This window comes from Acidaminobacter sp. JC074, from assembly GCF_022496765.1.
Taxonomy (GTDB): domain Bacteria; phylum Bacillota; class Clostridia; order Peptostreptococcales; family Acidaminobacteraceae; genus JABXKX01.
The window spans coordinates 1-57,671 of the sequence record NZ_VANV01000028.1 but is presented as its reverse complement, the minus strand read 5'-3'; the positions used below and the strand labels follow the sequence as shown (position 1 = coordinate 57,671).

Annotated in this window: 52 protein-coding genes and 2 tRNA genes (1 of these 54 running past the window's edge); 8 read left to right on the top strand and 46 right to left on the bottom strand. The window is 36.6% G+C overall.

Annotation, left to right across the window (positions count from 1 at the left end):
- The 16 genes from EZV73_RS24480 to ftsH form a co-directional block, all read right to left on the bottom strand.
- On the bottom strand, positions 1-1,064 hold the 5' portion of the coding sequence (locus EZV73_RS24480) for a sodium ion-translocating decarboxylase subunit beta (protein WP_240843085.1). 172 nt of this gene lie to the left of the window's left edge; 1,064 of the gene's 1,236 nt are visible here — the first part of the coding sequence; the start codon lies at positions 1,062-1,064; its stop codon lies beyond the left edge, outside the window.
- A 26-nt stretch (positions 1,065-1,090) separates the two neighbouring features.
- A complete protein-coding gene (locus tag EZV73_RS24475) occupies positions 1,091-1,483 on the bottom strand; it encodes a biotin/lipoyl-containing protein (protein WP_240843084.1) in 393 nt (130 codons plus the stop codon).
- A gap of 11 nt (positions 1,484-1,494) precedes the next feature.
- On the bottom strand, positions 1,495-1,947 hold the full coding sequence (locus EZV73_RS24470; RefSeq protein WP_240843083.1) for an OadG family protein: 453 nt from the start codon (positions 1,945-1,947) through the stop codon (positions 1,495-1,497).
- A 13-nt stretch (positions 1,948-1,960) separates the two neighbouring features.
- Positions 1,961-3,508: an acyl-CoA carboxylase subunit beta gene (locus tag EZV73_RS24465; protein WP_240843082.1), complete on the bottom strand. Its 1,548-nt coding sequence runs from the start codon at positions 3,506-3,508 to the stop codon at positions 1,961-1,963.
- Between the two features lie 110 nt (positions 3,509-3,618).
- The gene (gene mce, locus EZV73_RS24460) at positions 3,619-4,020 is read right to left on the bottom strand and encodes a methylmalonyl-CoA epimerase (RefSeq protein WP_240843081.1); all 402 of its coding nucleotides are present in this window, start codon (positions 4,018-4,020) and stop codon (positions 3,619-3,621) included.
- A 9-nt stretch (positions 4,021-4,029) separates the two neighbouring features.
- Entirely contained in the window at positions 4,030-4,962 is a 933-nt protein-coding gene (gene meaB / locus EZV73_RS24455; RefSeq protein ID WP_240843080.1) for a methylmalonyl Co-A mutase-associated GTPase MeaB, read from the bottom strand.
- A gap of 48 nt (positions 4,963-5,010) precedes the next feature.
- A complete protein-coding gene (locus tag EZV73_RS24450; RefSeq protein ID WP_240843079.1) occupies positions 5,011-5,406 on the bottom strand; it encodes a cobalamin B12-binding domain-containing protein in 396 nt (131 codons plus the stop codon).
- A 17-nt stretch (positions 5,407-5,423) separates the two neighbouring features.
- A complete protein-coding gene (locus EZV73_RS24445) occupies positions 5,424-7,097 on the bottom strand; it encodes a methylmalonyl-CoA mutase (RefSeq protein ID WP_240843078.1) in 1,674 nt (557 codons plus the stop codon).
- Between the two features lie 265 nt (positions 7,098-7,362).
- The gene (locus tag EZV73_RS24440) at positions 7,363-8,850 is read right to left on the bottom strand and encodes an acetyl-CoA hydrolase/transferase family protein (RefSeq protein ID WP_240843077.1); all 1,488 of its coding nucleotides are present in this window, start codon (positions 8,848-8,850) and stop codon (positions 7,363-7,365) included.
- A 123-nt stretch (positions 8,851-8,973) separates the two neighbouring features.
- Positions 8,974-9,276, bottom strand: coding sequence for a DUF3870 domain-containing protein (locus EZV73_RS24435; protein ID WP_240843076.1), 303 nt, complete (start codon positions 9,274-9,276; stop codon positions 8,974-8,976).
- A 56-nt stretch (positions 9,277-9,332) separates the two neighbouring features.
- Positions 9,333-10,721, bottom strand: a complete 1,389-nt coding sequence (locus EZV73_RS24430) for a hypothetical protein (protein ID WP_240843075.1) — start codon at positions 10,719-10,721, stop codon at positions 9,333-9,335.
- A 293-nt stretch (positions 10,722-11,014) separates the two neighbouring features.
- Positions 11,015-12,187, bottom strand: coding sequence for an NADP-dependent malic enzyme (locus tag EZV73_RS24425; RefSeq protein WP_240843074.1), 1,173 nt, complete (start codon positions 12,185-12,187; stop codon positions 11,015-11,017).
- Positions 12,187-12,735, bottom strand: coding sequence for a Fe-S-containing hydro-lyase (locus EZV73_RS24420; protein ID WP_240843073.1), 549 nt, complete (start codon positions 12,733-12,735; stop codon positions 12,187-12,189). The genes EZV73_RS24425 and EZV73_RS24420 overlap by 1 nt, the downstream gene beginning before the upstream one ends.
- Positions 12,736-12,743: 8 nt before the next feature.
- Complete coding sequence (locus EZV73_RS24415; RefSeq protein ID WP_240843072.1) at positions 12,744-13,586, bottom strand: fumarate hydratase; 843 nt, start codon at positions 13,584-13,586, stop codon at positions 12,744-12,746.
- 113 nt (positions 13,587-13,699) lie between these two features.
- Positions 13,700-14,215, bottom strand: coding sequence for a hypothetical protein (locus EZV73_RS24410; protein ID WP_240843071.1), 516 nt, complete (start codon positions 14,213-14,215; stop codon positions 13,700-13,702).
- Between the two features lie 101 nt (positions 14,216-14,316).
- Positions 14,317-16,290, bottom strand: coding sequence for an ATP-dependent zinc metalloprotease FtsH (ftsH, locus tag EZV73_RS24405; protein WP_240843070.1), 1,974 nt, complete (start codon positions 16,288-16,290; stop codon positions 14,317-14,319).
- A gap of 455 nt (positions 16,291-16,745) precedes the next feature.
- Here ftsH and EZV73_RS24400 point away from each other — a divergent pair, with 455 nt between their 5' ends.
- From EZV73_RS24400 to EZV73_RS24385, 4 genes are read left to right on the top strand one after another with little or no spacing between them, the layout of a single operon-like run.
- Positions 16,746-17,171 (top strand): hypothetical protein, encoded by a 426-nt coding sequence (locus EZV73_RS24400; protein WP_240843069.1) that lies wholly within the window; start codon positions 16,746-16,748, stop codon positions 17,169-17,171.
- Complete coding sequence (locus EZV73_RS24395; RefSeq protein ID WP_240843068.1) at positions 17,161-17,841, top strand: DUF2975 domain-containing protein; 681 nt, start codon at positions 17,161-17,163, stop codon at positions 17,839-17,841. Before EZV73_RS24400 ends, EZV73_RS24395 begins: the two co-directional genes overlap by 11 nt.
- Before the next feature lie 9 nt (positions 17,842-17,850).
- Entirely contained in the window at positions 17,851-18,054 is a 204-nt protein-coding gene (locus EZV73_RS24390) for a helix-turn-helix transcriptional regulator (protein WP_240843067.1), read from the top strand.
- A 2-nt stretch (positions 18,055-18,056) separates the two neighbouring features.
- Positions 18,057-19,478 carry a DUF4153 domain-containing protein gene (locus tag EZV73_RS24385; protein ID WP_240843066.1) on the top strand — a complete coding sequence of 474 codons (1,422 nt, stop codon included), beginning with the start codon at positions 18,057-18,059 and terminating at the stop codon, positions 19,476-19,478.
- Positions 19,479-19,501: 23 nt separating this feature from the next.
- On the opposite strand, the gene EZV73_RS24380 is transcribed toward EZV73_RS24385, so the two are convergent.
- The 5 genes from EZV73_RS24380 to EZV73_RS24360 all read right to left on the bottom strand — a co-directional run bounded on the left by EZV73_RS24380 (position 19,502) and on the right by EZV73_RS24360 (position 28,043).
- Positions 19,502-21,421 carry an endonuclease MutS2 gene (locus EZV73_RS24380; RefSeq protein ID WP_240843065.1) on the bottom strand — a complete coding sequence of 640 codons (1,920 nt, stop codon included), beginning with the start codon at positions 21,419-21,421 and terminating at the stop codon, positions 19,502-19,504.
- A gap of 416 nt (positions 21,422-21,837) precedes the next feature.
- Entirely contained in the window at positions 21,838-23,163 is a 1,326-nt protein-coding gene (locus tag EZV73_RS24375) for a hypothetical protein (protein WP_240843064.1), read from the bottom strand.
- Between the two features lie 98 nt (positions 23,164-23,261).
- Positions 23,262-24,563 carry a hypothetical protein gene (locus tag EZV73_RS24370; protein ID WP_240843063.1) on the bottom strand — a complete coding sequence of 434 codons (1,302 nt, stop codon included), beginning with the start codon at positions 24,561-24,563 and terminating at the stop codon, positions 23,262-23,264.
- A gap of 73 nt (positions 24,564-24,636) precedes the next feature.
- Positions 24,637-25,935 carry a tRNA lysidine(34) synthetase TilS gene (tilS, locus tag EZV73_RS24365; RefSeq protein WP_240843062.1) on the bottom strand — a complete coding sequence of 433 codons (1,299 nt, stop codon included), beginning with the start codon at positions 25,933-25,935 and terminating at the stop codon, positions 24,637-24,639.
- A gap of 254 nt (positions 25,936-26,189) precedes the next feature.
- Entirely contained in the window at positions 26,190-28,043 is a 1,854-nt protein-coding gene (locus EZV73_RS24360) for a glycoside hydrolase family 36 protein (protein WP_240843061.1), read from the bottom strand.
- 104 nt (positions 28,044-28,147) lie between these two features.
- Here EZV73_RS24360 and EZV73_RS24355 point away from each other — a divergent pair, with 104 nt between their 5' ends.
- Positions 28,148-28,975, top strand: coding sequence for an AraC family transcriptional regulator (locus EZV73_RS24355; protein ID WP_240843060.1), 828 nt, complete (start codon positions 28,148-28,150; stop codon positions 28,973-28,975).
- Positions 28,976-28,988: 13 nt separating this feature from the next.
- Here the strand turns inward: EZV73_RS24355 and EZV73_RS24350 are convergent, their stop codons facing one another.
- The 25 genes from EZV73_RS24350 to pth all read right to left on the bottom strand — a co-directional run bounded on the left by EZV73_RS24350 (position 28,989) and on the right by pth (position 55,908).
- Positions 28,989-30,341, bottom strand: a complete 1,353-nt coding sequence (locus EZV73_RS24350) for a TldD/PmbA family protein (protein WP_240843059.1) — start codon at positions 30,339-30,341, stop codon at positions 28,989-28,991.
- Between the two features lie 9 nt (positions 30,342-30,350).
- Entirely contained in the window at positions 30,351-31,733 is a 1,383-nt protein-coding gene (locus EZV73_RS24345; protein ID WP_240843058.1) for a TldD/PmbA family protein, read from the bottom strand.
- 210 nt (positions 31,734-31,943) lie between these two features.
- Positions 31,944-32,031, bottom strand: a tRNA-Leu gene (locus tag EZV73_RS24340).
- 238 nt (positions 32,032-32,269) lie between these two features.
- Positions 32,270-32,357 (bottom strand) — tRNA-Leu (locus EZV73_RS24335).
- A gap of 116 nt (positions 32,358-32,473) precedes the next feature.
- Complete coding sequence (locus tag EZV73_RS24330; RefSeq protein WP_240843057.1) at positions 32,474-33,397, bottom strand: Ppx/GppA family phosphatase; 924 nt, start codon at positions 33,395-33,397, stop codon at positions 32,474-32,476.
- Between the two features lie 10 nt (positions 33,398-33,407).
- Positions 33,408-33,707: a septum formation initiator family protein gene (locus EZV73_RS24325; protein WP_240843056.1), complete on the bottom strand. Its 300-nt coding sequence runs from the start codon at positions 33,705-33,707 to the stop codon at positions 33,408-33,410.
- 1 nt (position 33,708) lies between these two features.
- Positions 33,709-33,954, bottom strand: a complete 246-nt coding sequence (locus tag EZV73_RS24320) for an RNA-binding S4 domain-containing protein (protein WP_240843055.1) — start codon at positions 33,952-33,954, stop codon at positions 33,709-33,711.
- An 83-nt stretch (positions 33,955-34,037) separates the two neighbouring features.
- Positions 34,038-34,316, bottom strand: coding sequence for an HU family DNA-binding protein (locus EZV73_RS24315; RefSeq protein WP_240843054.1), 279 nt, complete (start codon positions 34,314-34,316; stop codon positions 34,038-34,040).
- A gap of 254 nt (positions 34,317-34,570) precedes the next feature.
- Positions 34,571-36,160 carry a GGDEF domain-containing protein gene (locus EZV73_RS24310; protein WP_240843053.1) on the bottom strand — a complete coding sequence of 530 codons (1,590 nt, stop codon included), beginning with the start codon at positions 36,158-36,160 and terminating at the stop codon, positions 34,571-34,573.
- A gap of 134 nt (positions 36,161-36,294) precedes the next feature.
- Positions 36,295-37,041: a Na-translocating system protein MpsC family protein gene (locus EZV73_RS24305; protein ID WP_240843052.1), complete on the bottom strand. Its 747-nt coding sequence runs from the start codon at positions 37,039-37,041 to the stop codon at positions 36,295-36,297.
- A gap of 4 nt (positions 37,042-37,045) precedes the next feature.
- Positions 37,046-39,259, bottom strand: coding sequence for a cache domain-containing protein (locus EZV73_RS24300; protein ID WP_240843051.1), 2,214 nt, complete (start codon positions 39,257-39,259; stop codon positions 37,046-37,048).
- 51 nt (positions 39,260-39,310) lie between these two features.
- Positions 39,311-40,825: a tripartite tricarboxylate transporter permease gene (locus tag EZV73_RS24295; protein WP_240843050.1), complete on the bottom strand. Its 1,515-nt coding sequence runs from the start codon at positions 40,823-40,825 to the stop codon at positions 39,311-39,313.
- Between the two features lie 10 nt (positions 40,826-40,835).
- Positions 40,836-41,315, bottom strand: coding sequence for a tripartite tricarboxylate transporter TctB family protein (locus EZV73_RS24290; protein WP_240843049.1), 480 nt, complete (start codon positions 41,313-41,315; stop codon positions 40,836-40,838).
- A 53-nt stretch (positions 41,316-41,368) separates the two neighbouring features.
- The gene (locus tag EZV73_RS24285; RefSeq protein WP_240843048.1) at positions 41,369-42,376 is read right to left on the bottom strand and encodes a tripartite tricarboxylate transporter substrate binding protein; all 1,008 of its coding nucleotides are present in this window, start codon (positions 42,374-42,376) and stop codon (positions 41,369-41,371) included.
- Between the two features lie 12 nt (positions 42,377-42,388).
- The gene (citX, locus tag EZV73_RS24280) at positions 42,389-42,919 is read right to left on the bottom strand and encodes a citrate lyase holo-[acyl-carrier protein] synthase (RefSeq protein WP_240843047.1); all 531 of its coding nucleotides are present in this window, start codon (positions 42,917-42,919) and stop codon (positions 42,389-42,391) included.
- On the bottom strand, positions 42,916-44,403 hold the full coding sequence (citF, locus tag EZV73_RS24275; protein ID WP_240843046.1) for a citrate lyase subunit alpha: 1,488 nt from the start codon (positions 44,401-44,403) through the stop codon (positions 42,916-42,918). Before citF ends, citX begins: the two co-directional genes overlap by 4 nt.
- The gene (citE, locus tag EZV73_RS24270; RefSeq protein ID WP_240843045.1) at positions 44,396-45,265 is read right to left on the bottom strand and encodes a citrate (pro-3S)-lyase subunit beta; all 870 of its coding nucleotides are present in this window, start codon (positions 45,263-45,265) and stop codon (positions 44,396-44,398) included. Before citE ends, citF begins: the two co-directional genes overlap by 8 nt.
- A complete protein-coding gene (gene citD / locus EZV73_RS24265; RefSeq protein WP_240843044.1) occupies positions 45,265-45,546 on the bottom strand; it encodes a citrate lyase acyl carrier protein in 282 nt (93 codons plus the stop codon). Before citD ends, citE begins: the two co-directional genes overlap by 1 nt.
- Before the next feature lie 11 nt (positions 45,547-45,557).
- Positions 45,558-46,574, bottom strand: coding sequence for a [citrate (pro-3S)-lyase] ligase (citC, locus tag EZV73_RS24260; RefSeq protein ID WP_240843043.1), 1,017 nt, complete (start codon positions 46,572-46,574; stop codon positions 45,558-45,560).
- A gap of 86 nt (positions 46,575-46,660) precedes the next feature.
- Positions 46,661-47,503, bottom strand: coding sequence for a triphosphoribosyl-dephospho-CoA synthase CitG (gene citG, locus EZV73_RS24255; RefSeq protein ID WP_240843042.1), 843 nt, complete (start codon positions 47,501-47,503; stop codon positions 46,661-46,663).
- A 217-nt stretch (positions 47,504-47,720) separates the two neighbouring features.
- Positions 47,721-49,175, bottom strand: a complete 1,455-nt coding sequence (mazG, locus tag EZV73_RS24250; protein WP_240843041.1) for a nucleoside triphosphate pyrophosphohydrolase — start codon at positions 49,173-49,175, stop codon at positions 47,721-47,723.
- Between the two features lie 3 nt (positions 49,176-49,178).
- Positions 49,179-50,816, bottom strand: a complete 1,638-nt coding sequence (locus tag EZV73_RS24245) for a polysaccharide biosynthesis protein (protein ID WP_240843040.1) — start codon at positions 50,814-50,816, stop codon at positions 49,179-49,181.
- Positions 50,806-51,795 carry a peptidylprolyl isomerase gene (locus EZV73_RS24240; RefSeq protein ID WP_240843039.1) on the bottom strand — a complete coding sequence of 330 codons (990 nt, stop codon included), beginning with the start codon at positions 51,793-51,795 and terminating at the stop codon, positions 50,806-50,808. The genes EZV73_RS24245 and EZV73_RS24240 overlap by 11 nt, the downstream gene beginning before the upstream one ends.
- Positions 51,796-51,834: 39 nt before the next feature.
- Positions 51,835-55,338 (bottom strand): transcription-repair coupling factor, encoded by a 3,504-nt coding sequence (gene mfd / locus EZV73_RS24235; RefSeq protein ID WP_240843038.1) that lies wholly within the window; start codon positions 55,336-55,338, stop codon positions 51,835-51,837.
- Between the two features lie 6 nt (positions 55,339-55,344).
- Complete coding sequence (gene pth, locus EZV73_RS24230; RefSeq protein WP_240843037.1) at positions 55,345-55,908, bottom strand: aminoacyl-tRNA hydrolase; 564 nt, start codon at positions 55,906-55,908, stop codon at positions 55,345-55,347.
- Positions 55,909-56,184: 276 nt separating this feature from the next.
- On the opposite strand from pth, the gene EZV73_RS24225 reads away from it, so the two are divergent.
- Genes EZV73_RS24225 through EZV73_RS24215 form a run of 3 tightly spaced genes read left to right on the top strand, consistent with a single transcriptional unit; the run spans position 56,185 to position 57,109 of the window.
- A complete protein-coding gene (locus EZV73_RS24225; RefSeq protein ID WP_240843036.1) occupies positions 56,185-56,445 on the top strand; it encodes a type II toxin-antitoxin system HicA family toxin in 261 nt (86 codons plus the stop codon).
- Positions 56,435-56,803: a type II toxin-antitoxin system HicB family antitoxin gene (locus EZV73_RS24220; protein WP_240843035.1), complete on the top strand. Its 369-nt coding sequence runs from the start codon at positions 56,435-56,437 to the stop codon at positions 56,801-56,803. The genes EZV73_RS24225 and EZV73_RS24220 overlap by 11 nt, the downstream gene beginning before the upstream one ends.
- Before the next feature lie 36 nt (positions 56,804-56,839).
- A complete protein-coding gene (locus tag EZV73_RS24215) occupies positions 56,840-57,109 on the top strand; it encodes a helix-turn-helix domain-containing protein (RefSeq protein WP_240843034.1) in 270 nt (89 codons plus the stop codon).
- The last annotated feature ends 562 nt before the right edge of the window (positions 57,110-57,671 follow it).

The following is a 57,671-nucleotide window of genomic DNA, read 5'->3' as shown; positions in this document are numbered from 1 at the left end:
AGTGGGTTGATTGTACCACCCCATAACTTGTTCATAAGTTTTGCAAGTAAAACACCTGTTGCAGTACCGAAACCAAATGCCACGATACCTAAAGCAATGATCTTTAATGTTTCTATTTGTAAGAAATATTCAGCTGATGCAGTTGCACCTACTGTTACACCAAGGAAAATTGTTACGATGTTCATTAATGCATTTTGTGCTGTATCAGTCAATCTACCTACAACACCTGACTCTTTGAATAAGTTACCTAACATTAACATACCAACTAGCGCTGTTGCTGGTGGTACAATTAATGATACTAAGATTGTAACAACGATTGGGAAGATGATCTTCTCAACTTTTGATACATTTCTTAACTGGCTCATCTTAATTGAACGTTCTTGCTTTGTTGTTAACGCTCTCATAATAGGCGGCTGAATAACTGGTACCAGTGCCATGTATGAATAAGCAGCTACCGCAATTGCACCTAATTTCTGTGGTGCAAGTTGTGATGCTAAGAATATAGCTGTAGGACCATCAGCACCACCGATAATACCGATAGCTGATGCTTCTTGAGCTGTAAAGCCTAATGCGATTGCACCGGCGAAAGTTACATAAATACCAAACTGTGCTGCTGCACCTAATAATAACGATTTTGGATTTGCAATCAATGGACCGAAATCTGTCATTGCACCAACACCTAAGAAAATAAGTGGTGGGAAAATACCTAAATGGTCACCTTGGAATAAGTAGTAAAGTAAACCACCGATACTCTTTAAGTGCATAACTCCTGTTCCGACTACACTACCGTCTTCTCCTACAATTTGCAACAAGTTTCCCTCTGCACCACTTGCATGGGCAAAACCTTCAGGAATCAATTGCATAATTGGCTTTGCCATAACACCTGCAACCGGTAAGTTTGCAAGTAACATACCAAATGCGATAGGAACGAGTAGTAACGGCTCAAAACCTTTTTTGATGGCTAAGAACAGAAGCACAAATGATACTAGAATCATGACCACTTGGCCACCTTGTACATTGGCGAAACCTGTGTCTCCCCAAAAGTTCATAAGCGCTTGACTCATGTCTCTCCTCCTTAAATTATAGTAGATTATCCGATAACGATCATTACATCTCCACCGTTAACTGATTCGCCAGTCTTCACTAAGATTTGTGAAACTGTACCATCTACAGGAGCAGAAATTTCATTTTCCATCTTCATAGCTTCTAATACAAGTACAACATCACCTGCTGCTACTGTATCGCCTTCATTTACTTTAATATCAAAGATTGTACCTGGCATTGGCGCAGAAATTTGAGTACCGCCTGCTGCTGGAGCTGCCTTAGGCGCTGGAGCTGCTTTTGGTGCTGCCTTAGGTGCTGCAGGTGCCGCTGGTCTTGGTGCTGCCGCTCTTGGAGCCGCTGGTGCTGATGGCACGCCACCAATTTCTTCTACTTCTACCTCATACGATTTACCATTAACCGTTATGTTAAACTTCTTCATGAGTGTCCCTCCTAAAATCTCGTATTCATCTGCTCTATTCTACCAGTCTTAGCCCAAGATGGTGAATGATCGCCTACTCTTACTACATTTTTAACAACTATATTATGAATTGACGTATTTAAGCTTGCTGCTACTGCCGCTGCAATAACTGCAATCAACTCTTCGTCTTCCTCTTCTTCTTTAACTGTCTCTACCGCTTTGGTTTCTACCTTTTGAACAGGTGCAGGTTTTTTATTCTCCTTAGTAAATGCTTTCATTACTTTTGATAAAACATTGATACTAAACCATAAGAATAATAGAACTGCAAAGGTAATTGCCATACCAAGAGCCGTAACGAATAAGACCATGGTTGTCTTCTCGTTAGATGTAAGCGTATGAATCGCTTCCGGATCTGCCTTTAAAAGCTCTAGTATATCATTGATACCCCTGCTCGCTAGCGCTAGATTCATCATATATAATTTCATCTATGCACCTCTCTTATAGTGGGATATTGCCGTGCTTTTTACCTGGTCTGTTTTCTCTCTTAGAATGTAACATATTGAAAGCGTCAATTAATCTTGCTCTTGAAGCCGATGGCTCAATAACATCATCTACGAAACCTCTCTCAGCAGCCTTGTATGGCGTAGAGAATTCTGCTTCATAGTTATCAATTAATCTTTGTCTTTCAGCCACTGGATCATCTGCACCCTTGATTTCTTTTCTGAAGATAATCTCAGCAGCACCTGATGCACCCATAACTGCGATTTGAGCTGTTGGCCATGCAAGTACAATATCAGCACCTAGTTCTTTACAGCACATTGCTAAGTAAGAACCACCGTAAGCTTTTCTTAAGATCATCGTTACTTTTGGTACTGTTGCTTCACTGTAAGCATAAAGCATCTTAGCACCATGACGGATAATACCACCATATTCTTGAGCTGTACCTGGTAAGAAACCTGGAACGTCTACAAGATTTAATAAAGGAATATTGAAAGCATCACAAGTTCTAACGAATCTTGCAGCTTTATCTGATGCATTGATATCTAAACAACCAGCTAAGAACTTAGGTTGGTTAGCAACAACACCTACTGATTGACCATTTAAACGGATATAACCTGTTACAATGTTCTTAGCAAAGTGCTCTTGGTATTCCATGAAGTCGCCGTCATCAGCAAGTGCATGGATAATATCTTTTACATCATATGGTTTATTTGGATTATCAGGAATAATGTTGTTGAACTCCTCGATAATTCTATTCATATCATCTTCTGTTCCAAAAGTTGGAGCAGTTTCTGTGTTATTAGAAGGTAAGAATGATAACAATCTTCTAATTTCTGAAATACATGCTTCATCGTTTTGCTCGTAGAATTGAGCCACACCTGAAGTTGCATTGTGTGTCATAGCGCCACCTAATGCTTCAGCAGATACTTCTTCACCTGTTACTGTTTTGATAACCTGTGGACCTGTGATAAACATTTGAGATGTTTTATCTACCATAAAGATAAAGTCGTTAAGTGCTGGCGAATAAACCGCACCACCTGCACATGGTCCCATAATAGCTGTGATTTGTGGAATAACACCTGATGCAATTGTGTTTCTGAAAAAGATCTTACCATATCCAGATAATGCATCTACAGCTTCCTGAATTCTTGCTCCACCTGAGTCATTTAAACCAACAACTGGTGCACCAACTTTTACAGCGTACTCTAATACCTTACAGATTTTAGATGCATGCATTTCACCTAAAGAACCACCTACTACAGTGAAGTCTTGTGAAAATGCGTATACCACTCTACCATCTACTTGGCCGTAACCAGTAACAACACCCTCTGCTGGTGCATTTACTTTTTCCATACCAAAGTTAGTACAACGGTGCTTTACAAAAGCATCTAGCTCAACAAAAGTGCCTTCGTCAAACAACAAGTTGATTCTTTCTCTTGCTGTTAACTTGCCTTTAGCGTGTTGCTTTTCAATTCTTTCAACACCTCCACCAAGCTCTATCTTTTGCTTGCGTTGGCGAAGATCATCAAGTTTGTTCATAGCCATTAAGCTACCTCCTCACTCCTATTAACATAATTTTCGATTGAAACACTCGATGCTTTCATTATAACCGAAAATTATACAATTACAACATTAAAAATGAAAGTTTTTATTAACTATCTTTCACAAAGTTCAATTAATACTCTATAAGAATCTTTAGGATGCATAAATGCAATTTTGGCACCGCCAGCACCGTATCTTGGCATTTCATCAATCATTCTCATACCCTTTGCTTGCATGTCAGCAATAGCTTCTTCAATGTTTTCAACACGGAATGCTAAATGCTGTACACCTTCACCGCTTCTTTCAATGTATCTTGCGATTGGACCATCTTCTGATGTAGATTCAAGTAGTTCTACCTCAGTGTCACCGATTGGTAAAAATGCAACTTTTACCTTTTGTTCTTCCACAATTTCAGTATCCGCTAAATCCAATCCTAAAACGTCAGTGTAAAATTTTAGTGTTTCATCTAAATTTTTAACTGCAATACCTACGTGGTCAAGTTTCAATGCTTTCATACCTGCCTCCTAATTCTTAATATTCACTATGATCTCTTCACATGCCGTGTAAGGATCTGTTGTTCGTTTGACAACATTTTCTGATAATCTATGAATCATCTGTTCATTGTATGCATTATCAAATAAATGTGACAATACTTTATATTTAACAAGTTCAACAATTTCATTTCTAGCATTATCAATTCTTCGAGCTTCAAATAGCTCATTAGATTTCATATAGTCACGGTGTTCCATGATAGTTTCAACAAGTTTGTCGATGCCTTCATTTTTTACCGCTACTGTCATTGTTACTGGTGGTCTCCAATCACTGTCATTGTAATCTAACATGGCATCGATCTCTCTGGCAGTCTTCTTAGCCCCGTCACGATCCGATTTGTTGATTGCAAACACATCACCAATTTCCATGATACCAGCTTTGATGGCTTGAATGTCATCACCAAGACCAGGTACCATAACCATAACTGTTGTATCACAATTCTTTACAATGTCAATCTCTGATTGACCAACGCCTACAGTTTCTACAAATATGTAATCTGCACCATAAACATCTAATACCTTTATTGCTGCACTTGTACCTTCTGAAATCCCACCTAAAGAACCTCGAGCACCCATAGATCTTATAAATACATCTTTATGTGTTGATAGGTCGCCCATGCGTACACGATCGCCCAAAATTGCACCACCCGTAAATGGGCTTGTTGGGTCAATGGCGATTACCGCAACTTTCTTCCCTTCATTTAATAAAGCTTTTACAAGTTTATCTGTTAATGTACTCTTACCAGCACCAGGTGGACCTGTAATGCCTATTACATAGGCATTACCAGTCTTGTTGTGTAGTTTTTTCAATAAATCAAAAGCTTGAGGATCTCTATTTTCTACAAGAGAAATCATTCGAGCAACAGCTCTTTTATTCCCCTCTAGCAGTTTCTTTTCTAAATCCATACACATCACCTTATCTTTTATTTCATTTTATTTCGACCTTGTCAATAATTAACGATTTACATTTTCCTTAATAAAATCAATTGTTACACTTGTTGGTGTACCAGGTGTAAAGATTTCAGCAATGCCATTTTCCTTTAAGAAAGGAATGTCACTGTCAGGAATAACACCACCACCTACTAATAAGATATCTGATGCATCTTCAGCAGCTAATAACTTAGCAACCTTAGGTAATAATGTGTTGTGTGCGCCTGATAAAATACTTACAGCGATACAATCAACGTCTTCCTGAATTGCAGCATTTACAATTTGCTCAGGTGTCTGACGAAGGCCTGTATAGATAACTTCCATACCAGCATCTCTTAACGCTCTAGCAACTACCTTTGCGCCTCTATCATGTCCGTCTAAGCCTGGCTTAGCGACTAATACTCTAATTGGTCTATCCATTTTAATCCTCCTTCAGCTTATAAGTTCACTGATTGTTGGTATTCACCAAATACTTCTCTCATCACGCCACAGATTTCGCCTAATGTAGCATAAGCTTTAACAGCTTCGATGATTACTGGCATAACATTGTCAGTACCTTCACATGCAGCTCTAAGTTCAGTTAACTTCGCTTCAACTACTGCGTTATCACGCTTAGCTCTTAAGTCAACTAACTTTTGCTTTTGCATTTCGCCTACAGCAGGATCCACTTTTAATAAATCCTTTGGAGCTTCTTCTTCGATTTGGAACTTGTTCATACCAACAACAATTCTTTCACCAGTTTCAACTTCTTTTTGATAGTAGTAAGCTGCATCCATGATTTCTTGTTGGATATAACCATTGTCAATTGCTTTTGGAGCGCCACCAAGATCATCAATCTTAGTAATGTATTCCATAGCCTTGTCCATGATTTCTTTTGTCTTAGCTTCAATGAAGTAAGAACCCGCTAATGGATCAACTGTGTTAGTAACACCTGATTCATAAGCAACGATTTGTTGAGTTCTAAGTGCTACTCTTACTGAATCTTCTGTTGGAAGTGCTAAAGCCTCATCCTTAGAGTTTGTATGAAGTGATTGTGTACCACCTAATACTGCAGCAAGTGTTTGAATAGCAACACGAACGATGTTGTTTTCTGGTTGTTGTGCTGTTAATGTAGAACCACCTGTTTGCGTATGGAACTTAAGTGCCATAGACTTAGGATTCTTAGCGCCAAATCTTTCTTTCATGATCTTAGCCCATAATGTTCTAGCAGCTCTATACTTAGCTACTTCTTCTAATAAGTCATTATGTGCATTAAAGAAGAATGATAGTCTTGGAGCAAATGTATCTACATCTAAACCAGCTTGAACAGCAGCTTCAACATAAGCAATACCATCTGCTAATGTAAAACCAACTTCTTGAGCAGCAGTAGAACCTGCTTCTCTAATATGGTAACCCGAGATACTGATTGTATTCCAAAGTGGAACATCCTTAGAACAGTACTCGAAGATATCTGTAATTAATCTCATTGATGGCTCAGTTGGGAAGATATACGTACCTCTAGCGATATACTCTTTTAAGATATCATTTTGGATAGTACCTCTTAATTTGTCTGAGCTAACACCTTGCTTTTCAGCAACTGCAATGTACATAGCAAGTAAAACTGATGCCGGTGCATTGATTGTCATTGAAGTAGAAACTTTATCTAGTGGAATACCATCAAATAAGATTTCCATATCTGCTAATGAGTCAATTGCAACACCAACCTTACCAACTTCACCTTCAGATAATTCGTGATCTGAATCGTAACCGATTTGTGTTGGTAAGTCAAAGGCTACTGATAAACCGCCTGAACCTTGCTCAACTAAGTACTTGTAACGTTTGTTTGATTCTTCAGCTGTTGCAAAACCAGCGTACATTCTCATTGTCCATAAACGACCTCTGTACATTGTTGGCTGTACACCACGTGTGTATGGGAATTGACCTGGAAAACCAATGTCACCATACTCGAATCCTTCAATATCTGCAGGAGAGTAAAGTCTTTGAACTTCATCACCTGAACCAGAGTAGAATGTTTCTTGTCTCTCTGGACGCTTTTCTACCATGCTCTTTGTTTTTTCATTAAATTTATCAAGTCCCTCTTTTACTTGATTCATTTTTTCCTTCTCAAACATTGAGTGCCTCCCTTTTATTGTTCTGGATACGTCAACTTACCCAGTTTTGCACCTTATACATCCCCTATAGGATATCACAATTCCCTTGATTTTTCACACTTTTGCCATAAGTATAATTGTATACTTTAAGACCATTTCATAATTGTATACGTTTTCCTAAACCAGGCCTAAATGTTTAAATCTATTATCCACAATACCTTATTATAGGCTTAATAAACGTCAAATTTCTAATTAAACACAGAATCCTGTATTTTGATTTTTGACTTTATCTCATCGAACCCGTTTCTAAGAAACGATGATGCCATGAATGTGACTCATCCATGATATGAGGTTCATGACTATACTTACCCGCTTCAGCACGTTCTAAATAATCAAATAACATGTCTTTATAGTCTGGATGTGCACAGTTTTCAATGATACATCTTGCACGTTCTCTTGGTGATAAGCCACGTACATCAGCAAGACCTTGTTCTGTGACAAATACTTCCACATCATGTTCAGTATGGTCTACATGGGAAACAAAAGGTACAATCGATGAGATATCACCATTTTTAGCCGTCGATACCGTCGTAAATATTGAAATATAAGCATTTCTAGTAAAGTCACCAGAACCACCTAGACCATTCATCATTCTAGACCCCATGATATTTGTTGAATTGACATGACCATAAATATCAAACTCAATAGCCGTATTCATGGCAATTACACCAAGACGTCTTGCAACTTCTGGGTGGTTTGAAATTTCCATTGGTCTTAAGATACAGTGTTTGGCATAATGCTCCATGTTTTCATTTAACCTAATCAGTCCTTCTTCTGACGGAGTAAATGACGTACCTGAAGCCACGCTTACCTTGCCTGCATCTATAAGATCAAACATTGAGTCTTGTATAACTTCTGTATAACATGTTAAGTTTTCGAAGTCAGAGTCTAGTAAGCCACCTAAAACTGCATTGGCTACCGAACCAACCCCCGATTGAAGCGGTAGTAAATTATTAGGCAATCTGCCTTCATTCACTTCATTTTCTAAGAACTTGATGATATGACCAGAAATTTTCTTTGAATCCTCGTCAATAGCACCAAGGGGTCTTACCTTATCGGTTATATCACTAAATACAATTGCTGCAATCTTTTCAGGGTCACATGGTATAAAAGTTGTACCAACTCTGTCACCTGCATGTGTAATAGGAATAGGTTGTCTAAATGGTGGTTTCTTAGTTGTATAAATATCATGAACACCTTCAAGTGCCATGGATTGTGATGTGTTGATCTCAACAATAACCATATCTGCTTCAGAAACAGCCTGTGGTGAAATACCGACAGATGTTGTTGGAATAATGCCACCTTCTTCTGTAATGGCAAGGGCTTCTATTATAGCCACATCAATATTACCTAGAAAGCCATATTCTATAAACTGTGGTACATGACTGAGATGCATGTCCTGATAAGAAACACTACCATCATTGATACCGTTTCTTGATGAAGCATTTGTTTGATATGGGAATCTTCTTTTTAAAATACCCGCTCTGGCCCAAGCACCATCCAGTTCATCACCTACAGAAGCACCTGTTACAAGTGTTAAACCAATCTTTTCACCTTCTTCAGCACGTTTTGCAAGTGCAAGCGGTACAGACTTTGGATAGCCAGAAGGTGTAAAACCACTGGTTGCCACCGTCATGCCATCCTTGATTAACATAGATGCCGCTTCAGCTGTCATAACCTTATTTTCTAATGATTCCATACGAATTCTATTCATCATATCCTCCTTATTTTGCCGCAAAAAAAGGGCGCTAGAAATAAACATTTGTTTATATCTAACGCCACATGATTACGGGATAGGTAAGAGGTTGTCTCACCCAAATAGTCACATAGTTAAATACTAAATTTGTATATATTTTTCATGACATGTCCTCAAAGCAGATATCAAAGCTTTTTTGGCTGAGCCATAATAAACTTCTGAAAACTCCTTTTCAATGTCATTGATTTTCTTTAAGTCTTTGTTTACTACCAAATCGTGAAATACACGTTTCGCAAGGCTTGTTACCAAAGAACACTCCGCATCAAGTACGATGCCTGTTTTCTTATCAACAAGGAGTCCCAAACATATAACATGGTACATTTCACTTGCTGTGATGCCTTGTGGTAGTTTTGCATATCCTGTTACAAATACTTTACCCTTCAAATAATCACCTACTTTTCAACTAATACTAACAAAGTTTTGGTGATTTATCAAGAACACTACATAGGTAAACCGTGTAAAATAATCGTAAACAATACCATACCAATAAGGGCAAATGGATAGGTCGCACCATAGCCTGCTGCAGGGTCATCCGTACCGATTGCATCTACTGCTGCACCTAAACCAGGTGTAGAAGTCATACCACCGCAGATAGCACCTGAAAGCATGATCCAGTTGATCTTAAATACATACTTACCAATAAAGAAGCCTACAAGCATAGCTACAAGTCCTACAACCAGGCCAACAATAGCCAGAGTCAAACCTGAACCTGCTAAAGCATCAAACACTTTAAAACCATATCTAAGACCGACAATTGCTAAGAAGAATGCTAAAGATAATTGTCTAACGATACCTAATATTTTAGAATTCATTCTAAAGCTAATTGGACCAATCTTACCGATATAACCCAGTAATAATGAACCGATTAAAACACCACCCGTTGAGCCAAGTGAGAAAGTCTGGTCGATGCCTATAAAACTTAGATCGATACCGATTTTACCAATTGTGTAACCAACAAGCATGGATAAACACAAACCAATCAAGTCAAAATCAACTTCCGGAATGTCTCTACCACCTGCAGCACTTCTTGCTTCTTCCATTTCTTGCTTGAACTGAGCTTTTTCTTTTTCCAAGTCCATTTTAAATATTTTAGGGAAGAAGTTCACTGCAATGATTACCACGATAACACCAAACGGATAACCGATTGCATGGCCAACACCGATGCCTGCTTCTGCATTTTGGATAAATCTCTTCTTAAGGTCCTCTGTTAATTCAGGATAATCAGCTGCCTGAAGATCTTTATCAATCATATTTAAGACTTTTGTCTTTTCTTCCATGTCCATACCCGCATACTCTTCAGTCACCTTTGTGGCATGTTTTGTTGCCGTTTCAGTTGCTGCTGCAAGTCCCGGAGAAGATGTTAAGGCGCCTGTATAAACACCTGATACCTCATATGGTGTAGAGTCTCCTTCAAACACTTTTGTTGTTAAGATGGTCATACCATAAGTTGCTGCCGCACCAATAAATGTGATGATCAGTCCAAGGGCTACAAACTTACCACCATACTTCTTAAGGACAGCGCCTATATCTTTTGCTGCTAACAGACCTACTGTTGCAACAAATAATATCAAGAATAAATAAAAGAAATCTTTTGGTATTATTCCTTTTGCTAAAAAACTCTGGGCCGCTGAAAATTTAGGACTTCCTTCACCAAATCCATTTGCAAATCTTACTACCAGCCAGCCAATCAATAAACCTGTAAACAATGTTCCTGATACGCCAAAACTAAACTTACCAAACCGAATTTTCCCAAACAACATACCTGAGAAAACTGCAACGAACATGAGTACAAAAGGATTCATAATCCATTTTGCTGCTTCAAAAACCATAACCTACCCCTTTCTTTATTTGGTTATCTCTATGGTGATATTAAACCCCTTCATGCTTTGCTATTTGATTGTGAGAACGTTTTTCCAAATCAAAACAATAAAAAAGACGACCCAAAATATAAAAACCGCAGTTCTTATATAATGGCCGTCACCTATTCATGGTTAAGATAGAAGGGCATTCTATCAAGTTAAATAGCAAGGCTTATTTAATTATCACTATGTTAATTTTATCACAATGTTCTCATATCCGCAACCGTTTTCAGAAAATTTACACTATCGAAACTTAGATTGCATCATATTCTTGAAACGCCTGACTTTTTAGCGGCTTCTGCAACAGCACTTGCAACGCGTTTACCAACTCTTAAATCAAAGGCTTTAGGGATGATGTTTTCTGTCGATAACTCATGGGCTTCTAAAGTTTCTGCAATAGCATAAGCAGCTGCCAACTTCATCTCTTCATTGATGTCACTTGCACGGACATCTAAAGCACCTCTAAAGATACCTGGAAAAGCAAGCACATTATTGACTTGGTTAGGAAAATCCGATCGACCTGTACCGATGATAAAAGCCCCACCTTCTTGAGCTTGGTCTGGCATAATTTCAGGCACTGGATTTGCCATGGCAAAAACAATTGATTTTTCATTCATAGAGCCAATCATATCAGACGTCACTACACCCGGTGCCGATACACCTATAAAGATATCCTTGTTTTTAATAACATCTGCTAAAGAACCCTTTTCAAGCTTTCTATTGGTTACTTTGGTCATTTCAGCCTTTGCAGCATTGATGCCAGGCATGCCTTCATAAAGGGCACCTGCACGGTCACATAAAACAATATCCTTTACGCCAACACTCAATAAAAGCTTGGCAATGGCCACACCAGCAGAACCTGCGCCGTTAATAACCACTTCTACATCTTTTATATCTTTACCAGCCAGTTTTAAACCATTGATGATACCCGCTAAGGTAACAATGGCTGTACCATGTTGGTCATCGTGAAAGACTGGAATATCTAAAACTTCTTTTAACTTCTTTTCAATTTCAAAACATCTTGGTGCCGCAATATCTTCTAAGTTAACACCACCAAAAGAAGGCGCCATCAACTGAACTGTTCTAACGATTTCATCCACATCTTTTGTATCTAAGCAAATTGGAAAGGCATCTACATCACCAAACTTCTTAAATAAAACAGCCTTACCTTCCATAACCGGCAAAGAAGCTTCCGGTCCGATATCACCAAGCCCCAGTACTGCTGTACCATCTGAAACTACAGCAACCATATTGCCTTTTGATGTATAATCATAAACCAAGTTCTTATCCTTATGGATTTCTCTACACGGCTCTGCAACACCTGGTGTATAAGCTGTCGACAAGTCATCTTTAGAAGCAACTTCTACCTTTGACTCCACACTGATTTTACCTTGATACTTCTTGTGCATTTCTAATGCTAATTTATTGTAATCCATTATAACCTCTCATATTTTTTTCTTTCAATATCATACATATTATGACCCTCAGAGTCAATAACCACCACACATGGGAAATCTTCAACAACCAATTTTCTAATAGCCTCAGTGCCTAGATCATCATAAGCGATGACCTCAGCAGACTTGATTGAAGAGGCAATCAAAGCACCTGCACCACCTATGGCTGCAAAGTAAACAGCACCGTGTTTTATCATGGCATCTATAACAGTCTGGTTTCTTTGACCTTTTCCAATCATACCTGACAAACCTTTTTCTAAAAGAGGTACCGTCAAGTCATCCATCCTGTAAGAAGTTGTCGGTCCACATGAACCGATAACAGCCCCCGGCTTAGCAGGTGCAGGTCCTACATAGTAAATCACGGCATCTTTTAAATCAAATGGCACGTCATCATTTTCAACAGCTTCCACAAGTCTCTTATGGGCAGCATCTCTTCCTGTATAGATAACACCAGACAAAAGTACTTGATCACCTGATTTTAAGTCTTTTACTTTTTCCTTTGTTAGAGGCAGTATAATTTTCTTTTTCATAAGACCCCCTATATGATTCGCGACATATGTCTGGTCGCATGACAGTTGATGTTAACCACCACTGGTAGTCCAGCAATATGAGTTGGATAAACTTCTACATTCACACCCAGAGAAGTAGTTAAGCCACCTAAGCCCTGAGGGCCAATGCCCAGTTTGTTGATCCCTTCAAGCAAGTCTTTTTCTAACTGACATATATGGTCTAAAGGATTTTCAGAACGGATATCTCTCATCAAAGACTTCTTGGCAATCAAAGCCGCCTTTTCAATGGTACCACCAATACCTACACCAACAACAATGGGTGGGCATGGATTAGGACCAGCCAAGGAAACAGTCTCTAAAACAAAGTCTTTTACCCCCTTAATACCATCAGACGGTTTAAGCATTTTCATTCTAGACATATTTTCAGAACCAAAACCCTTTGGCGCTACAGTAATTTTCAACTGATCACCTGAGACTATCTCATAGTGAATCACACCTGGAGTATTGTCTTTGGTGTTGACTCTTTCTAAAGGATCTTTAACAACAGATTTTCTTAAATAACCTTCTGAGTAGCCCCTTCTGATACCTTCATTAATGGCGTCTTCTAAAAGACCACCCTTTATATAAACTTCTTGTCCTATTTCTACAAATACAACAGCCATACCTGTGTCTTGACACATTGGCACCCTGTCACTTTCAGCAATTTCAGCATTTTGAATGATGTCGAAAAGAATATTCTTTCCTGTTTCAGACACCTCTTTACTCTTATAAGTATCAAGCGCTTCTTTAATATCTTCACTCAACACAAAATTTGATTCTATACACATGTCTTTTACATGGTCAATAATGGTTTCTACAGAAATTTCTCTCATAGCGCCTCCTTTACTTGACTATCATAAGGCTAAACCCAATGTAAAACAAGGTCTAAGTCCCACAAATCTCATATAGGTGCTTGTACAAAAACAACAAAAGAGTCAGACCGGGTCTAACTCATATTATGTCTAACATATTTAATAAATTGATAAACAAATCCTAAAACCATTAAGACAGCCACCATACCAAGTATCAACCATTTGCTGCTTGTAAAGAAACTACTTACAGCTATAATCGAAGTATTTATACTTGGATAAAAATGCATTTGATGAACCATCAAAATGTTCTCTAAAAAGTCAAAAACCATACCGATAAGTGGTAAGATAACAAGAAACTTTAACCTAGTTTCTCTATAGAACAGGCAGAGAATCATGTAGAAGGTACAAGCATAAACTAGAGGCCATAAGACATCCATAAAGAGTCTTGACCGAATATAGTTTGTACGACCTTGGTCTCCTAATTCTTCTGCAATCTTTATAATATCCTCTTGTGTATAAGACAACATAGGGTCTGGTGTATCTTTGTTCATCATGTAATCACTCGTCATGGGTAAAACCAAAACCATGAACAAAATAAACAAGGCAAACAAGGGCACCATCCTTGATTTAAGAATATCAAACAGCTTCATTCTAACTCCTAATTAAGTCCCTCAAAGCATCGAGCTTTTCGTTACTTATGAAACATCCGTTTCATACCAAAAAACAAGTCTAGGCTAAGCCTAGACTGCTATTAACTATTTAAAATATCTTCTAATTCTTTTTCTACTTGCTCTTCAGGTTTCTTTTCTTTAAGCATTTTTTCCATTGCTTCTTTTTCCTTTTGAGCACGTTCAGCTTGAAGTTTCTTATCTTCTTCAAGTTTTTCTTCTAAGTGAGCTCTTCTTTCAACTAAAGCATCATAACCTTCCTCAAGAAGCGTTGTGAAGTCTTTACCGTCAATTGTCTCATACTCAAGAAGTGCTTTGGCAATATCATGTAACTTATCAACATTCTCTTCTAGAAGAGATTCAGCTTTATTGTAAGCATCATCTACAAGTTTTCTAACTTCTCTATCAATCTCAGCAGCTACATGCTCTGAATAATGTTGTCTAGAAGTCATGTCTCTACCTAAGAAGACTTCATCATTTGTATCAAATGCCATTGATGCTAAGTTTTCACTGAATGCATACTTTTCTACCATTGCTCTAGCAATTTGAGAAACACGCTTCAAGTCGCCACTTGCACCTGTAGAAACATCGTCTAAGATCAGTTTCTCAGCCACACGACCACCTAAGCTGATGATGATGTCATGGTACATTGTTTTCTTAGTTCTAAACATACCATCGTCTTCAGGTAATTGAAGTGTAAAGCCACCAGCTCTACCTCTAGGAATAATTGTTACTTGGTGAACAGGATCTGTTTCAGGTAACAAGTAAGCCAGTAAAGCATGACCACCTTCGTGGTAAGCTGTTAAGTTCTTTTCTTTGTCAGAAACAACTCTACTCTTCTTCTCAACACCGATTAATACCTTAATCTTAGCTTCTTCGATTGTCTCCATACGAATGGTACGCTCTTTCTTTCTACCAGTTAAAAGCGCCGCTTCATTCATTAAGTTTTCAAGGTCTGCTGGCGTAAAACCAGTTGTACCTTTTGCAATAACACTTAAATCTACATCTTCTGATAAAGGCTTGTTCTTAGTATGAACCTTTAAGATGTCAGCACGTTCATTTACATCAGGTCTACCAATTGTAATTTCTCTATCAAAACGACCTGCTCTTAGAAGGGCTGGATCAAGAATGTCTGGTCTGTTAGTCGCTGCTATAACGATAACACCTTCATTTACAGAGAAACCATCCATCTCAATTAATAATTGGTTTAATGTTTGCTCTCTCTCATCATGGCCACCGCCTAAACCAGCGCCACGCTTTCTACCTACTGCATCGATTTCATCGATAAAGATGATACAAGGCGCATTTTTCTTAGCTGTTTCAAATAAGTCTCTAACTCTCGATGCACCAACACCAACAAACATCTCAACAAAGTCAGAACCCGACATGTTGTAGAAAGGTACATTGGCTTCACCAGCTACAGCACGAGATAAATAAGTTTTACCTGTACCAGGAGGGCCCACCATTAGGATACCTGTTGGAATTCTAGCACCAATTTCAATAAATTTCTTTGGATTTTTAAGGTATTCAACAACCTCTTCCATCTCTTCTTTTTCTTCAGTTAAACCAGCAACTTCTTCAAAAGTAATTCTTTTAGTTTCTTCAGGTTTTACCAACTTGGCTTTTGATTTACCAAATGACATAACCTTGTTGCCGCCGCCTTGTGAATTTTGCATAAACAGCATCCACACAACGATAATTACAGCAAACACAATTAGATACAAGAATATATTAACGAATCCTGATAACGGTGATACTGGCAATCCGTTCAGTTCGAAATTTTCATCTTTTGCAATAAGTTCATGTGTTAACTTTGCTAATTCCTCATCATGTTCCTTAGGCACATAAACTTCAAATGTTCTACCATCTTTTAAGATACCACTAGCATATCCTTCTTCAGTGATTTGCATCGTCGTAACATTTTCAGCTTCTATTTGTCGAACAACCTCGTCATAAGTGAATGGCGATGGTTCAACCGGTCTAAGATTTTGAAAAGCAATCAAAGCAAATGCTGTAATCGCAATAACGATTACAATATTTTTTACTCTGTTATTCATCTAATTCCTCCCGATGTATTTAAAATATTTATCATACCATTTGAATACTTCATTATTTTAACATATAGTAAGTATTCAAACAATTTAATTTATAAACTTCTAATATTTCGTGCCACTTAGTATTTAAGCGCCTTTAAAGACAATTACTCATCTTGAGAAAGCCTTAAAATAAGTAACACAAGTCAAAAGCTCATCATGCGTATTATACCCAATTTAACCATGATTATCTACAGAATCTCAAATACACATAATTTATTAAGTCTTAATAAGTCCTATCAGCCATCTATTATAACATGTAGATTCTTATCATACACCCTCTAAAGATAAATGACTTATGAATGTAAAATACAAATCTTAACATTCGATTAAGAATATTATCATTTATCGTTTTTCGATAACAATTTATTGAAAAATGATAACCTCTGCATTAAGGTGGAGTCGAAAGGAAGGTTATTATGCAATTTAAAATAAGCAAATACATATTAGGTCTGTTTGACTTCATCATCTTATACAATGCTTTTGATATAGGCATTAAGATGATCAATCAAATTGGCGGCTATCAGGACTTTCCACTTGAATGGCTTGGAAAAACCCCCTTTGTAGATTATGTTATGCCAGGCTATGTCGGCATCACCATTTATGGTCTCGGCAATCTTATCGCCCTAGCCTTCGCCATATTTAGCAGAGATAAAAAGTCATACATGACTTCACTAATTATGGGTTTGATACTCTGTTCTTCAATGGTTTTTCAAAGAATACTTCTAGGAGAAACTTATATGGCGACAGGCATCCTCATGTTGGTCGGCTTAATCCAAATCTCACTTAGCATGATCACTATGAAGTTATACCAATACAAACTAAGGAGTTCTTATGAAAAATAATAAATTAAGAGGCATTCTATTCATCATTTCACTTATAGCAACTTGGATTTCTTTGTCCCTATTTTATAATGGCGCCATTTATCTAGATGAATCAGGTGCTGGTATGAACCAGATAACAGGCGGCGAATTCTGGACATATATGTCTTGGTTAAAACAAATACTACTCATTCTTTTAACCACCATACTAGGCTTCAAACTGTTCAGTACTAGCCAAAGCTTGACATTGCCTAAGTTGTCATTTCCGCAGTTTGTAAAGTTTATTTTAGATTTTCTGTTTGTTATTGGCATTGTTTTTTTAGTAGCACTGCCTTTCATCGTAAACAGTTCCCTTAACATCTATAGGTATTACCAACAAAGACACCTTATGTATTTGATGTGGGTTTTAACAGATTTGGCCATCTTGTATGTGCTTTACGAACTCAGACGCATTTATCATTCCATAGCAAATGAGACACCTTTTACAAACGATAATGTCAAGAGTCTCTATCGAATGGGGATCGCTTCATTTGCACTAGCCCTCGTTTTCTTTGTTAAGCTTTTTATCTTCAAAACCTTCCTGACTTATATCATGCTCTTGGTTTTGGTTATAGCTGGATGTTTTTCTTGGACATTGTCTGCTTTATTTAAAGAAGCGACACGTGTTAAAGAAGAAAACGATCTGACCATATAGGAGGCAAGCATGAAAATAATCATTAACTTAGATGTGATGCTTGCCAAAAGGAAGATGTCTTCTACTGAGCTAGCTGAAAAAATTGGCATCACCAAAGCCAATTTGTCTATTCTAAAAAACAACAAGGCCAAAGCCATTAGGTTTTCTACACTAGAAGCCATATGCGACGCACTCGACTGTCAACCGGGAGATATTCTGGAATATAGGAGGTAATCATGACCAAGAAACTGAACATACTTATCCTACTGTCTATGATATTTGCATCACTGACCATCAACTTCTTATTCGGTGATGGCATGGGTTTAATACTGACACTTCTTCATCTCTTAGCACTAATTATGACCTTTGTCAGCTACAGACAAGCAGGTAAATGGAAACAGAAGAACTTAGGACTTCTACTGGCACTGATACTAATTTCTTTTACATACATCTTTAGAGACCAGCCAGGCCTTCAACTCTTAAATATTGTGGTCTTTTATGGCTTGTTGTCGACTTATCACATCAATATGCTAAAAGAAGAAAAACTATTTATCGATAAATACCTTATCATCAGCCTATTAGAACAAGTGGTCATGCCCTTTGGCGATTTCCCAGTAGCCTATATACATATAGGAAAAGGCTTAAAAGTAAAGAAGATAAAGGAAGTCAATCCCAAAACAAGACAAGTCCTAATAGGCATCTTAATTGCCCTGCCAATCCTGATGATATTTACCTTATTATTAGCATCGGCAGACGATATATTTAGAAATTTTATCACCATCGATTTTTCATTCTTAGATTTTTTAGATGATGAAATCATTCCTAAAGTCATCATTTGGTTCTTGTGTTCAACTTATATTTTCTCTCACTTTTACTACTTGCTCTACAAGGAGAAAAAAGTTGAAGACAAACCGCTCATTATCAAAGAGAAAAAGGACCTTGATATCATCATTTCGACCATCTTAGTTTTGGTCAACTCGCTTTTCATGGTCTTCGTTTTTATACAGTTCAGATACCTGTTTTCAAACAAGATACTTGAAGGTATGACTTTTTCATCTTATGCAAGAAAGGGTTTCTTTGAACTGGTTATCATCTCCATGATCGTCATCATCATGACTCTCATACTGAGTAGTTTTTCTCAAAAGAAAATCAACACAGGTCTTTTAACCTTGATGACGCTAAACACCATGGTGATTGCCTATTCAGCCATCTTTAGGATGAACCTGTACATTGAAGCTTATGGCTATACTTGGCTAAGAATTGTATCACAGTCCTTTACAGTCCTTCAGATCCTCATTATGATTGTAACCTGTGTCCACCTATGGAAACGTATCAATATCCGCCTCATCATAGCTGGTATGTACTTGTTTGCATACATTCTACTGAATTTTGTCAATGTGGATGCAATCATTATTTCAGGTAACATGGACCGATACTTAAATGGTGAGGAAATTGATGTTTATTACTACAACCATATGTCCGCAGATGCTATAGAAACACTTGTTAAATACAGAGATGAGTTTAAAGACAAGGATGACCATCTTGGTGTATATTACGACCTCGATAATGTCATCAAAGAAAAGAAAAACTACCTGGATAAAGACAAGCTTATCAATTACAACTATACAAGAAATAAAGCATATAATATCTTAAACTAAGAAAAGGCCAAAATGGCCTTTTCTTAGTTTAACTCACTGATTCTTTCTTTTAGTTCTCTCATATTCTTGAAGCGACCTTTTTTTATGTCTTTTTCAAGTTTTCTTGATTTAAAAGATACAAATAGTTGGTCTAGATTATAACCTTCAGGATACAAAGACTCCCTTCTCTGATCTAGCGTCAGTCTTTTTTCAGGCAGTTCTTGATACTGACCATCTTTAAAGACGTTTACCACATTGTGGTCTATCATATGTTCATAAACCAAATAGTGGTCTCCCGTTTCATTGTAAATCACGCGGTCACCCTTGTTATAAAAGATGCGGTCTGTCGTATCAGGCTTTGAAGCATCTTTGATCTCTTGTACCCTAGACTTCTTCTTAGAAAACTTAGAGATCTTTCTTGGTGCTACAATTTCATGGGTTGAATTGATCTTGTTGACTCTTTCAATAATCTTTTCATTTAAGCCCAGCTCTTTAGAAATCCATAAAGCATTGGATTCACCAGCCACACCGATTAACAACTTATAAAGGGGCTTCAATGTCTTTTTATCAAAGTCCATAGAAGCATTTAAGAAACCTTCATGAATTTCGCTGTACTCTTTGATCTTACTGTAATGTGTTGACGTCAAAGAGACGGCACCCCTATTATAGATTTCTTCTAGTATGGCGATACCTAGAGCGGCACCGTCTTTGGGGTCTGTACCCGTACCAATTTCATCTATTAAAACCAAGGTCTTTCTAGACGATCTTTTTACGATATCTACTAAAGACTTCATATGTCCTGAGAATGTAGAAAGCGACTGTTCAATACTCTGAGAATCCCCTATATCTACAAGGACCTTGTTAAATATTGAAATAGAAGAGCCCTTACCGACCGGTGGTAATAAACCACTTTGGGTCATTAAGACCATCAAACCAACCGTCTTTAAGGTAATGGTCTTACCACCTGTATTCGGTCCTGTTATGATAAGAGTCCTATAGTCACTGCCGACTTCAACGTTTAAAGGTACAGCAGCCTCCCCAAGCATAGGGTGGCGAGCTTTTTTAAGATGAATAATTTCATCATCTGTAATTTCTACTTCGTTGCCACCAATGGCAATTGAGTATTTGGCCTTGGCAAATATAAAGTCGTACTTACCAATAATAAATACAGCATCATTGATGGCCATCAGGTGTTCACTGATAAGGCCAGTTAATCGCCACAGAATTTGATTACACTCTTCTGTTTCTTGAGACTTTAACATGATGATCTCAACCGTTAAGTCTTTGATTTCATCAATTTCTACATAGACTGTAGAACCTGATGCAGACGAGTCAATCACTGTACCAGCCACAAGTTTCCTAGCAGATGCTTTGATTGGAATGACATAACGATCATCTCTTTGACTGTAGAAGCTTTCCTGAATATACTTCTGATTTCTGTCTGCTGTTAAAAACTTATTGAGCTTATCTATACGCTTACTATGAAGGGCATCTATCTTCTTTCTGATTTTTTCCAATACCTTGGAAGCTCTTGAATGAACCATGGCCCCTTCAATGCAGTACTCTATCTCGCTTTCTACATTTCTAAAAGATTCTAAACCGACAGAGTAGCTGTAGAGTTTTGGCGCTGTATATTCATATGCCTCTATAGACTTCTTTAAGTGTCTGATACATCTTAAAAAGTCAGCTACCTTTAAAAGTTCTTCAGGATGTAAAAACATCCCCTTCTCTACCTTTGTCATATAAGGCGTGATATCACTGATACCACCTAGACTGATACCAGACCCTTCTCTCAAGATGGAAACGGCTTCCCTGGTTTCTTCAAATCTATCTAATACAATCCTAGGATTGGTTTGAGGCATCATTTCATCAGCCAATTTTTTACCTAAATTACTTGCTGTATATTTCTTAATGTTTTCTTTTATGTCATTGTAACCTAATATGTCTAATGTCTTCTTGTCCATTTTCTAGACCTCCATGTATTTTATATTTACCCATTACTCTAATCATCTCATCATCTAACCTAACATTTACCACACTTAACATGTTTCCTCCTTACGTTCTTAACCAAAGTCTAAAAACACCAATATAAAAAGCTACAGGACACACCTGTAGCATAAAATCAACTAAAAAAGCCATGCAACAGCACGGCTTAAAAATCTTTAATAAAAAAGAGTGTTTTTATAAGCTATTCGTGTTCTTAACCAGTATGCTTAAAAGGTACACAAAACAGAACCCCGACGGGCAGACCTTTCAAACCATATAAAATTACTTTTAGTTAAGAACTCTCGCACTCATAAAATTTCCTCCATTGATACCTCGAGTATACAGGAGGAAATTTTAAATTGCAAGTTTTTAATTAAAGTCGGCATACAATAACTTACTGAATACCCATCTCACTATCTACTTCTGCCTTGTTGATCATTACTTTAATCAGCTTATAATCTTTGTCATATAATTTGATATAACCCTTGTGAATTTCATCCACCAAGGCATTGTTGTTGTAAAGCTTAAGTCCCCAGTTTAGTTCTCTCGGGTCTATATAAGCCCTGTTAAACTTCTTAAGCGGGATATAGCTTTTGCTTACTGGTTCAAAAGATACTTTACCAGAATCAGATGCATAGACATTGACATCAAAATTCTCACCGTCTTTAGATGATGCCTGGGTTGATTTTGCTGCAGCAAAAGGAATAAGATCACCCGGCAAGGTATTAAAAGAACCCGGCAGCAAATGTGCTTCCATATAAACAGCGCCTTCATACATAAGGTCTTCATATGAAAGTGTCACTTCATCAAAGTATGTAAACAAGACGTCCTTGTAATTGGTCAGAAATTCCGCTCTTGCAACTGGTATCGGTAGCAGTTCCAAGTCCAAAACATAATAGGCTTCCGTCACAAGTGGGTCTGATGGCATACCGTGAATTTCTGAAGGATTTGTATAATCATCTACTGATTCGTAAATATTAGCATTCATCAAAATATCTGTATAAATCAGCTCATCTTTGTCATTATAATGACTGATATAAAGATTGTAATAATAGCCGTCGTATTCATGGTTCAAGCCGTTAACAACGCTGATATCTTCATAATCGCCATCATATTCCACATGAATCATCTGTTCAGCAAGGATGCCTTTTTCCTTTAGTTCTTCATGGTTTACCTTTAATGAAACATAATAAGGTTCCGGTATGGAAATCTCAAGATTTTCATCTGCAGATACTAATAGTCCTAAAATATCGTCCCACTTATAACCTGAGTTAAACTCATTCACCATATAGTCATAAGTCATTGGGAAATAAGTGATGTTTCTAAAGTTTAAAAGTGGATAGTCCGCAATAGAGTTATCAAATGCCTTACCATTTACCTTTACAGGAAAGGATACAGCTTCAGCAGGATATGGCTTGCCCAGATTGTTGTAAGTTTTTTCTTTTTGAACATAGACTTTCATCTTATCTCTTTTACTGACTTTTAAACCATTGCTCGGTTCCCAATTAAGTTCTAAGCCAAGTGCATAAGACAGATCCCAAGTCATAGGAATATAAGTAATGCCCTTATAGGTTATAAATGGATACTGCTCCGTTTGATTATCAATGATATTGCCATTAATAGTAACATCAAACTCAGGGATCACTACCTCAACCTCTTCTGCATAGGCTGTTGTAGCTAACAACATAATCATACAGAAAATTAAAACTATTTTTTTCATTTCTACCTCCTAATCTCAGGATTATAGTTTAACATATTGTTAAATATAAAAGCATTAAAAAAACCTTAACTTTATTCGCTAAGGTTTCTAATTATTACCTATTCAAATTTATCATTGATAATGATTTTTATCAGTTTCATATCCTTGTCATATAGCCTTATAACACCATAATTAAGTGTATATAAAACTTGGTCATCTTTTTTACAGATCAAAGAAGTATTCTCATCAATTGTAGGATCTACATACATAGACGTTAATTGCATTAGTGGTACATAATCCTCTGATTTTTTAAATGCCACATAACCAGTTTTGTCACTTTTTAATATTTTGTACTTAACATCAGTATCATCAATTAAAGCACCCGAGCGAAAAGTCAATGCATCATAAGGGACAAGTTCTCTTGGTAGTGTATCAATTACACCATAACCTACAACTTCAGCATAAACAGCTCCCATACTTTTGATTTTATCTAAATCAACTCGATTAGGCGCCATATATTCATAAGCAAGGTCAGGATATTCAACTTGTGAACGTGCTAAACTCATCGCTAATGGTTCAAAAGTCACTTCTATCTTAGCTACAGCATCATAGATTGGATCCTCAATATAAGTTTGATTCACAGCATATGTTTTTGTACTCATACCATCATAAGCTTCTCTGCCATATTGCGACTTCATAGCACCTATTAGTTCACCATCTCTTGTAAGGTATGTAACATCAATATTTATAATATAATCATGATACTGAGGAAAAGTACCCGGAATAAAAGATACAATAATATCTCTATCGCCATGACGTTCGATTTTGACCATTTCTTCTACTATGATTTCATCATCAAAAGTGTCAAAGTCAATATCAAAGGTCTTTGTAAAAGGTTCATCTAAAAATACACTTAGATTCTTATCAGCAGAAACGCTTAAACCTTTTGCATCATCCCAACCATATCCTGCACCAAATTCACCTACCATATAGTCATAAGTCATCGGGAAGTAAGTGACATTTCTAAAGCTAAGGAGTGGGTATTCTGCGCTTGCATTATCGATCTGTTTGCCGTTTACATTGACAGGAAACTCAACAACACTCGCTTGATAAACTTTTGTAGAGTTCATGCCTTGACCTGTTTTTACATAAGGCTTCATGTCTTCTCTTTTTCCGATTGTCAGACCTTTGATTTCGCTCCACTCGGACTGCAAACCTAAAGCATATGACATATCCCAAGTCATAGGAATATAAGTGATGCCTTTATAGGCGATAAAAGGATAGACTTCTTGATCGTTGTCAACTTGAATACCATTTAAAGTGATGTCAAACTCGGGTAGATTTACTTCTACATTTTCTTCTGCATATACTCCTGGTATAAAAAAAACAGCCACCAAGAGTAAGATTAAAAATTTCTTCATACAGCCTCCTATTCAAATTATTTCCAAATTCAACTTACCATATAAATAGTTTGAGGTCAAAGAAAAAAGCCGATTAAATCGACTTAAATGACAAATGTAATTCTTTTGTAGTATATGATGTCACCTTATAGTCTTCATTCATTCTATAACCAACAACCCAGATGATATTTTCATCATCACACACCAAATAGATTTGGTCTCTCTCATGAGCTGGAATCTTCAAATCAATAAAGAAATCCTTTAACTTCTTTCTACCTTTCATACCAAGAGGCTTAAACTTATCACCGGGTCTTCTGGTTCGTACATAAAGTTGACCTTTTACTTTATCAGCATCGATTCTAATGCCACCCTGACCTATAAAGACACTTCCAAACTTCCCTTCAAAAGGCTTGTCTTCTCTTAAAACATCAGATGACAGATCCTTGTCAGTTTTATAGTATATAAGTTGGTCATAAGACTTTTGAAAAATCAAATCCCTAATAGAAACCTTGTTGCCATGCGGCATATCAAGTAATAAAATGACTCTATTGATTTGGTCAAAAGATACCCCTTTTAAGGAACCTGTTTCATTTTCAACAATCTTTCGAATCAAGCGACTGAGAATAGCCCTGTCTTTAGGTAAAGCTTCCACCAAAATTTTATTATCTAGTTCAGCATATATCTGATTGACATGTTTCTCAATAAAATTAAGGTCTTCTTTTAAGAGATCTGATGTCTGGTAAAGGCTCTCAACAATGTTTGGATTAAAGTGATCTTTAATATAAGGCAAAAGCTCTAATCGAATCTTGTTTCTTGTATAATCTGTTTCAAAATTGGTATGATCTGTTCGAGTTTTTAAATCATGATCTTTACAGTATTCTTCTATTGAAGTTCTTGAACACTCGAGGACTGGACGTATGATATGATCTCTTTGATACTTAATAGATGTAAGACCTTCTAGACCACTACCCCTAAAGAGTCTCATCAAAAGTGTTTCTGCCTGGTCATTCATATTCTGGGCAACAGCAATTTTATTGGCACCTGTCTTTTCTTTAACCAAATCAAACAAGGCGTAACGTCTTTCTCTTGCCCCTTCTTCAAAACTCAACTTTTTGGCTTTCGAAAAAGCTTCTATATCCTCTGAGAAAATAAAGGATTCCAAGTTTAAGCTATCTGCAAGTACTTTTACATAAGCAGCATCACCATCAGACGCCTCACCTCTATAGTTATGATTCAAATGACAAACATATAGGGTCAAGTCATAATCTTTTAGTGAATAAAGGGCGTGAAGCATGGCCACTGAATCTGGTCCACCAGAAACTGCAACTACAATCTTATCTCCCTTTTGAATCAAGTTTTCTCTTTTAATTGTTTTAAGCATTTTTTCAATCATAAACATACCTCAACTTATTCTACCATACATGAAAGCCTTGAGACAGCTTATTTAATAAGACACAATCACACCTTTATCACCACAATAACAAGCATTGATAAGACTCTCTTCCATAATCAGTATTATCCAAAACTGAAGCTCGCTTGTGATTTTTTTCTTATGATGCAAAAGGAACTATTAAAATATAGGGCATCATCGTTAAAACAAGCGGCAATGATGATTGAACTCGGATTTAACAAGTGTATCGGTAATCTCTAGTAGCATTTAGGATACTTATATACTTTACTCTCATAAGCTAATAAGGAAATAGCTATTTCATTTGTTTCTGTCTCAACCGTTTGATTTATCAAATCAGTAAGTTCATAATTCTTTCCAAAACTATTTTTTACTTCAATGTCATAGTCATGCCAATTTACTGCTAAGAGCTCAAAGTGTTTTTCATATTCCATTAAGAACAAGGAAGGAAAATGATTATCATATAAATCAATTATCTTAAAAGAACTATAAGTCTTCTTATGATTGAGCATTTGATTCAACTTTCTAAGTTTTATATCACTCAATTTAGATAAATCATCTCCAAGTGTTGTGAAACCATCCAAGATCCTATACAGATTAATAATTGTATCCACTTGCCTTGCATTAAAGTTACCTATAGGGTGATCCTTTGCACCAGCAGTTCTACCAGATATTCCTTCTGTTTTATCTCTTATGACAATGGAATCTGGGTCATTTAACCACCAAGTACCGTTCATCCATAGTCTCAACAAGTTTCGTTTAAATGTTCTTTTCAGACTTTCCCAACTAGCACCAATATCACCACTTGTACGATTGATATCAGCGACATCATAAGTAGCTGCATAATGACCGCCACAGGCAATTATAACAGTATCATCACCAACGGCTTCTCTTATCGCTTTCATGGCATCATTGAGTGCTTCAAAAGCAGATACCTCTCTATAGAAAACAGCATAGTCATACAGACTGACAATTCTAAGAAAATCTAATTTTAAAATCTCATAACCCCAATCGTACCTCACTCTAACCAATTCTTTTTTCATCCAGTCTAAGGCCTTAGGGTGAGTCGTATCAATGATAAAACCATCAATGTGGCAATGAAATACAATTAAGTTTCCCTCTTGATCTTTTAATAGCCATTCAGGATGATTTAAATGAACATAGCTCCGAGCTTCTACCCAAAATGGTGATAACCAAAGACCTGGTCGAATGCCTTTAGACCTAATCTTATCAGCAAGCCACTTCATGCCATGAGAAAATTTATGATTGCTCTGCCAAGTCCCCAATCGTTCCTCCCAGCCCATATCTATTAAGATCATGTCCAGATTCAATTGATATTTGTCAATTACCTCTAACTGTCTTAATACATGGTCCTCACTGATATTTTCATAAAAATAGTACCATGAACACCAGCCTGTTTTAGGTAAATCAACGCTTAACTTCTGATCTACCTTGGTTAAACGCCCATAATCTTTAAGGACTTGATTGGTATCTCCTTTTAGAAGAATAAAGCTTTCATCATAAACATCATCTGCTTCAAGGTATCTTAAATCACCGACTACAGAATATTTCTTCAGTCTTTCATCTAAAGAAAAAATGTGATTTATAAATCCTGAGTCAGGCCTCTTTTGACCTATCAAATAAGAGTCATTACCATCATATATAAGAGTTACCATAGGGCTAGTAATCATAAGTTCATCACTTATCACTTCATTTTCTCCGGTTTCAGTTACTGACGTTTGAAGTTCATTTGCATAACTTCTTATATTTTTTATCGGATATACAGAAGCCCAGTCATTCTTCAATAAGCCATTTTTATATATCCACCATTCACTTGTATCCATATTATCTTCATAGTCTAAACTAAACAATTCAAAATAGCTTATGTCAAAACCATGATTGGATATATTCTTCAGACTACAGGTCAAGACATCATCGTACTGGTAAGTCAAAGTAAAAATACCTTCATAAATGTAAATAATCTTATTTTCTTTATTAAGCGATTCACACTGATTCGAATGATATCTTTGTCCATTAATTTTAATTTCAAACTCTAGGTGCTCAAGTGCCATCCATTCTGCCAAACCTCTCATTTATACCTCTCTTTCTTTAAAACTCATTATAATTTGTCAATGGATTTGTGAGCAATTGTAAAATGTCTGAAGATGATAGTATAATGTCCGAAAAGGAGAGTTCGATGTTTATCCTAAACAATCACACAATCGTAGAATTTCCTCTTGATCCTTTTGATCAACTTACATCTGAAATACTTTACGCAGGTAAAGAAGCATGTCAGCCAAATCATTTTAGAACAGGTCTTCGTTCTAATTACCTTATCCATTACATCTTAGAAGGCAAAGGGCAGTTTTGTCTTAACAATGAAACTTATAACCTCAAGGAAAATGACGCTTTTATCATACAACCGCACCAATTATGTCAATATAAGGCCCATGATAAAAAACCATGGTCTTATATATGGATTGGTTTTTCCTGTAATCATTCTTTAAAAGACCATCTGCCAAATGTTATTTATAACCTTGAAAAATCAACTAGGGATATACTCCTTAATCTCAACACCACTTACCTAAGTGATGATTCACAAACGGCTAAAAATTATTTCATTCAAAAGAGTCAACTCTTTAGTATGCTTTCTCAACTTATTTTAGACAAACCCTTTCAACATCAAGAACTGGATAAAGATGAATCATACATAAAAGATGCGCTTTCATATATACATTTGGAATATGCAACTGATATGTCTATAGAAGGCTTAGCTTCACATCTTTCCATTAGCAGAAAACATCTTTCTGCTGTCTTTAAGAGACACTTAAAAGTATCACCTAAACATTACCTCATTATGTACCGTTTATATCAGGCCAAAAAAGCATTAAAAAATACACATCATACCATTAAAAACATCGCCTTAGATGTGGGTTATAAAGATGTGTATCAATTTTCTAGGTTGTTTAGTAAATATGAAAATATGTCACCATCTCTTTATAGAGAAAAAAATAAGACACGATAAACGTGTCTTAAACTTACTCACCTGCAATGGCAAGAGATTTTATTTTAATAGATGGCGAAGCCACATATGCTGCACCTGTCGGTAATGAGAAGGCCATATCGTTACCGATTGCCTCAACATCCATAAGAAGGTCTTTTAGATTACCTGCTACAGTGATTTGATCAACAGGACGTTCTATTTTACCGTCCTTGACCAAGTAACCGTTGGCCGCTAGTGAAAAGTCACCTGAAATAGCATTTAAGCCAGAGTGTAAACCTTGAAGACTTGTAATGATCATACCTTCTTCCATTTGAATCAACTCATCAAAGGAATGTGTACCGGCTTCGATGTATAAGTTAGATGGTGCTATGTTGATGCTCGACTTGTAAGAAGCTTTAGAAGCATTACCTGTCGATTCGATACCATCTTTTCTAGCTGTTTTATTGTTATGAAGAAAAGTCTTTAAGACCCCATCCTTGATAATCTCTGTCTTCATGGTCTTGGTACCTTCTGCATCAAAGCTCTTATTACCATGACCACCTACCATAAATGGGTCGTCTACTAAAGTTACCAAAGAACCCGCAACATTTTCATCAATTTTACCCTTCATCATGGATAAGTCTTTCTGAACATTTTCTGCATTAAAGACAGACATAAAAGCACCTAATAAATCTGCAGCTGTTTCATTCTTTAAAACAACTGGATAAGATTTAGAAGCAACTGGCGAAGCCCCAAATTGAGAAACAGTTTCTTCTACCGCTTTTTTTGCCACCGCCTTGTAATCAAACTTGTCGAAGTCTTTTTCAATTAGAAGCACATGACCAGTTTTATTTTCTTCACCTGAAACTGCAAGAACATTAACATAACAGATGCCAATATTAGACTTCTGAGACAGGTCCATACCTCTTGTATTATTAATTTTTACGTCCATCTCAGATTCCATGTATAAATTATAAGATAAAGACTTGACCCTCTCATCTAGTGATTTAGCCTCTGCTTCTAGCTTCTTTAAAAAATCTATCTTGTCAGCTTTAGCTACCTTACCTAAGTCCTCAGAATATAAATCCATCGGCTCAATTCTACCTTTTGGCTCTGCAATCTCTACCTTATCTTCAGACTCAATGGCCTCAGCATTGGCTTTGGCTTCTCTTACTAGCATTTCAAGAGAAGCATCATCTAATATTTCAGTAAAGGCATAACCCATTTTTTCATTATAGAGACCTCTAAATGATAAACCTGCCACTTCAGAAATACTAAACCTGTCCACCTCTTGATTAAAGACTGTTGTTTCAAAGTTTTTACCTTCTTGGAAGTATACTTCCATATCAGAGAAACCTTGAGATTTACCCAGTTCAAATAATGCATCTACAAACTTTTGATATTCCATGTTTCCCCCTTACTTTCTTCCGCCAACAGTGATTTCTGATACTCTGATCATCGGTTGTCCAACCCATGTAGGAATAGAACCTGATGCAGATCCACACATACCTTGACCATGTGCTAAGTCTTTACCAACCATATCTATCTTCTGAATAACTTCAAGACCTGTACCAATTAGAGTTGCACCTCTTACTGGTTCAGCAATCTCACCGTTTCTAACTAAATAACCTTCTAATACTGCAAAGTTAAAGTCACCTGTTGCTGGGTTAACAGAACCGCCACCCATTTTCTTTGCATAAATACCGTACTCAGTATTTTTAATGATGTCTTCATTTTCAGACTGACCTGGTGCAATATAAGTATTGGTCATACGAGAAGTTGGTGCATACTGATAAGATTGACGACGACCGGCCCCTGTTTGAGGCATGTTCATTCTTCTAGAGCCTAACTTATCAATCATGTAACCCTTTAACACACCATTTTCTAATAAGACATTTCTTTGAGGTGCTTCACCTTCATCGTTGATGTTGAATGAACCCCAGCCATTTTCTATGGTACCATCATCAATAGCAGTCACCACGTCTGAAGCAATCTTTTGGCCTAACTTGTCACAGTAAACAGAAGTACCCTTAGCCACTGAAGTCGCTTCTAAACCATGTCCACACGCCTCGTGGAAGATAACCCCACCAAAACCATTGTCGATAATTGCTGTCATTTTGCCAGATGGACAAAGATCAGCATGAGCCATGGTCGTTGCAATTCTTGATGCTTCACGGCCAATGCCCTTTAAAACATCATCATTGTAGATTTCTAAACCAACATGGGCACCTGTATCTGCACCACCTGTTTGCATTTCACCATTGACAGAAGCCACAGCGCCTATGTTCAATCTTGTTCTTACACGCTGGTCTTCAGCATAAACACCCTCTGAGTTGGCAACTAAGATGTTTTGTACATAATCCATATAAGAACCTCTCACCTGAGTGATCTCATTTGAATAGTTTTTAGCTTCCTCAGCAGCCATTCTTAAAAAGCCGATTTTATCCGACTTAGACACGTCTGTTGGCATGATCTTAATAGGGTTGATGATGTTGACACATTTTTTAACCATATCAATACCTAAATTCTTATCTACACCTGAAATCGAAGATGCAATTTCCTTCGCTACTTTGATAAGATTTTCTTTAGATGTATCATTGGTATAACCATAAATTGAATTTTTACCGTTAAAAATTCTGATACCCGCACCATAGGTTCTACCAGCATTAGAGTTTTCAATTTTACCACCTATCATGGTGATGCCATTGTCATGTCGATCTTCAACAAAAATTTCAGCAAAATCTCCCCCTGTTGATAATGCCGCTTGAAGCACTTCCTTTACGATACTTTCCTTAAGCATTTGCCCTCCTTTTCATCTATAAAATTAACGACTACGTTAAAGTTTTTTTCTCGTTTAAATAATAACATATCCACAATTTAGTGTCAAAAGACAAATTCTTAATATTTGCACAATTCAGGCAGTATTAAGAGACAACACATTTTACTTATCCACAAGTTATCCACAGGTTTCAAAAAATAAAAAAAGATGTACAATGTACATCTAATTTCTTGGTGCCGAGGACCGGAATCGAACCGGTACGATCGCAATGATCGCAGGATTTTAAGTCCTGTGCGTCTGCCAGTTCCGCCACCTCGGCATCTATATCGCGTCGTCTCAACTCATGAGAACAAATAATATGATACTGCAAACTCATCCATTTGTCAACAACTTATACACATTTTTTTCGAAAAATATTCAATGTTTTTTTCAAACCTTAATTATCACTATTTTCGTAAAATTCTAAACAAATGTCACGATAAAATTTTTTTCTATATCACCCTACATTTTCACGTTTTGACTATAAAAAAAAGATGTACCTAAGTACATCTTTCGTTTGGTGCCGAGGACCGGAATCGAACCGGTACGATCGCAATGATCGCAGGATTTTAAGTCCTGTGCGTCTGCCAGTTCCGCCACCTCGGCATTTTTTCGTTCACACTGGCTGCGAACAAATAATATAATACTTTAATATGGTCCTTTTGTCAACACGTATTTCATATTTTTTTCAAAGAAAAAAACACTTCTTAAAGAAGTGCATTTTAACCTTTGTCAAAGAATAGACCTTCTAAGTTATCATATTCACTGATGGTAATACCATCTTTTTCTAAAGCCAATAAAATAAGTTGCAAGATCATAAATCCACAAGGAATAATATCAGCACGTTTAGGCTGTAATCCTTTATGCTTCTGACGCTCTAAAACGGTCTGTGACAAGAGTTTTCTATTTAATTGATAAACAGTATCTAAAGGCACATAATAGTTGTGTATACGCTTTCTATTGTAGATATCCATTTCAAGAGCCATAGAGCCGGCTGTTGTGATGGTACCACCTATACCAATTATCATTTTCAAGTCATACTCTGCAATCTTGTCCAGTTCAGGTTTGATGGCCTGACGGATAAAATCTGCCATATCTTGTTGTTCTAAAAGCGGTACTGGATCTTCTGTAACAAATTTATCATGCATTCTTACAGCGCCAATATCTAAGCTGTGCGAGTACAAAATACCAGACTGGTTACCAACGATCAACTCCGTCGAACCACCACCGATATCTATAACAAGTACATTGTCTTCTGCTTTTACTAAGTTTGAATCTGCCAGACCTTTAGCAACACCTAAAAATCCCAGTCTAGCTTCCTCTTGACCACTGATCATTTCTACATGGATACCAAGTTCATGAACACGTTCTAAAAAGACATCTCTGTTAGAAGCATCTCTTACTGCACTTGTGGCAATGGCAATTATTTTTTCTGCACCTGATGACAAAGCCAAATCCTTAAATTTTCTTAGTGCATCAACAGTTCTGTCCATGCCTTCATCAGATAAGATTTTACTGCCATCCACACCATGTCCAATACGTGTGGTTTCCATGTATTTCTCTGCTTCGATACAAGACATTTCAGGATCTAATACAATCATCCTTACTGAGTTGGTCCCTATATCGATGCATGCTACTTTTCTCATAAATTCTCCATCACTCGTCATCTGTGTAGTAAATCTGAAAATAGATTTCGTCAGGACTTACCATCTTAAGAGTTTCCCTGGCGTATTCTTCCACAAACTCAAGTGTTTCTACTCTGTCAAGTTCTTCTTGATATTGATTTAAAGTTCTCTCTAGCCTTTCAATCTCGGCCATGTATTCATCACCTTGTTGGTTCAGCTTTTCATATAGGTCTTGTTTCATCATGGTAGAGGTCACAGAAAAAATAGCTACTACGATGAGTATGCCTATTGCAATGCTATGTCTTCTAAAAAAACTTCTACGCTTCTTCATATTAACCCTCGATTACTTCGTACATATCCTTTGCATCATCCTTGGTAACATGCTCTTTTAAATCAAGCACCTTAACCTTGATGATTCTAGAAGAAAAATCCATACTGATAATATCATTCACACTAACAATTGAACCTGGTTTAGCAGGCTTGTCATTGATTAAAATACGCCCTTGATCGCAAGCTTCTTTTGCAATGGTTCTTCTTTTAATCAAACGTGAATTCTTTAAATACTTGTCGATTCTCATAATAACCTCTTAAAAAAAATAAAAAACGTAGCAGCACTCAGAAATTCTTTGTATTGCTACGTCTATATTCGTTATGTACCTGATTACTTGTTAACTAATTCTTTTAACGCTTTACCAGCTTTGAAAACAGGTGCTTTAGAAGCTGGGATTTCGATTACTTGCTCAGGATCTCTTGGGTTTCTACCTTGTCTAGCTTTTCTTTCTCTAACGTCGAAAGTACCGAAACCAACTAATTGAACCTTATCACTCTCTAAAAGTGCTTCCTCAACAGACTTCATGAATGCGTTTAATGCTAACTCAGCATCTTTCTTAGTTAAACCTGACTTCTCAGCCATACTTGTAATTAATTCTGCTTTATTCACAGCAATTCCTCCTTATTAATAAATAGTCGAAAATCACATCGTATAATTTCCGAAGAGATTGATATCACTCATCTCACTATATATATGATATATTGAAAACACTGATTTTATCAAGTCTTTTTTTGATTTTTTATATTAAATCTCATGTTTTTTTGTGTTTTCTCATAAAGTGAGGTCCCTTTCTATGAAAAGCTTGATAAATAGGGCCTGATTAAGGAAAAAATTGTTTGATTATCTAGAAATCTTCTGACAACTTAAGGCTGATTAAAAGATATATTTTCTTGATAAACCACTTGATTTTTGCCGAGTTTTTTGGCCTCATACATATGTTTATCAGCCAATTCTAAAAGTTCATCATGACTAAATCCCTCTTTATACATAACCAGACCGATAGAAACGGTTACTTTTACCTCTAATTTTTCCAAAGCCTCTAGGGTGATGTTTCTTAATATACGATTTGAAATATCAAGTGACAGATTTAAATCCGCATCTTTAAATAGAAGAACAAATTCCTCTCCCCCAAACCTGCAGACAATATCGCTTGAACGAAGAGATAACTTGATGGTCTCTACAACCTGTTTTAAAACCTTGTCTCCAAAACCGTGACCATAGGTATCATTGATATGTTTAAAGTCATCGATGTCTAACATGGCAAGACAGAAGTTCGTTTGATCTTCCACAAAATCATCCAGCATTTGGTCAAGGGCATTTCTGTTACAAGCATCTGTTAAAGGATCATGCATAAGCTCTCTTAAGAGTTTCTTTTCTTCTTTGATCCTCTTCTGATTGACCCGGTAGATGTATCTTAGAAGGACAAGACCCGATATTAAGATAAATAGGAGGTATATCTGATAGTGATAGACCCTGCCCCCGTCAAAAGAATCTTCTAAACTATAAAAGAGTTTCCAGTCCACCTTTTCAAGGTCTAAAATATAAGATAAACGACCATCCTTCACTTGATAAAGCCCTTTGCCATAAGGATTTTCTACAAAGCCACTGTCATCTAAATCATAGCTTATGATTGTTTCTGTTCTCTTTCCATTATCCGAAACAATTTGAAAAGCCGCATCTAAAATCATAAGATGGCCCTTATCCATGTAAGCCAAGTCTTCTAAAGGCTCCAGTTCAAAGCCAGATTGGAAGATACCTTGAGCCTTGTCTTCTATTAGGACCGGCCAATTCTTACCGAACAGAATTTGATCTTCATTGTAGGAATAGTTCAGAACATTTTCCCAGCCGTCTAAAAGCCCCTCTAAAGGCATTTCATTCATCTGATGGATATTGTCTTTAACATAGTCATACAGGTCTGATACAGAATCCACCTCGAAGACTTCTGATACTTCAGTAAATGGATAACCCGCCAATATGTCCATATCGGTATAATAAAGGCTCCATGTGTAAAGCTCAACGTGGTCTAACATAAAGCGCTGCACATCAAAGGCTGCTAAAATCCTCTTCAGTTCATCTACTTGATCATCACTTAAATCTTCAAAGCGACCATGGATATAGATGCTGCCAGATCCATTGGATTCATCTAAAGAGGTAATGCCGTAATCCTCTAAATAGGTCCATGTATAATCATTTAAGTCTATCTTATCCATAGACTCCTGAGTGATTTCTTCTAACCAATACTTTTGAAGTTTAGCACGGTCAAAGATCTCCGCCATACGGGCATCAATGACATCTGCTTGAGACTTTAAGTCTCTGTAAATAGATGATTCATAATCCTCTTTAGCGCCATTTAAATCGGACTGATAGTTCATATAAGTAAACGCCACTAATAAGAGTATAAACAAAATCGCCAATGTATAAGAAATGTATGTATTTGCTCTTATCTTTTTCATAAGTCACCTCTACTGTGTAGTTTTATACCCAACATCAAAAAATCTACTCAACAGAAGGATTTATAATAGTATTTATATATTATAAAAAACAGAAGGCTAGAGATAACAATGTAAGACAAAACTAGGACACACTTCTAGCTCATTATACACTTAACGAAAATTTCCGATTTAGAAACATCTGACTTAATTTCTTTTATCGAATATTGAATATTTAAGTCTTCACATATAATCTTCTCTAAAACTTCAATTCGATCTTCTAAAAATACATTTCTGTTATGATTAACAAGATGCACATTCTTTTTATAAAGAAGCATATTTTTTTCGTATACTGTCAAGAAATCTAGAATATATATTTCACAAGAATCATGTTGAAGCTGAACCCTAATATCTGATGGACCTTTACCAGTTTCTACTTTTAAGAACTTAGTTAGGTGATTTTTGAGTTCATTGACTTTACCACCATCTACAATCCTTTCAAAATCGTTGTTATTCATAGCTAAAATCGTTTTTACAACATCAGCCAAGATATCTAACAACTCATTTGTATCGACAGGTTTAACAATATAATTTGTAATACCAACATCTATACTCTTTAAAATCGTTTCCTTGTCATTCATAGCTGTTGTAACAATAATTGGTGTTAAACGATCTTCAGATCTCACTTTTTCTACAAGTTCAAGACCACCCATTTTTGGCATTCTCAAATCAGTAATAATAATATCGGGCTTTATTTGTAAATACTTCTCAAAACCCTCCTCACCGTTCTTGGCGGTGTATACTTTATGAACTCTTCTACTTAAGTATACAAACAGTTCATTTCTTTGAATTTCATCATCTTCAACAAACAATATTCTTACATTTTTTAAGAGTTCTGTGTTCATATTTCTACTCTCCTATCGGCAAATTAATTTCTGTGCATACACCATCTTCTGTATTAAACATCCCAATTGTTCCACCAAAGTTAGACTCAATAATCATCTTGGTCATATAAAGTCCTATGCCAGTACCATCTTGGTTAGCCTTTGTCGTAAAATACGGATTAAAAACTTTCGGTAAGACCTCATCAGGTATGTTTTCCCCATTATTGAATATCATAACTCTAATCCGATGATCACATTCATCGATAATTATATCTATTTTTCTGTTTGTCATGTCTTTCATTGCATCAATGGAATTGTTAATAATGTTAAGCACAACTTGTGATAGTTGATTTTCAAATCCATAAATGCAGCTTTTACTTCTGTCTTCTAAGGAAATATTTACTTCACCAATCGTAATTCGATCCTTAACCATCTCCAAAGAACTTTCTATCTGATTTTTTATACTGATACTTGTTTTTTCTTGTCTCGGATTAAAGAAATACCTAAAGTCATCAATTATTGCAGACATATTTTGAATAATATTCTGAGCATTATTCATAGTCGATTTAAAATAGTCTTCATTTAAATCATGGTGATCATAAGCATCGTCTAAGTTTGAAATCATTAAACTTAAACTACCTAATGGCTGTCGCCATTGATGAGCGATATTAGCTATCATCTCACCCATAGCTACAAGTCTGAATTTATAAATTAAGAGTCCTCGATCTCTTTCAAGTTGCTCTTCTTGTGCTTTCTTTTTTGATATATCTCTTGCAATAAGCATCATTAGAGTCTTGTTGTCCAGAGAAAATACTTGACCTGAAAGTTCGAATGGCGTTATACCGCCAGCTAAAATTAAATCCATCTCAAATACGGACAATTCGTCATCTTCAATACATTTAGAAAAGTTATCCATTGCTATTTGAGTTGTATTTGAGGCAAGCGACAAAAAATTCTTGTCTATAAGTGCTTCCCTGCTTTTGTTAAACTTCTTGCAAGCCATATCATTAACTCTTATAATTTCATAAGTTTCATTTGTAGGATTTCTGTGTAAAACAAATATCAAATCAGTACCAGCATTGAACAGCCGCTTAAATCTTTCCTTACTAGCATAGAGTGCTTTTTCCAGTTCTTTTCTCTCTTCAATGTCCTTTTCTAAATCTTTGTTTAACGCTTTAACTTGCTTGATATATTTTTGTTCATTTTCAAGGTAAACAATGTTCTTTCTTAAGTTAAGGATATAAAATAGTAAAATTACCAATACAATCGGAACCAAACCTATGATAACGATGTTGTTGTAAAAATAATTAGTCGCTAAATCACTCAGTTCTTTGTAATCCATAGAGACTGTCAATATCCAAAAATCATTTTCCAGCTTAACATGAGAAAAAGCGCTAAACTTTTTCACTCTTTTTTTTGATGCATCTTGATACCATATAGAATGATAGATACCAGTACCAGATTCTTCTAACTTTTGTAATTCCACTAACGTTTCAAGTTCAGACCAATCGTAATCAGGAAACTCACTTTTTCTGGCCTCCATAACATTCACACCAATGTCCTCATTTTTAGGATGCATAATCAATACACCATCAGAGTCTTTTAAAGATGCATATCCTTTTGAACCAATACGTATCTCTTCCAAATATAATCGGTACATCATTTCCATCTTAAGTATCAACCTTAGATGCCCTTTATGTTCTCCGTCTACAACAACCGGCGTTGTAATATCAATGGCTAGGTCCTTGTTCTCAAGCTCAAAAATCTCACCAATTACAGGGCCATCAAGTCCCTTTGGTACTTGGAATGGTTTCGTATCTGCAGCAACTTCTAGGGTTTCTTCAAATTGAATAGTTGAATAAATCAACTGGTCGTATTCATCATAAAACTGTATCTGATAAATTTTACCATTCTGAATTTTAAAGTAATTATTTAAAGCATACGATATAAAATCAGTAATCTCATCTTTTTTCAGACTATCATGATAATCATCAACAATGGTCTGAACCATAATTGTTGAGTCCTTTTTCTTCTCATCTAAAAAATCTTCCAAAGTTTTCGAAGTTGTTTTAGCAATAGTTAAGAGTTGTTCTTGTTCTTTCGTAATCAGATTATCTCTAAACGACACATAAGAATATATAGTCAAAACAACAACTGTCACAATTCCAATAATTATTAGAGCTATAATACTTCTATATGATTTGCGAATTCTATGATAAAGTTTCCAATTTTTACTCAAAATGACTTCCTTTCGAAAACACCAATAAGACTAGTATAAACTAGTCTTATATTATGCTGCCTGCTGTGATTTATTAACTTGCATTTTCTTTATATGATCTTTAATGATCGGGAATACAATTGACACAAGTGTGATAAGAATTAATGCAATCGCTAAAGTTGAACCATAAAAAATATTCAGTTCGCCATCAGAAATTCTGATTGCCTGTCTAAAAGATTGTTCCATAGTATTACCCACTATAACAGCTAATATCATTGGTGCAGTTGGAATGTTTACTTTCTTCATCACATAACCAGCTAGACCAAACAATACCAGCAAGTAGAAGTCAACAACACTACCAGCAATAGCATAAACCCCTACAAAAGACAACCCAAGTACAATCGGATATAAGACCTTTGCTGGAATTGCTAAAACCCTTACAAGCAAACCTGCCAAAGGAATATTAACTACCGCTAAGATAATATTACCAATAAACATACTCGCTATCAATGACCAGGCTACATCTGCATGTTGAGTAAACAATAAAGGTCCTGGTTGAATACCTAACATTAATAATGCCCCCATCATGACTGCAGTTGTACCTGAACCAGGGATTCCCAATGTTAACATAGGAATCAATGCACCTACCGAGGCTGCGTTATTCGCAGATTCTGGTGCTGCCAATCCTTCAATAGCCCCTTGACCAAATTCCTCTGGATGCTTGGATAGTTGTTTTTCATTGTTATAAGCCATTAAGGAAGCCATCGTTCCGCCTGCACCAGGTAAAGCACCTATTATAAAACCTAATGGAGCGGATCTTAAAATTGGCCATTTGGATAAGTCCCATTCCTTTTTACTAATCCATATCTTACCGAATTTCTTTTGCGCTTTTTTTGTACCATCTGCAATAGATTTATATGACTTGAAAACCTCTCCTAATGCATATATACCAATAATAACAATCAGAAAATCAATACCAGTTTGAAGTTCAAGAATCCCAAAGGTAAATCTTTTTATGCCCGACTGAGCATCAATACCTATCGTCGCAATCATCAAACCTATGATTAAAGATATAAAACCCTTAAGCTGGTTTCCTTTTGACATAGAAGCTGTCATAGACAGTGCTGCAACCATCAAAAGGAAATATTCTGCTGGTCCAAATTTCAAAGCAAACCTTGCAACAGGCGTCGCAAGTGCAACCATAAATACTGCAGCAATGGTTCCACCAATGAAAGATGCAATGGCAGATATAGCTAAAGCTGACTCAGCTTTTCCTTTCATGGCCATAGGGTAACCATCAAAAGTAGCTGCTAAAGCAGCACCATCACCAGGAGTATTGATCAAGATTGAACTTCTCGATCCTCCAAACATGGCACCATAATATATACCTGCCATGGTAATCATAGCAGCCGTTGGCCCCATGGTAAAAGTAATCGGAATCAATACCGCTACCCCTGTTGCTGGTCCAAGACCAGGCAACATACCTACAATGGTTCCTAGTATACCTCCAAATGTGATTAATAACAGATGATAAGGTTCTAATGCAATTAAAAAACCATTGAATAAATTATGTAGTATTTCAAGCATTTCTAACCTCCTATATGAATGGTATTCCAGGTAAAGGGATACCCAGCGCATAGTTAAACAGAGCAAATATACCGACACTAAAAATTGAAGCAACCAAGAGATTCACTACGACTTTCTTTCCATTTGTTAAAAACAAAATGCTCGTCATAAAGCCAAATGTTGAAATAACAAATCCCAAATGTTCGAATAACAAGCCATAAAGTACAGCTGATAAACATGTTATAAAAACCATTTTCGATACTTCTTTTTCTTTTTCAGAGTGAACAAATATTGAAGCAACTGCTGCTTTTATCATCGATTTGTCACTCTTAATAAATAAGACTAATCCAACAAGAACTAACAAAACACCCAATCCTAACGGAAAATATATAGGATCCATTGCGTTGCCTATTGCAGCCCTCGGCAGCATATAACTTAACAGCAGATACACTGCGCCAAATAATGTTACAACAAGACCAGTTAAGGCGTTGTAATCCATTTTTTTATCCATTCTTACTCCTCGCTATCTATATGATTTCACTAGGAAAAACTAGTGAAATCATACTATTTAATCATACCGATATCTTTAAGAATCGTTTCATATTCTGTATTTACTTCATCTAAAAACGTTGAGAACTCATCGCTATTTAAGTACAACTTATCCCATCCATTTTTTTGACACGCCTCATCCCATTCGCTTGTCTTTACCATTTCACCAAGCTTGTCTGACCAGTATTTAACTGCGTAATCAGGCATATTAGGCGGGCCAAAGATACCTCTCCAATTTACGAATGTTCCCTCTATACCTTCTTCAATACAAGTAGGAATTTCTGCCATAACACCTTCACCAACTCTATGATCGGCTGTATGTGCTAACACTTTTAAATCACCACTTGAAACCAAGGCTTCTACATCACCTAAACCAGTTGATAATAAGTCCACATGACCACCAAGGATCTGAGCAGTTGCGCCACCATCTTGGAATGAAACGTAATCAATTTGATCAAGATTTTCAACACCAGCAGCTTTGGCTATTATCAAGAATTGAATGTGGTCCATTGAACCAGCAGATGAGTTTCCACCGATCTTCACACTCTTAGGATCTTCCTTTAAAGCCATCATAACTTCATTGATGCTTTCAAACTTAGAATCCTTAGGTACTACAAAAGCACCATAGTCTGCAATTAGTCGTGATATTGGTGTTGTGTTCTTATAACTGAACTCAGAAGATCCATTTAAGTTAATCAGAATCAATGGTGGTGAATAAACAACAAGTGTTTTGTCATTGCCATCGAGTGTTTGTAAATGAGATAAAGTGACACCACCACCTGCTCCCGGCTTATTCGTTATAGGCATTGGATTTGTTATCAATCCAGTGTCAGCTAGTACTTTTGCAGTTGTTCTGATAGTTAAATCCCAACCGCCGCCTGCACCTCCAGGAGCGATGAAGTCTAGGTTTCCATTTGGATAACTTGCTGTATCACCAGCTCCAGCCTCCTCCTTAGAACATCCTGTAAATACCATCCCTACACTTAAGGCAAGGATTAAGATTAAAATCAAACTTTTTTTCATTTTTTCCCCCTTCTAAATCTCTCTTTGAGATTCATTGTTATGAAATTGTTTCATCATTTCATCAATCGTTTGAATGATGAGGTTTATATCATGATGTTTTGATCTTGCACATACTTTTGCAAAATCATCACATACATAACATCTTCTTGCTTCTAACTTTAAGTCTTCTCTTGAAACAAGACCTTTTTCAGTATAAACATCCAAGTCAAATACCCTTCCTAACGGATGCAATGATTCAAAGTCAACCAAAAGATTTTTTAAAGTCATTGGCTTTTCTTTAACTATTAAAACACCTTCAGGTCCTGTTTTAGGAAATTCAATAAAATCATACACCACCCTAACACATCTCTTTTTCAAATAATTTATAAGGGCTTTCTGACCTTCAATCAAACTTATTTTGTATAAGAGCTTATCTTTTACTGGTCCCGGTATATTTAAATGAAATGAGACCAAGCATTGCCCATATCGGGAAATTAAAATCTTTCTCATTGCATTTCTCTTATCTCTTGACTCTAAGATTTCATCTAGTGTACACCAGTTCATGAGATACCTTTTATTTCATCTATAACACTACCATCTCTATATTCAACAATAGCCACCGTTTGCTTATTGTGTTGTATCTCTTGTTTCGGTCCAACAATCGCTTCAGCCTCTGCTACTAATCCTTCTATTGGTTTAATTGGCAAATGACTCTTGTTAAAACATTCAACCAAATCCTGCCTTCTAGGATTAACTGCTATACCTCTATCAGTTACAAGTACATCAACACTTTCTCCTGGTGTAATGATTGTATCCACTTTTTCAACAACAGTAGGAATTCTTCCCCTAGTTAAAGGTGCAACTATGATGGTTAAACTAGCAGCTGCAGCTGTATCACAATGACCTCCTGATGCACCCATAATCACACCATCGGAACCAGTCATAACATTTACGTTGAAATGCTTATCAATTTCAAGAGCACTTAATATAACAACATCCAGTCTATTAACCATACATCCCATTGTATGAGGATTTGCATACAAGGAAGCGCTGATTTCATGATGCAAAGGACTTTTCTTAATGCTTTCTGCAGCACTTAGATCAAAGCTTTGAACGTCATACAATTGTTTAATCAATCCCTTTTCATGTAGCGAAACCATCGGCTGTGTAATACCACCTAAGGCAAAACTTGCAGTAATCTTTCTAGATTTCATAGCTTCTTCCAAGAAACGAGTAACAGCCAAGGATGAACCGCCAGAACCGGTTTGAAAGCTGAAGCCTTCTTTAAAGTAATCGGAGTTTATAATAACTTCACTTGCACGTTTGGCAATTAGAAGCTCTTTTGGATTTTTAGTAAATCTCGTTGCCCCAGACGCAATTTTTGATGAGTCACCAATTCTATCAACCACTACAACTTGATCAACATTCATCTGATTGATGCTAGCAGGGGTGTTTGGATAATCAACCAAAGTGTCTGTAATTAAAATGACATGGTCAGCATATTCAGCATCCATTTTTGCATAGCCTAGAGAACCGCATATAGCCTGTCCAACTTGACCATTGGCATTGCCATAATCATCCGAACTTGGCACACCTAAAAATGCAATATCGATATGGATATCACCAGCTTCAATAGCCCGTGCTCTTCCCCCATGCGACCTTATCACAACCGGTTCATTAAGAAGACCACCTGAGATAGTTCTAGCTAATACTCCTCTTAAACCACTTGTATGAATGCCTGTAACAAGACCATTTTTTATGTATTCGACTAAGCCATCATGAGCTGAAGTTAATGAAGAAGCTGCTATTTTCAAGTCCTTAAAATTCATTTCATCTAGAATCTTCATTACATCCATCAAAACATAATCACCACTCCTGAAATGATGATGAAAAGAAAGCGTCATGCCATCTCTTAAACCAGAAGCTTCAATAGCATCTTTCAAACTCTTTCTTAATTTGCCTTCACCCGGTCTAATCATTTTTATGGATGTGGCTTTCTTATGCTTACTTGGCCTAAAAGAAAACTCGTGTTCAAACAATCTATGCATGACGACCTCCTAACAAACTTAAAACCCTTCTCGCTCTTTCGACTATTGGCTTATCAACCATTTTTCCATTAACAGAAACAACACCCAAACCTTTTTTTTCAGCTTCCTGAATAGCAAATATCACTTGTCTTGCGTAATCTACTTCCTCATCAGAAGGCTGGTAAATTTCATGCACCACATCAATCTGTCTCGGGTTAATGACCGACTTACCATCGAAACCAAGTTGCTTGATAAGAGCAACTTCTCTTCTAAATGTACATTCGTCTTCAATATCTGAAAAAACAGTATCAAGGGCTGCGATTCCAGCAGCTCTAGCTGCTAATACAATTTGACTTCGCGCTGCCAAAAGCTCTACGCCTGCTTTCGAACGATTGGTCCTCATATTAGTAACAAAATCTTCTGCGCCAATGGCAATGCCAATCAAACGGTCACTAGATTTTGCGATTTCGTATACATTTACAATGCCCAAAGGACTTTCAATAGCCGCCATCATTTTTGTTGTACCAACCTTTAGACCTAGAGACAGCTCAGTAGATTCTATAATTGCCTCCACCGCTAGTACATCATCTTTTGAATCTGTTTTAGGTAATCGTATTACGTCAACACCAGCCCTTACCATAGCAACAATATCATCATGACCAAATGGTGTGTCTAAACCATTAACTCTTACAACAATCTCTGTCTCATAATCCGTTCTTTTAACTAGGTTATATACAAGTAGTCTGGCACTATCCTTTTCCTTAAGAGAGACCGAATCTTCTAAGTCAAACATTAAGGAATCAGCACCATATATATGAGCATCTGTTAACATAGCCGGGTTATTTCCCGGAACATACATCATTGTTCTTCTTAAACGACCCATTACAGTACCTCCCAATTGATTTCAGATTCAGTTAAACGATAAATCGCCGTTTGCATTCTAGCCTTAATTGTACAGTTCAAAGCACCTTTATCAATCGCTCTAACATGAATACCTTTCAGCTGATGTTGATCTAATACTCGATTGATGACTCTTAGTATTTCATCTCCAAATAAATGTTTGACTTGACTTTCAAGCTCAATAATATTTTTATCTTCATCATGATATTTCAGTGTGATTTGAATATCACTAGATTCCAAGGTTCCTGCTATTGCCTGATTCATGTCTTTTCCTCCTAAACTAAATGTTCTGAGTTATATTCTTTTCTTAAGCATTCTATGATTTTTAAACCTTCATAGCTGAGTAAAAAATTGTAGGTCGAGTTTGGTACAAAAGTCTTAACTTCGCAAATGGACCCCTTAGCTATAAGTTCCCTTACTTTTGAAGCACTGATAATCTCACCATCAACCGCTTTTCTCTTAATTTCTGTTACCTGAATATTTTTTTTAGACAGTTCTTGAGCCATCAATCGGTTGTACATATTTGTTACCGGGTTAAAGGGTTCTTGTCCAATAAATCTATGAGTGATATTAAGAACTTCTGCAATTGATTCAAAAATATTCAAGTCCAATTTAATCTGCTCCTTAATAACATCTACATCATCTTTTAGGAAGTAAGAAGGAAAGGTCGCATTCGAAATGATATAATCCATGCCTTTATGCAAACTCACATTCTTTAGATGCGAAATACCTTTTGCAACCAAGTTATACCTGACTTCCTTCGAAAATGTTGATGCATCCTCCCAAACAAGAAACACATGAAGGTGATCGCAAAGATTACTTGCATATTCAATCAAATGTCTATGTCCTAGTGTAAAAGGATTGCAGTTTACAACTACAGCACCACTATAGCCTTTTTTCTTGTATAGCTTAAGATTATTTAAAAAAACCTTAAAGCCATCAAGACTATTCTCCATGAGGACAACGTTTTCAGTGACAGCAATTTTTTTAAATCCCAAGAATTCAAAGGATTTATAGACTGAGGGTTTTGTATATATAAAACAATCATTGTACCCAAGCTCATTGACTCGATTAATTAAATGAGTCATCACTTTATTGATCAGATTGCCTCCATGTTCTCTTACAGCTATACACTTTAAAACTTTACCTTTGATCGCTCCTGTGGCAATAATTTCATTTTTATCCCTGATCACATACAGCTCATCATAGTTTTCTAGTCTTAAGTCCATGTAGCATAAAAAATCAGTAACCTGAGTTAAAGCTTTCGACTCCCAGTAATATACTCTCTCCATACAACCTCACAAAAACAAAAAAGCCAGCACATTAAAGTGCTGACCTTGAACTAAGCTTGATAAATCATTCTTAATAAACAATCAGTTTATTCTATAATTTTTTCTATTAATCCCAGGAACAATGTAACTGCTAGCAAATCAGCAGAGCCGCCTGGGCTGATATTTCTTTTAATAAATTGACGGTCCATCTCTTCAACATAAGAAATGGCATCCTCATCAAACATGCCTCCAGCATCTAAAAAATTCTTTGCAATCTCCTGCACCTCACTAAGAGTTTCAAGATTATGCCTAGACAAAACATTAGAGTCCTCAACACATGTCATCAATTGAAATAAAGTTTGTATAAACAATTCATTTTTACACTGCAAAGTATAATATGAATTTCTTAAAGCGTCAAGTCCCGATTTCATCACAGATGGAAAACCTGCTTCAACTTCACCTCTTATTCCAAGAAAACCATAATTTTTATATAAGCGTTCACCATTAGTTTTTCCAAGGCTTTTGTCATTTTTTAGTTCATCGGTTATACCTAAAGTCATTTTTTTTGAATATTCAATAATATTTTCCGCATTTAGACTTTCTTTTTTTTGTACCTGTACAGAAGCAGCACATAATATTCCCAACGAAAATATGATTCCTTTATGTGTATTGATACCACACGTCGCCTCAAACATATCAGTTTCCATCTGCTTGCCAATTGGTCGTATACGCCCGAGCAAATCTTTTGGCTTACCATCAAACTCATAGGAAACTTCAGCTATTTCATAAAAGCCACCAGCTATAGCACAAGCACTTGAGATAAAGGTATAGTAATCCATATCCTTATGGGCACCGCTGTTATTTCTGTCAACCAAACCTGGTTTTGGTGTTGTTGTAACCTCATACAAAATAGCTTTGTTCACAAGTGATGCAATTTTTCTATGATCCATACCCTGTCCTTTCTAGGTAAAAGTATAGAATCATAAGACAAAAAAAGACAAGTCATTTTTGATTTATTAGATATTTTTCATATAAAAAGTATCAAAAAAACTTCCCTGTCATATATATTCTTGTAACTATTTAACATATGAAACTGATTTTCTCTCAACAAAAAAAATCTCAAATTGCATATTCACTTACAATTTGAGACTAATAGTTAATTAAAATTTATTCAAATGTTTTTGATTTTTCCCAAAGCTCATCCATAGCTTCTAATGATTCTTCTTCTAGAGATTTGCCTTGATCTAAAAGACTAGATTCCACGTAAGAAAATCTCTTTACAACCTTGTTGTTGGTCCTAACCAAAGCATCACTTGGATCTAACTTTAGAATTCTTGCCACATTTACAACAGCAAATAAAAGATCGCCCAGTTCAGAGCCTGCATGGTCTAAGTCACCTGATTTAATGGCTTCATCCAGTTCATGAAGTTCTTCTCTAACCTTCTTTAAGGCACCTGTATAATCTGGCCAGTCAAAGCCCACCTTGGCCATTTTCTTTTGAATCTTTTCTGCACGAAGAATCGGCGGAAAAGACTTGGCTATATTTGAAATGGAGTCCGATACTGTCTTTTCAGATTTTTCCTCATTCTTGATGGCTTCCCAGTTGACCAATACTTCATCTGAATTTTCAACGTCAATGTCTGCAAATACATGAGGATGTCTTCTAACCATCTTTTCATAGATGCCTGTCACAACATCGTTAAAGTTAAAGTATCCATTTTCTGCAGCAATTTCTGCATGGAATACAACTTGTAATAAAAGGTCACCCAGTTCTTCTTCAAGACCCCATAAGTCTTCATCATCTATGGCTTCTACAACTTCATAAGCTTCTTCAATAATGTAACGTCTTAAAGATTCGTGCGTTTGCTCTCTATCCCATGGACAACCATCTGGCGATCTTAGGGCCTTCATAACCTGTACCAAGTCAGGCATAAAGAATTTTTCTCTATCTTCAGGATGAATGGCTTCAATGTAAACCGATGTTAAATGGTCTAAGCAATCTACCCTGTCCAGTTCATAAAGAGGTACTCTTACAATTTCTTCTTCACCTTCTATACCAGCACCTCTTACAACAACCACTTCATGGTCGTCATGGTAGTAGTTCATCAGCTGTAGCTTGACATTGGAAGCTACCTGACTGTCATAAACCTGAATGATCAAGGCATCACTTGTCACATCCGGTACTTTTTCTTCTATGGTCAAACCATCGATGATCTGAAGACCATAAACAGGATCCATTCTTAAAGTTGTTACAATGGCATCGATAAAGCTGGCCCCATGAATGACCTTGATATACTCTTCGTCCACATGGTCAATCAGGTATTCCACTGTTGATTCTGCAACAAAAGGATTACCAGGTACAGCATAAACCACATCACCCTCTGATAATTTATCCAGAACAGCCTTGCCGATGTTTTCATAAACATCATCAAAGTTGTCATAAGACTCATAAAAGTCATCAAAGGATTCAAACTTTCCACCGATAGACTCTAGATAAGTCATAACAGGATGTTTCATAGTTCTAACATAAACAAGGTCAGAAGCCTTAATAGCTTCTACCGCTTCTAATGTCAAATATGATTTAGATCCCGGTCCTAAACCGATAATCGTCAATTGATTCATTTTCTATCTCCCAAGCTTTTCAGCTAATTTTCTTAACTTGCTACCACCCGGTAACATATCGTATTCCTCATGAGAAAGTGTTTTTGTCATGATGATTAAAATACCGTAAATCACTGCAGCAACCATAATGGTTACTAAAGTTGCAAGCTTACCACCTAAAATGCCTGCAATAGGGTTATAAGCCACCCATACAAAGGCACCCATCACAAGACCTGATATAACTGGCTTGATGCTTAACTTGACGATGTTTAAATCCAAATAATCCAGTCTCGCTAAAGACCAAACATTTAAACCAGATGCTACTGCAAAAGCAACAACTGTCGAAATCGCAGCACCATTGATGCCGAATACTGGATTTCCAACAAGAACATAAGTTAAAACAACTTTAAAGATCATACCAATACCTAAGTTAAGGGCTGGTAACATCTGCTTTTTAATACCTTGTAGAATACCTGTTGTTGCCTGGTATACTGCTAAGAATATCAAATCCCATCCCAGTACAGCTAGGATTGAACCACCGATAATAGCAGATTCTTTTTGCGATGAATATAAAAGTAACATAACAGGTTCAGCCAAAGTAACAAGACCAATAGCACAAGGCACACCGATGATTAAGGCTGTTTTGATACCTGCATTCACTGTATCTGATAAGTGTTTTCTATCGTCTTCTGACTTTGATTTATCATAAATAACAAACATTTGTGTCACTGCCGGTACCAGAGAAATCTGAAGTGAAGCCGTTAGTATTTGCGGGAAGTTAACAATGGTTACTGCAAAACCCGTTAAAATACCATAAAGTTCTTTTGCATTTTCTACACCAATGTCATTTAACCTTCTAACAACCAGCATAAGGTCAATGGAGTTCATAGTCGGCATGATAGATGCCCCAATGGTGATTGGAATAGAAATGATCAATACCTGTTTAAAGATATCCCAAGAACCATCAACCTTATGTTGATTAGGTAACTTGAGTGCATCTGAATAGTACTTAGACTTCATATACTTATAAATACTGTAAGCCACAACAAAGCCGACAATAGCACCTGCTGAAGCCCCAAATGTTGCACCTGCTGCTGACTTAGCTGGACCTGCTGCCATGGTAAACCATAGTACATAACCTAAGGTTAAACCTACAATCACACGAACAAGCTGTTCAACGATCTGTGTGATGGCAAAGCCCTGCATCTTTTGTACACCTTGGAAGAAGCCTCTAAAGACACTCATCAAAGGTACAAATAAAAGGGCTGGTGCTATGGTCTTAAAGGCAATCGCCGATTCAGGCAGACCTACCCAAGCAGAAATCGGTTCTGCACCAAAGAATAAAATGGCAAAGATGACAACCGATATAAGAGCAATCGGCTTGACGATGGCATTGATAATGCCAAAGATACCATGGGTATCACCCTCTGTTTCCTTCTCTGCAATCAGTCTGGCTATAGCTGTTGGAATACCAGCTGTAGATACAACCAAAAGCCAGTTGTAAATTGGATAAGGTGCCATATAATAAGATGTACCTTCTGCACCAATCCAGTTGAAAAGCGGCAGTTTAAATGCCGCACCTAAAATCTTTATAAATATACCTGCAAGACCAAGTATGGTTGCCCCTTTAATAAAGGAATTTTTCTTTGTATTATCTCTCATCTAATAGTTCCTTATTTACTTCAATGGTTGCCACTGATTTCATTTTTTCAAAGCGGTTAACAATTTCAAGGGCTGCATAACGCTCAATAATTGCTGCTTTATAAGTGTCTATTTCATCTTCAGGCATGCCTGATTCAATCATGTCTTGTAACATCTGCTTATCGTCTACAAAAATCAGGTGGAAACCGTATTCTGTCTGAACAGATTCACTGACTGTGTAAGGCTCGATGTTTAAAACCATCTCTTCAAAGGCTGAAGGCATGGTACCCACTAGCATATAACCCAAGTCACCACCCTTAACAGCTGATGTTGGATGAATAGAATATAGTCTGGCCATATCTGAAAAATCAGCTGGATTTTCTTCATCGTTTAAAAGTGATTCAACTTCTGTTAAAGATTCTTGACTGTCTAATAAGATATGTCTTACCTTGTACCTGATGACCTTGTCAGTAAAGAGCATGTCCTGCGTCTTAGGATCATCTGATATTTCATCTAAAAGTTGGTCTTCATAAAGACGTAGATAATACTGGTCTTCGATAAAACGCTTTAAGAAGGCTTCATCTAGGCCTTTTTCCTCAAAATAGGTCTTGATTTCAGAATCATTTTCAATAGAAGCCATGTATCTGTCATAAGCTGAGTTGATCACATCTTCTGTTGCAAACTCACCTTTGCCTGCCAGATAGTTTTCTATTAGGACCACCCTGATCAGATAGTCCAGTGTTTGGTCTTGACGAATCTCTCTCATGGTCTTGCCATCTTGTTCGATGTCCCAAACCGATTCACCAAATTCTTTTTCAAAGTCATATGACTGCATGGCATAGTACTTGTCAAAAGTTTCAACTGATATTATTTCTTCATTTACCTTTGCTAAAAAGACTTCCTCAACAACCTCAGGTTCAGGTGGTGTCTCATTAGCGGTATTGCTGCTGCCACATGAAACCAAGAGCAACATCATCATTAATAGTAGTATTTTTTTCATAAAATCTCCTCTTACCCCACACTATTATACCATAGCATCCTAAGTAGATTGTTTTTCATTCTTGATGTTATAGATTTTTAATAAAAAGTCTTCTAATTCTAACAAACGCTTGTCGTTGTTCAAATCACGCTTGGTGTATCTAAAAATCATATTTGGAAGTTTTGAAAACTCAAAGGTCACCTGCCTGTTAAATAAAACAGATATTTGACTGATCAGCTCTAAATCAAGCTTGTCTTTATCAGCAAACTCCAAAACACACTTGTCTTTTAGGTCTGTAACAGACTTGATCTTTAAATGTCTTGCCAAAGCCTTTACATGAGAAATCTTTAACAGATTATAAATCACATTAGGGATGGTACCATAACGGTCTTCAATCTCTTCTTCAATGGCATAGGCATCGTCTTGGTTTCTAATAGACGATATCTTTTTATAAAGCTCCAGCTTGTACTGTTGGTTTTCAACAAACTTGGATGGTATATAAGCAGATATTTTAAAGTCAATGGCCACTTCAAGAGGCTCTTCTACAGCAATTCCCTTAACCTTGTTGACTTGAGTTTCAAGCATTTTACAGTATAAATCATAACCAATAGACGCTATGTGGCCATGCTGCTGTGACCCCAGCAAATTACCAGCACCACGAATTTCTAAATCTCGCATGGCAATTTTAAAACCAGCACCTAACTCTGTAAACTCTTTGATGGCCTTTAAACGCTTTTCAGAGACTTCTGATAAAACCTTATCTCTTTTATACATCAGATAGGCATAAGCCAGACGATTGGACCTACCCACACGACCCTTTAACTGATAGAGCTGAGACAAGCCCATATAGTCTGCATTGTCTATTAAAATAGTATTGGCATTGGCGATATCCAAACCGGTTTCTATGATGGTTGTACAAACCAATATATCGTATTCATGGTTCATAAAGGCAATCATAATCTTTTCAAGTGTACGTTCACTCATTTGACCATGGGCAAAGACCACCCTAGCATGTGGAATCAGCTTCTGTATCTTGCCGGCCACAATATCAATGTCTTCTACACGGTTGTAAACGTAGTAGGCCTGACCTGATCGATCAATTTCTCTTTCTAGCACATCTTTAACAAGCATTGGATCGTTTTCAACCACATAGGTTTGAACTGGATAGCGCTCTTCAGGCGGATCCTCAATAACAGACATATCCCTAATCCCTACCATAGACATATGGAGGGTACGAGGAATCGGCGTTGCCGTCAGAGTTAAGATATCCACATTCTTCTTTAAGTGTTTGATACGCTCTTTATGCTTAACACCAAATCGTTGTTCCTCGTCCACAACCAGTAGACCAAGATCTTTAAAAATAACGTCTTGGCTTAAAACCCTATGGGTACCAACAACAATATCTGATACACCTGTTCTTAAGTTCTCTAGAGACATTTCCTGCTGCTTTTTAGTCCTGAAACGAGACAGCATCTCTATACGAACCGGATACTTAGACAGTCTGTTGACGATGGTTGTATAATGCTGCTGGGCTAGGATGGTCGTCGGTACTAAAAAGACCACCTGCTTGCCGTCCATAACAGCCTTAAAGACTGCACGCAGTGCAACTTCAGTTTTTCCAAAGCCAACATCACCACAAAGGAGTCGGTCCATGGGTTGAACAGATTCCATGTCACTTTTTATTTCATCGATACACTTTAATTGATCTGGTGTTTCTTCATATGGGAATAAGTCTTCAAACTGCTTTTGCCACTCATTGTCATAAGAAAATGCATGGCCTCTGGCCTTGGCACGCTCAGCGTATAAGGCTAAAAGTTCATCGGTCATATCTTCAATGACTTTTTTGGCCTTAGTCTTGGCCTTTTGCCATTCGTTGCTTGAAAGCTTATTTAGTTTAACTGACTTTTCTTCACCACCAATATACTTTTGGACCAAGTCCATCTGGTCTATTGGTATGTATAAGAAATCTTCATTTTTATAGGTTATCTTTAAATAGTCCCTTTTGGTACCTTCTACAATGAGTTGCTCCATACCAATGTATTTACCAATACCATGGTTTTCATGGACCACATAATCACCGGCATTAAGGTCTCTAAAAGACTTTATGGCACGGCCATCTTTAAACTTCTTAGATGTTTTCTTACGTTTGTTGACACCAAAAAGCTCATGCTCTGTTAAGAGAATGTATTTGGCAGACCTTAGCTCATAACCTATACGCTCATGCTTGATCACAATGATGACCTGAGAGCTGACAACTGTCGTATCTAAGTCACGGTGTATAGAAGACAAAACACCATTTTCTTCAAGGGCCTTGTTGATTCTTGAAGCCCTTTCAGTTGTCGATACTGCAATAATGATCTTGTTGCCTGCATGAATCTGACGTTTTAAATCCTCTGATAAAACATCCATCTTACTGTAATAAGTTGCTGCTTCACGAGATTTAAACTCAACAATCTCCTGGAGTTTAAAGTCTTCAATACGCTTACGTAAGTTGGTTGTTAAAACAAGAAGATGCTTCTTTAAAGACAGGAGTAATGACTCGTATCGATGAATGGTGTATAAGGCCCCATCTAAAGCATCATCTCTAGACAGATAAGACTTGTATCTTTCATCAAAGTCATCAATGTATGAAAGAGCTTTTTCCTTGACCCTGTCAGGTTCATTTAAAAATACCAATGAGTTCTTTGGAAAATAATCCATGATGGTAAAAACATCTTTAAAGAAATAGCGGTGGTATTTATCAAACTCTTCTAAATAAATCCCTTCAGACAGGGTTTCAATGATATAGTCCAGTCTAGGATGTTTCATAGCCGGAAGGACATCATACAAACCCTTAAAGGTTTTAATGGCATCTTCCATAACCTGATTCGTCATAACGATTTCACGACAAGGTTCAATGATACAAGATTCTAACTTTTCAATGGACTTTTGATTTTCTACATCAAAATAACGAATGGAATCTATTTCATCATCAAATAACTCCATACGTATTGGGTGTTCATAGACAGGTGAAAAAACATCTATAATGGCACCACGCATAGCAAACTGGCCGGCATGTTCCACCATATCTACTTTTTCATAACCGCCTTCTAACCACATCTTTAAAACAGCATCTACATCGATGACACCGCCTACTTCTAAAGATAGCTTATGGTTATTATAAAATTCAGGATCCATATGACTTAATAAGGCACTTTCTACAGTGGTTACTAAAACTGCATCTTTTCTAGAAAGTATCTTTGAAATAGCCTTTGCTCTAGAATGAATAACACCCTGACTGTGGGCATAGGCATCAAAGAAAGTCACATCTTTGGGTGGCATATAGACAAGTCTGTCACCTAAAAGAGGAGACAAGTCTTCTACAACCTTAATGGCAGCACCCGTTGTATGACAGATAATAAGGGCTGCACTGTCGATGTCTTCAAGAAGGGTTGCCGTTACATGAGAACCTAAAGACTCAAATAAACCCTGGGCAACGATAGGGCTTATTTGGTGTTGTAAGCTTCTTTTTAACTCCTGATATTCTCTTGTCGACCGAATAACATTTTCATATACTACTTGCATAGTCACCTACTTTATATTGTAGCGGTTCATGGCTAAGTCCACATCATCTTTGATCATGACTTCCATGGCTGAAACCGCATCTCTTACGATGGGTACCAATAAATTTTGCTCATCCTTTGAAAAACGTCCAAGGACATAGTCTGCTAGGGGTTGACCGTTTTGTGGTTTACCTACACCTACTCTTACTCGCGGAAAACCATCCTGCTTTAAAAGATAGATGATGTTTCTCATACCATTGTGAGAACCACCAGAACCTTTTTTACGAATACGCATCTTGCCTGGATCAATGTCTATGTCATCATAAACCACAATCAGATTTTCTAATGGCAGGTTGTAATAATCCATAATTTTCATAACCGATTCACCAGACAGATTCATATAGGTCTGCGGCTTAACCAGCAGGACCTTTTCACCAAAGACATTACCTTCACCTATAACGGCCTTAAACTTAACCTTGGTCATTTTTATCCTATGTTGTCTTGCAAACTCATCAACAACTTCAAAGCCAATGTTATGTCTAGTTACATTGTACTTTCTACCCGGATTTCCTAATCCAACAATAACAAACATAATTACTCCTTTTATACACGACAAAAAATATAACTTTTTAGCCCCTAGGGTATAGTTATATTTCTAAATCTTCTCATTTAATTACATTCAGTATAATAAAATATCCTTAATTAATCAAGCAAAGCCAGTATTTTAAAGCACTTTGTAATAATATCACACCTAATATCTAACAATAGTAAATGAAAAGCGTTCATGAAATTTTTCTTTCAAATAGCCAAACAATGTTTTGACACCATATATGGTTCCATGTACAATAGAAGTAGGAGGAAATGCATTTTGAGCAAACGTGAAAAATTACTTAACAAAATCAAAAATAATCCTACTAATGTTAAGTTCGAAACATTACAAACATTATTGCTCCATTATGGTTTCATAGAAAGACAACCTAAAAAAGGTTCTAGCCATTATACATATGTTTACGGTAACTTAATTATAACAATACCAAAACATAAACCTGTTAACAAAATATATGTCAAACAATTCCTCAAGTTAATAGATGACCTTGAAAAAGGAAAGGAGAACAGTTATGCAAAATAAATTAGACTTCTATCTCCAGCAAAAGTATAAATTAGTTATAACAGAAGATGATGATGGTTCATACTACGCTGAATATCCAGATTTAAAAGGATGCATGTCAGTTGGTGAGTCTATAGAAGATGTAACCTATTCAATCCAGGATGCTAAGACTGCTTGGTTAGAAACAGCCCTGGAAAATAACATTGACATACCATTACCTAAATCGGAAGATGATTATTCCGGATCCTTTCGATTGCGAATTCCAAAATCTTTACACAAAGCACTTGCAGACGAAGCTAAGCAAGAAGGTATAAGCATGAATCAGTATTGCTTATATTTACTAAGCAAAGAGCATCAAAAGGAAAACTGTAGTAGTTGATTTTAGATGCTATGTCATATAAAAGGAGCTGATGTAATGAAACAAAATGATTTAAAGGAGTTGCTCCTACAAGATGAGGAAGTAAAGACTGAGTTTGATGCACTAAAAGTAATTAACGAAATAAGGTCAGAACTCATCAAATTAAGGATCGAAAAAGGACTCTCACAAAAACAATTGGCAGAATTAATAGTCACCAAACAGTCAGTAATCTCAAGATTGGAGAGTGGAAATTCAAATCCAAGCATAGAGTTTTTGTCTAAGATTGCTCATGCCCTAGGAAAAAATCTGCACATTTCATTCACTTAAACGTCTTAAAGCTGACGATTTTCTTTACATTCAATTGATCAAAATCTCATATAATCTTAAAACACTTTGATTCAATCTTTTGGTTGATTATGACCATATCATAATCGTTTTCCATCAGCTTCATCAGACCTGATACCAGTATATTTTCTTCCATATGAGCCTCTACATAATAAATTTCATCTTCATAAATAGACTTGTAGGGATAAGACTGACCTTTGTATATAAAATAGTCTGGTGTAACTTCAATGTCTAAAGGCTCATGGTTGAGTGATAAATGTGCCTTAACCGATACAGATTTCCCATCAATCTTATATATGTCTTTGTACTTCTCAATATACTTATCAAAGTCCCTTCCTAGTTTGACAACACCAAACCAGTCAACAACCCACGACTGAAGTCGAGGATATATTTCTATATCCTAGTTGACCAGCTTAAGTACTTAGTGTACTACGTTATTTACATCATGCTACCTGCAGGTGCTCTGCCAGCTTGCAGCTCTAGCGTTACATTTTAAACAGTTTGTAGGGGTGCGGACGGTGAGTGTAGCTTAACAAGTGTAGAT

Excerpts from the sequence above, each read along its gene's own strand:
- meaB (WP_240843080.1), bottom strand. The coding sequence starts at position 4,962 with ATGGATTTAGAAAAGAAACTGCTAGAGGGGAATAAAAGAGCTGTTGCT.
- mce (WP_240843081.1), bottom strand. The coding sequence starts at position 4,020 with ATGAAAGCATTGAAACTTGACCACGTAGGTATTGCAGTTAAAAATTTA.
- EZV73_RS24295 (WP_240843050.1), bottom strand. The coding sequence starts at position 40,825 with ATGCTTGAAATACTACATAATTTATTCAATGGTTTTTTAATTGCATTA.
- EZV73_RS24390 (WP_240843067.1), top strand. The coding sequence starts at position 17,851 with ATGAAAATAATCATTAACTTAGATGTGATGCTTGCCAAAAGGAAGATG.
- EZV73_RS24220 (WP_240843035.1), top strand. The coding sequence starts at position 56,435 with ATGCAAAATAAATTAGACTTCTATCTCCAGCAAAAGTATAAATTAGTT.
- EZV73_RS24430 (WP_240843075.1), bottom strand. The coding sequence starts at position 10,721 with ATGGTTTTTGAAGCAGCAAAATGGATTATGAATCCTTTTGTACTCATG.
- EZV73_RS24215 (WP_240843034.1), top strand. The coding sequence starts at position 56,840 with ATGAAACAAAATGATTTAAAGGAGTTGCTCCTACAAGATGAGGAAGTA.
- EZV73_RS24440 (WP_240843077.1), bottom strand. The coding sequence starts at position 8,850 with ATGAATAGAATTCGTATGGAATCATTAGAAAATAAGGTTATGACAGCT.
- tilS (WP_240843062.1), bottom strand. The coding sequence starts at position 25,935 with ATGATTGAAAAAATGCTTAAAACAATTAAAAGAGAAAACTTGATTCAA.
- citD (WP_240843044.1), bottom strand. The coding sequence starts at position 45,546 with ATGAATCAGGCAATAGCAGGAACCTTGGAATCTAGTGATATTCAAATC.
- EZV73_RS24400 (WP_240843069.1), top strand. The coding sequence starts at position 16,746 with ATGCAATTTAAAATAAGCAAATACATATTAGGTCTGTTTGACTTCATC.
- EZV73_RS24375 (WP_240843064.1), bottom strand. The coding sequence starts at position 23,163 with ATGAAAAAAATAGTTTTAATTTTCTGTATGATTATGTTGTTAGCTACA.
- EZV73_RS24290 (WP_240843049.1), bottom strand. The coding sequence starts at position 41,315 with ATGGATAAAAAAATGGATTACAACGCCTTAACTGGTCTTGTTGTAACA.
- EZV73_RS24310 (WP_240843053.1), bottom strand. The coding sequence starts at position 36,160 with ATGAAAAAGATAAGAGCAAATACATACATTTCTTATACATTGGCGATT.
- citF (WP_240843046.1), bottom strand. The coding sequence starts at position 44,403 with ATGCATAGATTGTTTGAACACGAGTTTTCTTTTAGGCCAAGTAAGCAT.
- citX (WP_240843047.1), bottom strand. The coding sequence starts at position 42,919 with ATGAACTGGTGTACACTAGATGAAATCTTAGAGTCAAGAGATAAGAGA.
- EZV73_RS24355 (WP_240843060.1), top strand. The coding sequence starts at position 28,148 with ATGTTTATCCTAAACAATCACACAATCGTAGAATTTCCTCTTGATCCT.
- EZV73_RS24385 (WP_240843066.1), top strand. The coding sequence starts at position 18,057 with ATGACCAAGAAACTGAACATACTTATCCTACTGTCTATGATATTTGCA.
- EZV73_RS24450 (WP_240843079.1), bottom strand. The coding sequence starts at position 5,406 with ATGGATAGACCAATTAGAGTATTAGTCGCTAAGCCAGGCTTAGACGGA.
- EZV73_RS24425 (WP_240843074.1), bottom strand. The coding sequence starts at position 12,187 with ATGGATTACAATAAATTAGCATTAGAAATGCACAAGAAGTATCAAGGT.
- EZV73_RS24330 (WP_240843057.1), bottom strand. The coding sequence starts at position 33,397 with ATGAGAAAAGTAGCATGCATCGATATAGGGACCAACTCAGTAAGGATG.
- EZV73_RS24245 (WP_240843040.1), bottom strand. The coding sequence starts at position 50,816 with ATGAGAGATAATACAAAGAAAAATTCCTTTATTAAAGGGGCAACCATA.
- EZV73_RS24370 (WP_240843063.1), bottom strand. The coding sequence starts at position 24,563 with ATGAAGAAATTTTTAATCTTACTCTTGGTGGCTGTTTTTTTTATACCA.
- EZV73_RS24475 (WP_240843084.1), bottom strand. The coding sequence starts at position 1,483 with ATGAAGAAGTTTAACATAACGGTTAATGGTAAATCGTATGAGGTAGAA.
- EZV73_RS24380 (WP_240843065.1), bottom strand. The coding sequence starts at position 21,421 with ATGGACAAGAAGACATTAGACATATTAGGTTACAATGACATAAAAGAA.
- EZV73_RS24345 (WP_240843058.1), bottom strand. The coding sequence starts at position 31,733 with ATGCTTAAGGAAAGTATCGTAAAGGAAGTGCTTCAAGCGGCATTATCA.
- pth (WP_240843037.1), bottom strand. The coding sequence starts at position 55,908 with ATGTTTGTTATTGTTGGATTAGGAAATCCGGGTAGAAAGTACAATGTA.
- EZV73_RS24320 (WP_240843055.1), bottom strand. The coding sequence starts at position 33,954 with ATGAGAATCGACAAGTATTTAAAGAATTCACGTTTGATTAAAAGAAGA.
- EZV73_RS24350 (WP_240843059.1), bottom strand. The coding sequence starts at position 30,341 with ATGGAATATCAAAAGTTTGTAGATGCATTATTTGAACTGGGTAAATCT.
- citC (WP_240843043.1), bottom strand. The coding sequence starts at position 46,574 with ATGGAGAGAGTATATTACTGGGAGTCGAAAGCTTTAACTCAGGTTACT.
- EZV73_RS24420 (WP_240843073.1), bottom strand. The coding sequence starts at position 12,735 with ATGAAAAAGAAAATTATACTGCCTCTAACAAAGGAAAAAGTAAAAGAC.
- EZV73_RS24305 (WP_240843052.1), bottom strand. The coding sequence starts at position 37,041 with ATGAACACAGAACTCTTAAAAAATGTAAGAATATTGTTTGTTGAAGAT.
- EZV73_RS24470 (WP_240843083.1), bottom strand. The coding sequence starts at position 1,947 with ATGAAATTATATATGATGAATCTAGCGCTAGCGAGCAGGGGTATCAAT.
- ftsH (WP_240843070.1), bottom strand. The coding sequence starts at position 16,290 with ATGAATAACAGAGTAAAAAATATTGTAATCGTTATTGCGATTACAGCA.
- citG (WP_240843042.1), bottom strand. The coding sequence starts at position 47,503 with ATGGATCATAGAAAAATTGCATCACTTGTGAACAAAGCTATTTTGTAT.
- EZV73_RS24285 (WP_240843048.1), bottom strand. The coding sequence starts at position 42,376 with ATGAAAAAAAGTTTGATTTTAATCTTAATCCTTGCCTTAAGTGTAGGG.
- mazG (WP_240843041.1), bottom strand. The coding sequence starts at position 49,175 with ATGAATCAATTGACGATTATCGGTTTAGGACCGGGATCTAAATCATAT.
- EZV73_RS24325 (WP_240843056.1), bottom strand. The coding sequence starts at position 33,707 with ATGAAGAAGCGTAGAAGTTTTTTTAGAAGACATAGCATTGCAATAGGC.
- citE (WP_240843045.1), bottom strand. The coding sequence starts at position 45,265 with ATGGGTCGTTTAAGAAGAACAATGATGTATGTTCCGGGAAATAACCCG.
- EZV73_RS24445 (WP_240843078.1), bottom strand. The coding sequence starts at position 7,097 with ATGTTTGAGAAGGAAAAAATGAATCAAGTAAAAGAGGGACTTGATAAA.
- EZV73_RS24240 (WP_240843039.1), bottom strand. The coding sequence starts at position 51,795 with ATGAAAAAAATACTACTATTAATGATGATGTTGCTCTTGGTTTCATGT.
- EZV73_RS24410 (WP_240843071.1), bottom strand. The coding sequence starts at position 14,215 with ATGAAGCTGTTTGATATTCTTAAATCAAGGATGGTGCCCTTGTTTGCC.
- mfd (WP_240843038.1), bottom strand. The coding sequence starts at position 55,338 with ATGCAAGTAGTATATGAAAATGTTATTCGGTCGACAAGAGAATATCAG.
- EZV73_RS24360 (WP_240843061.1), bottom strand. The coding sequence starts at position 28,043 with ATGAGAGGTTTGGCAGAATGGATGGCACTTGAGCACCTAGAGTTTGAA.
- EZV73_RS24395 (WP_240843068.1), top strand. The coding sequence starts at position 17,161 with ATGAAAAATAATAAATTAAGAGGCATTCTATTCATCATTTCACTTATA.
- EZV73_RS24415 (WP_240843072.1), bottom strand. The coding sequence starts at position 13,586 with ATGAGAGAAATTTCTGTAGAAACCATTATTGACCATGTAAAAGACATG.
- EZV73_RS24465 (WP_240843082.1), bottom strand. The coding sequence starts at position 3,508 with ATGGCTATGAACAAACTTGATGATCTTCGCCAACGCAAGCAAAAGATA.